The 57,450-nt window shown below is 54.9% G+C and carries 56 protein-coding genes (1 of these 56 only partly in view); 31 read left to right on the top strand and 25 right to left on the bottom strand.

Annotation, left to right across the window (positions count from 1 at the left end; all coding sequences use genetic code 11):
- Positions 1-109: 109 nt before the first annotated feature.
- Complete coding sequence (locus ABIE61_RS01065; RefSeq protein WP_354406043.1) at positions 110-2,044, top strand: transglycosylase SLT domain-containing protein; 1,935 nt, start codon at positions 110-112, stop codon at positions 2,042-2,044.
- A 7-nt stretch (positions 2,045-2,051) separates the two neighbouring features.
- On the opposite strand, the gene ABIE61_RS01060 is transcribed toward ABIE61_RS01065, so the two are convergent.
- On the bottom strand, positions 2,052-2,303 hold the full coding sequence (locus ABIE61_RS01060) for a glutaredoxin family protein (protein ID WP_242529962.1): 252 nt from the start codon (positions 2,301-2,303) through the stop codon (positions 2,052-2,054).
- Between the two features lie 300 nt (positions 2,304-2,603).
- Between ABIE61_RS01060 and ABIE61_RS01055 the strand changes: the two genes are divergently transcribed.
- Positions 2,604-4,346 (top strand): PHA/PHB synthase family protein, encoded by a 1,743-nt coding sequence (locus tag ABIE61_RS01055; protein WP_091823200.1) that lies wholly within the window; start codon positions 2,604-2,606, stop codon positions 4,344-4,346.
- A 56-nt stretch (positions 4,347-4,402) separates the two neighbouring features.
- Here ABIE61_RS01055 and ABIE61_RS01050 read toward each other — a convergent pair whose 3' ends face one another.
- Positions 4,403-5,854: an NAD-dependent succinate-semialdehyde dehydrogenase gene (locus ABIE61_RS01050; protein ID WP_354406041.1), complete on the bottom strand. Its 1,452-nt coding sequence runs from the start codon at positions 5,852-5,854 to the stop codon at positions 4,403-4,405.
- A gap of 172 nt (positions 5,855-6,026) precedes the next feature.
- On the opposite strand from ABIE61_RS01050, the gene ABIE61_RS01045 reads away from it, so the two are divergent.
- The 4 genes from ABIE61_RS01045 to ABIE61_RS01030 are packed head-to-tail and all read left to right on the top strand — an operon-like array spanning position 6,027 to position 11,159.
- On the top strand, positions 6,027-7,427 hold the full coding sequence (locus ABIE61_RS01045; RefSeq protein ID WP_091823206.1) for an MATE family efflux transporter: 1,401 nt from the start codon (positions 6,027-6,029) through the stop codon (positions 7,425-7,427).
- Positions 7,372-8,445, top strand: coding sequence for a DUF3080 family protein (locus ABIE61_RS01040; RefSeq protein WP_354406040.1), 1,074 nt, complete (start codon positions 7,372-7,374; stop codon positions 8,443-8,445). Before ABIE61_RS01045 ends, ABIE61_RS01040 begins: the two co-directional genes overlap by 56 nt.
- Positions 8,446-8,502: 57 nt before the next feature.
- A complete protein-coding gene (locus ABIE61_RS01035) occupies positions 8,503-9,216 on the top strand; it encodes a transglutaminase-like cysteine peptidase (protein ID WP_354406038.1) in 714 nt (237 codons plus the stop codon).
- Positions 9,216-11,159 (top strand): bifunctional diguanylate cyclase/phosphodiesterase, encoded by a 1,944-nt coding sequence (locus ABIE61_RS01030; protein ID WP_206834407.1) that lies wholly within the window; start codon positions 9,216-9,218, stop codon positions 11,157-11,159. The genes ABIE61_RS01035 and ABIE61_RS01030 overlap by 1 nt, the downstream gene beginning before the upstream one ends.
- Positions 11,160-11,162: 3 nt before the next feature.
- Here ABIE61_RS01030 and trxC read toward each other — a convergent pair whose 3' ends face one another.
- The 3 genes from trxC to tusA all read right to left on the bottom strand — a co-directional run bounded on the left by trxC (position 11,163) and on the right by tusA (position 12,478).
- The gene (gene trxC / locus ABIE61_RS01025; RefSeq protein ID WP_354406036.1) at positions 11,163-11,597 is read right to left on the bottom strand and encodes a thioredoxin TrxC; all 435 of its coding nucleotides are present in this window, start codon (positions 11,595-11,597) and stop codon (positions 11,163-11,165) included.
- 65 nt (positions 11,598-11,662) lie between these two features.
- A complete protein-coding gene (locus tag ABIE61_RS01020) occupies positions 11,663-12,232 on the bottom strand; it encodes a ProQ/FINO family protein (protein WP_354406034.1) in 570 nt (189 codons plus the stop codon).
- On the bottom strand, positions 12,233-12,478 hold the full coding sequence (gene tusA, locus ABIE61_RS01015; protein WP_091823220.1) for a sulfurtransferase TusA: 246 nt from the start codon (positions 12,476-12,478) through the stop codon (positions 12,233-12,235).
- A gap of 134 nt (positions 12,479-12,612) precedes the next feature.
- Here tusA and ABIE61_RS01010 point away from each other — a divergent pair, with 134 nt between their 5' ends.
- Positions 12,613-12,894 (top strand): antibiotic biosynthesis monooxygenase family protein, encoded by a 282-nt coding sequence (locus ABIE61_RS01010; protein WP_091823223.1) that lies wholly within the window; start codon positions 12,613-12,615, stop codon positions 12,892-12,894.
- Between the two features lie 6 nt (positions 12,895-12,900).
- On the opposite strand, the gene rlmM is transcribed toward ABIE61_RS01010, so the two are convergent.
- A complete protein-coding gene (gene rlmM / locus ABIE61_RS01005; RefSeq protein ID WP_354406033.1) occupies positions 12,901-13,974 on the bottom strand; it encodes a 23S rRNA (cytidine(2498)-2'-O)-methyltransferase RlmM in 1,074 nt (357 codons plus the stop codon).
- 400 nt (positions 13,975-14,374) lie between these two features.
- On the opposite strand from rlmM, the gene ccoN reads away from it, so the two are divergent.
- The 14 genes from ccoN to queE all read left to right on the top strand — a co-directional run bounded on the left by ccoN (position 14,375) and on the right by queE (position 27,784).
- Positions 14,375-15,805 (top strand): cytochrome-c oxidase, cbb3-type subunit I, encoded by a 1,431-nt coding sequence (gene ccoN / locus ABIE61_RS01000; protein WP_091823228.1) that lies wholly within the window; start codon positions 14,375-14,377, stop codon positions 15,803-15,805.
- A 22-nt stretch (positions 15,806-15,827) separates the two neighbouring features.
- Positions 15,828-16,448, top strand: coding sequence for a cytochrome-c oxidase, cbb3-type subunit II (ccoO, locus tag ABIE61_RS00995; RefSeq protein ID WP_354406031.1), 621 nt, complete (start codon positions 15,828-15,830; stop codon positions 16,446-16,448).
- 6 nt (positions 16,449-16,454) lie between these two features.
- Positions 16,455-16,661 (top strand): cbb3-type cytochrome oxidase subunit 3, encoded by a 207-nt coding sequence (locus ABIE61_RS00990; protein ID WP_206834414.1) that lies wholly within the window; start codon positions 16,455-16,457, stop codon positions 16,659-16,661.
- Positions 16,658-17,554, top strand: a complete 897-nt coding sequence (ccoP, locus tag ABIE61_RS00985; protein WP_354406028.1) for a cytochrome-c oxidase, cbb3-type subunit III — start codon at positions 16,658-16,660, stop codon at positions 17,552-17,554. Before ABIE61_RS00990 ends, ccoP begins: the two co-directional genes overlap by 4 nt.
- 133 nt (positions 17,555-17,687) lie before the next feature.
- Positions 17,688-19,112, top strand: a complete 1,425-nt coding sequence (gene ccoG, locus ABIE61_RS00980) for a cytochrome c oxidase accessory protein CcoG (RefSeq protein ID WP_354406027.1) — start codon at positions 17,688-17,690, stop codon at positions 19,110-19,112.
- A gap of 70 nt (positions 19,113-19,182) precedes the next feature.
- Positions 19,183-19,698, top strand: coding sequence for a FixH family protein (locus ABIE61_RS00975; RefSeq protein ID WP_354406026.1), 516 nt, complete (start codon positions 19,183-19,185; stop codon positions 19,696-19,698).
- A gap of 7 nt (positions 19,699-19,705) precedes the next feature.
- Positions 19,706-22,168: a heavy metal translocating P-type ATPase gene (locus tag ABIE61_RS00970; RefSeq protein ID WP_354406024.1), complete on the top strand. Its 2,463-nt coding sequence runs from the start codon at positions 19,706-19,708 to the stop codon at positions 22,166-22,168.
- On the top strand, positions 22,168-22,383 hold the full coding sequence (gene ccoS, locus ABIE61_RS00965; protein WP_354406023.1) for a cbb3-type cytochrome oxidase assembly protein CcoS: 216 nt from the start codon (positions 22,168-22,170) through the stop codon (positions 22,381-22,383). Before ABIE61_RS00970 ends, ccoS begins: the two co-directional genes overlap by 1 nt.
- Before the next feature lie 2 nt (positions 22,384-22,385).
- The gene (locus ABIE61_RS00960; protein WP_091823250.1) at positions 22,386-23,054 is read left to right on the top strand and encodes a sulfite exporter TauE/SafE family protein; all 669 of its coding nucleotides are present in this window, start codon (positions 22,386-22,388) and stop codon (positions 23,052-23,054) included.
- Between the two features lie 69 nt (positions 23,055-23,123).
- Positions 23,124-24,515: an oxygen-independent coproporphyrinogen III oxidase gene (gene hemN / locus ABIE61_RS00955; protein ID WP_354406021.1), complete on the top strand. Its 1,392-nt coding sequence runs from the start codon at positions 23,124-23,126 to the stop codon at positions 24,513-24,515.
- 106 nt (positions 24,516-24,621) lie between these two features.
- On the top strand, positions 24,622-25,398 hold the full coding sequence (fnr, locus tag ABIE61_RS00950; RefSeq protein WP_091823256.1) for a fumarate/nitrate reduction transcriptional regulator Fnr: 777 nt from the start codon (positions 24,622-24,624) through the stop codon (positions 25,396-25,398).
- 230 nt (positions 25,399-25,628) lie between these two features.
- Positions 25,629-26,171 (top strand): adenine phosphoribosyltransferase, encoded by a 543-nt coding sequence (locus ABIE61_RS00945; protein WP_091823258.1) that lies wholly within the window; start codon positions 25,629-25,631, stop codon positions 26,169-26,171.
- 79 nt (positions 26,172-26,250) lie between these two features.
- The gene (locus ABIE61_RS00940) at positions 26,251-27,165 is read left to right on the top strand and encodes a recombination-associated protein RdgC (RefSeq protein ID WP_354406019.1); all 915 of its coding nucleotides are present in this window, start codon (positions 26,251-26,253) and stop codon (positions 27,163-27,165) included.
- Positions 27,152-27,784 (top strand): 7-carboxy-7-deazaguanine synthase, encoded by a 633-nt coding sequence (gene queE, locus ABIE61_RS00935; protein ID WP_354406017.1) that lies wholly within the window; start codon positions 27,152-27,154, stop codon positions 27,782-27,784. The genes ABIE61_RS00940 and queE overlap by 14 nt, the downstream gene beginning before the upstream one ends.
- 3 nt (positions 27,785-27,787) lie before the next feature.
- Here the strand turns inward: queE and ABIE61_RS00930 are convergent, their stop codons facing one another.
- Complete coding sequence (locus ABIE61_RS00930; protein WP_354406016.1) at positions 27,788-28,666, bottom strand: bile acid:sodium symporter family protein; 879 nt, start codon at positions 28,664-28,666, stop codon at positions 27,788-27,790.
- Between the two features lie 345 nt (positions 28,667-29,011).
- Between ABIE61_RS00930 and ABIE61_RS00925 the strand changes: the two genes are divergently transcribed.
- Positions 29,012-30,181: a cation diffusion facilitator family transporter gene (locus ABIE61_RS00925; protein ID WP_354406015.1), complete on the top strand. Its 1,170-nt coding sequence runs from the start codon at positions 29,012-29,014 to the stop codon at positions 30,179-30,181.
- A gap of 81 nt (positions 30,182-30,262) precedes the next feature.
- Here ABIE61_RS00925 and gor read toward each other — a convergent pair whose 3' ends face one another.
- Entirely contained in the window at positions 30,263-31,618 is a 1,356-nt protein-coding gene (gor, locus tag ABIE61_RS00920; protein WP_354406014.1) for a glutathione-disulfide reductase, read from the bottom strand.
- 177 nt (positions 31,619-31,795) lie between these two features.
- Here gor and xthA point away from each other — a divergent pair, with 177 nt between their 5' ends.
- Positions 31,796-32,611 carry an exodeoxyribonuclease III gene (xthA, locus tag ABIE61_RS00915; protein ID WP_206834431.1) on the top strand — a complete coding sequence of 272 codons (816 nt, stop codon included), beginning with the start codon at positions 31,796-31,798 and terminating at the stop codon, positions 32,609-32,611.
- Between the two features lie 9 nt (positions 32,612-32,620).
- On the opposite strand, the gene ABIE61_RS00910 is transcribed toward xthA, so the two are convergent.
- Positions 32,621-33,559 carry a universal stress protein gene (locus ABIE61_RS00910; protein ID WP_354406012.1) on the bottom strand — a complete coding sequence of 313 codons (939 nt, stop codon included), beginning with the start codon at positions 33,557-33,559 and terminating at the stop codon, positions 32,621-32,623.
- Between the two features lie 147 nt (positions 33,560-33,706).
- Here ABIE61_RS00910 and ABIE61_RS00905 point away from each other — a divergent pair, with 147 nt between their 5' ends.
- On the top strand, positions 33,707-34,120 hold the full coding sequence (locus ABIE61_RS00905) for a YgaP family membrane protein (RefSeq protein WP_354406010.1): 414 nt from the start codon (positions 33,707-33,709) through the stop codon (positions 34,118-34,120).
- Between the two features lie 103 nt (positions 34,121-34,223).
- Complete coding sequence (locus ABIE61_RS00900) at positions 34,224-35,507, top strand: GGDEF domain-containing protein (RefSeq protein ID WP_354406008.1); 1,284 nt, start codon at positions 34,224-34,226, stop codon at positions 35,505-35,507.
- 38 nt (positions 35,508-35,545) lie between these two features.
- Here the strand turns inward: ABIE61_RS00900 and ABIE61_RS00895 are convergent, their stop codons facing one another.
- Positions 35,546-36,949, bottom strand: coding sequence for a xanthine/uracil/vitamin C permease (locus tag ABIE61_RS00895; RefSeq protein WP_206834434.1), 1,404 nt, complete (start codon positions 36,947-36,949; stop codon positions 35,546-35,548).
- 393 nt (positions 36,950-37,342) lie between these two features.
- Between ABIE61_RS00895 and ABIE61_RS00890 the strand changes: the two genes are divergently transcribed.
- Entirely contained in the window at positions 37,343-37,630 is a 288-nt protein-coding gene (locus ABIE61_RS00890) for an ArsR/SmtB family transcription factor (RefSeq protein WP_242530195.1), read from the top strand.
- 6 nt (positions 37,631-37,636) lie between these two features.
- Here ABIE61_RS00890 and ABIE61_RS00885 read toward each other — a convergent pair whose 3' ends face one another.
- The 3 genes from ABIE61_RS00885 to ABIE61_RS00875 form a co-directional block, all read right to left on the bottom strand.
- On the bottom strand, positions 37,637-37,966 hold the full coding sequence (locus ABIE61_RS00885; protein ID WP_091823294.1) for a branched-chain amino acid transporter permease: 330 nt from the start codon (positions 37,964-37,966) through the stop codon (positions 37,637-37,639).
- Positions 37,942-38,643 (bottom strand): AzlC family ABC transporter permease, encoded by a 702-nt coding sequence (locus ABIE61_RS00880; protein WP_354406007.1) that lies wholly within the window; start codon positions 38,641-38,643, stop codon positions 37,942-37,944. The genes ABIE61_RS00885 and ABIE61_RS00880 overlap by 25 nt, the downstream gene beginning before the upstream one ends.
- A 66-nt stretch (positions 38,644-38,709) precedes the next feature.
- Positions 38,710-41,445 (bottom strand): bifunctional acetate--CoA ligase family protein/GNAT family N-acetyltransferase, encoded by a 2,736-nt coding sequence (locus ABIE61_RS00875; RefSeq protein ID WP_354406005.1) that lies wholly within the window; start codon positions 41,443-41,445, stop codon positions 38,710-38,712.
- A gap of 217 nt (positions 41,446-41,662) precedes the next feature.
- Between ABIE61_RS00875 and ABIE61_RS00870 the strand changes: the two genes are divergently transcribed.
- Together ABIE61_RS00870 and ABIE61_RS00865 are read left to right on the top strand one after the other, a co-directional pair.
- On the top strand, positions 41,663-43,393 hold the full coding sequence (locus ABIE61_RS00870; RefSeq protein WP_206834437.1) for a PHA/PHB synthase family protein: 1,731 nt from the start codon (positions 41,663-41,665) through the stop codon (positions 43,391-43,393).
- A 254-nt stretch (positions 43,394-43,647) separates the two neighbouring features.
- Positions 43,648-43,854, top strand: a complete 207-nt coding sequence (locus ABIE61_RS00865; protein WP_091823303.1) for a PA3496 family putative envelope integrity protein — start codon at positions 43,648-43,650, stop codon at positions 43,852-43,854.
- A gap of 24 nt (positions 43,855-43,878) precedes the next feature.
- On the opposite strand, the gene ABIE61_RS00860 is transcribed toward ABIE61_RS00865, so the two are convergent.
- The 5 genes from ABIE61_RS00860 to ectA form a co-directional block, all read right to left on the bottom strand.
- On the bottom strand, positions 43,879-44,841 hold the full coding sequence (locus ABIE61_RS00860) for a TPR end-of-group domain-containing protein (RefSeq protein WP_091823306.1): 963 nt from the start codon (positions 44,839-44,841) through the stop codon (positions 43,879-43,881).
- Positions 44,829-46,259, bottom strand: a complete 1,431-nt coding sequence (locus ABIE61_RS00855) for an aspartate kinase (RefSeq protein WP_091823310.1) — start codon at positions 46,257-46,259, stop codon at positions 44,829-44,831. Before ABIE61_RS00855 ends, ABIE61_RS00860 begins: the two co-directional genes overlap by 13 nt.
- Before the next feature lie 95 nt (positions 46,260-46,354).
- Complete coding sequence (locus ABIE61_RS00850; RefSeq protein ID WP_091823313.1) at positions 46,355-46,753, bottom strand: ectoine synthase; 399 nt, start codon at positions 46,751-46,753, stop codon at positions 46,355-46,357.
- Between the two features lie 81 nt (positions 46,754-46,834).
- The gene (gene ectB, locus ABIE61_RS00845) at positions 46,835-48,109 is read right to left on the bottom strand and encodes a diaminobutyrate--2-oxoglutarate transaminase (RefSeq protein WP_091823316.1); all 1,275 of its coding nucleotides are present in this window, start codon (positions 48,107-48,109) and stop codon (positions 46,835-46,837) included.
- Positions 48,110-48,122: 13 nt separating this feature from the next.
- The gene (ectA, locus tag ABIE61_RS00840; protein WP_206834439.1) at positions 48,123-48,635 is read right to left on the bottom strand and encodes a diaminobutyrate acetyltransferase; all 513 of its coding nucleotides are present in this window, start codon (positions 48,633-48,635) and stop codon (positions 48,123-48,125) included.
- 270 nt (positions 48,636-48,905) lie between these two features.
- Between ectA and ABIE61_RS00835 the strand changes: the two genes are divergently transcribed.
- Together ABIE61_RS00835 and hisC are read left to right on the top strand one after the other, a co-directional pair.
- Positions 48,906-49,433 (top strand): MarR family winged helix-turn-helix transcriptional regulator, encoded by a 528-nt coding sequence (locus tag ABIE61_RS00835; RefSeq protein WP_091823820.1) that lies wholly within the window; start codon positions 48,906-48,908, stop codon positions 49,431-49,433.
- Between the two features lie 92 nt (positions 49,434-49,525).
- Positions 49,526-50,587, top strand: coding sequence for a histidinol-phosphate transaminase (gene hisC / locus ABIE61_RS00830; protein ID WP_354406001.1), 1,062 nt, complete (start codon positions 49,526-49,528; stop codon positions 50,585-50,587).
- A gap of 18 nt (positions 50,588-50,605) precedes the next feature.
- Here the strand turns inward: hisC and ABIE61_RS00825 are convergent, their stop codons facing one another.
- Entirely contained in the window at positions 50,606-51,499 is an 894-nt protein-coding gene (locus ABIE61_RS00825; protein WP_354406000.1) for a GGDEF domain-containing protein, read from the bottom strand.
- 244 nt (positions 51,500-51,743) lie between these two features.
- Here ABIE61_RS00825 and ABIE61_RS00820 point away from each other — a divergent pair, with 244 nt between their 5' ends.
- Positions 51,744-52,982, top strand: coding sequence for an EAL and HDOD domain-containing protein (locus tag ABIE61_RS00820; RefSeq protein WP_354405998.1), 1,239 nt, complete (start codon positions 51,744-51,746; stop codon positions 52,980-52,982).
- Between the two features lie 40 nt (positions 52,983-53,022).
- Here ABIE61_RS00820 and ABIE61_RS00815 read toward each other — a convergent pair whose 3' ends face one another.
- The 6 genes from ABIE61_RS00815 to ABIE61_RS00790 all read right to left on the bottom strand — a co-directional run.
- The gene (locus ABIE61_RS00815; protein ID WP_354405997.1) at positions 53,023-53,436 is read right to left on the bottom strand and encodes a c-type cytochrome; all 414 of its coding nucleotides are present in this window, start codon (positions 53,434-53,436) and stop codon (positions 53,023-53,025) included.
- Positions 53,437-53,450: 14 nt separating this feature from the next.
- Complete coding sequence (gene htpG, locus ABIE61_RS00810; protein WP_354405995.1) at positions 53,451-55,364, bottom strand: molecular chaperone HtpG; 1,914 nt, start codon at positions 55,362-55,364, stop codon at positions 53,451-53,453.
- Positions 55,365-55,438: 74 nt separating this feature from the next.
- On the bottom strand, positions 55,439-55,900 hold the full coding sequence (locus ABIE61_RS00805; RefSeq protein WP_354405994.1) for a PaaI family thioesterase: 462 nt from the start codon (positions 55,898-55,900) through the stop codon (positions 55,439-55,441).
- On the bottom strand, positions 55,884-56,369 hold the full coding sequence (locus ABIE61_RS00800; protein WP_354405992.1) for a PaaI family thioesterase: 486 nt from the start codon (positions 56,367-56,369) through the stop codon (positions 55,884-55,886). Before ABIE61_RS00800 ends, ABIE61_RS00805 begins: the two co-directional genes overlap by 17 nt.
- Positions 56,366-57,085 (bottom strand): DUF599 domain-containing protein, encoded by a 720-nt coding sequence (locus ABIE61_RS00795; protein WP_354405990.1) that lies wholly within the window; start codon positions 57,083-57,085, stop codon positions 56,366-56,368. Before ABIE61_RS00795 ends, ABIE61_RS00800 begins: the two co-directional genes overlap by 4 nt.
- Positions 57,086-57,170: 85 nt before the next feature.
- Positions 57,171-57,450, bottom strand: the 3' portion of a protein-coding gene (locus tag ABIE61_RS00790; protein WP_354405988.1) for a protein adenylyltransferase SelO. 1,196 nt of this gene lie beyond the right edge of the window; the window shows 280 of its 1,476 coding nt (coding positions 1,197-1,476); its start codon lies beyond the right edge, outside the window — the gene reads right to left on this strand; its stop codon occupies positions 57,171-57,173.

Genomic DNA, 57,450 nt, shown 5'->3' with positions numbered 1-57,450 from the left:
GAATTCAGTGCTTCTGTTGAAAACAGCAGAACAATGGTTATTTTTGCTTTTAGAGCAGGATACACTGGCCGACAGTATTCAGATTGGTTACGGCTGTTCGGAGATTATTATGTTCAGGCTGAAGTTATTGTTATTGTTGCCGCCACTGCTGCAAGCTGGCGTATCCAGCGCACACGATCATCACGATGAACTGCGTGAACAGTTCAGAAGCGCCTTGCTGCAGGCCACCCCGCTCAGCCATGAGCAAAAAACCGCATTCAGCACATATCCTCTGTACCCCTATCTCGAGTACCAGCAAATCAACAGCCGGATCGACAGCGCTTCTGCTGAACAACTGCAGGCATTTATCGATGCCAATGCGGATACCCCATTGGCGGGTCGACTGCTGTTTGCCTGGGCTCGCAGCAGTGGCGAAAAAAAAGACTGGCCAGCTTTCAGCCAAGCCTGGCAACAAATTCAGCGCCCCGACACTCGGTTGCAGTGCCTGCATGCGAGCTACCTTCTGGACACGCAGCAACAGCAGGACGCCTGGGAAGCGGCCCGCACGCTCTGGACCGTTGGCCATTCACAGCCTGACGAATGCGACCCCGTTTTCAGTCAGTGGCTGAAATCAAGCCACTTCAGCCAGCAGGATGCACTCAATCGCCACTTGGCTGCATTGATGCGGGGACGCCCCGGCTTGGCAACCTATGCGGCACGCTTCATTACGCAAAGCGAGTTGCAGCAGCAGGCAAAACTAGCTCGTTCCCTGTATGACAACCCGGAGCAACTGACACAGCAACCCCAGTTGCTCAGCCCCGAAACACCGCATGCCGATCAGCTGCTGGTATTGGCGGTCAACCGACTGGCACGTCAGGACCTTGAGCAGGCCATTCGACTCTGGGTACGTGAGCGCGAGCGATTGCAGGTACCGGCCGAACAATACGACTCCGTCAGCAGGCGTCTGGGCGTGCTGATGGCAAAGCGCTTCCCGGCCGAAACCGATCCCCTGCTGGCCTCACTGGATCCCGAGCATAAACTGGCAGACCTTTCTGGGTGGCGAGTTCGTCTGGCGCTGGTACGACAGGACTGGGCCGAAGCGCTGTCCCTGATTGAAAAGCTGGACGAGGCTGAGAGACACACCGACCGCTGGCGCTACTGGAAAGCGATTGCTCTGGAACAGCTAGGTAAGCCCGGCCGAGAGGCTCTGTTGCGAGATCTTGCCACCGAGCGCTCATTCTATGGCTTTATGGCAGCCCAGATGCTGGACACACCCTACCAGCTCAATGATACGCCACTGATTCAGAGCACAGACGCCAAACAACAGCTGGCACAACTGCCTGCGTTTGTCCGCATTCGTGAATTGCTCGCGCTTGAGCGCTATTATGATGCCCGCTCGGAGTGGAATCTTGCGATCAGCCACATGAAGCCCGAGCAAATTCACGCGGCCGCCCACCTGGCCAGAGAATGGGGCTGGTACGATCAAGGCATTCGGGGCGCCATCAGCAGCCAGCGCTGGAACGACATGCAGCTGCGCTTCCCCAACCCCCTGCCGGAGCTGTTTGAACAGCACGCCCAGAATCGCGCCATCGATCCGGCCTGGGCGGTTGCCATTGCCCGTCAGGAGAGTGCATTTTGGATGCAGGCACGCTCCCATGCCGGCGCGCTGGGATTGATGCAGTTGATGCCGGCAACGGCACGCGCCACGGCCAAACGCCATGCCATTCCGTTGCCCAGGCTCAGCCTGCTGTCCGAGCCAGACACCAATATTCGCCTGGGCACCGCCTATCTGAGCGAGATGGCTGAGCGCTTCAACGGCAACCTGGCCTATGCATCAGCCGCTTATAATGCCGGCCCCTATCGCGTCAGCCAATGGTTGGATGCACGGGGTGACCTGCCACTGGACATCTGGATCGAAACCATCCCCTTCGACGAAACCCGCAACTACGTCCAAAACGTTTTGGCATTCAGAGTCATTTACGAACGTTTGGCTCAGCGCCCGGTGACCCTGTTCAGTCCACAGGAGTTCAATATGCTGGCACTGTATCAGCAGAACGGCGGTTAACCTGACCCTAAGGCTGAGCGCAGTTTTGCAGAAACTGCGCCAGCCGCTGACCATCAAAGGGCCAATCAAGCTCGCCACCACTGACCCGATCAACCAATACGGGAATCCGTGTCGCATAGCGCTCCATCAGCGCTTCATCGTAGACAATATCAACCAGATCCACTTCAGCCTCATCCGGTTCAAGCCCCAGCTGAAGTATGGCAACGGCATCATCACACAGGTGACAGCCCTCTGTGGTCATCAGGTCAAGCTGGTACATGATCACTTTTCATCCTGTTTTTAAGCGCATGCAACATTATTACTTATACTGACACAACCTTCACCTCGGCCATGCTCTCTCGACAGCAAAACGCGAAATATTGCATCGCAGTAACACAGGTGCAATAGCAAAGCCTGATGCTAATACTTTATGAGGGCTTGTCAGTGCCATAGGCACCGGTCTATGCTCAAAACAGTTTCCCGCTACAAGCCAAAACCACAGGTTGATTCCGGCGTAAGCGTATTCAGGGCCAGGGAGCCTGCGTTCATACCGGACAACAGAGACCGAAAGCAGGCAGTTATGACGGATAAACAAGGCAACATCGCAACAGACCCGCAGGAATTCATCAATTACGTCAATCACGAGACCAGCAAAATGCTGGAGATGTTCTCGGCAACCGGCGGTGACGATATCCTGCGTCAGTTCACGCAATCATGGACTGAACTGGCCACCCGCTCTCTTGAAGATCCGACTGTATGGGTACGTGCCATCGCTGACTATCAGCAGGCGCAATTCAACCTTTGGCGCAACCTGTTGACGGGCAATACCAGCAGCCCGGTTGCCGAACCACCGCCCGGCGATCGCCGCTTCAAGGCGGATGAATGGTCCAAAAACCCGGTTTTCGACTATATCAAACAGTCCTATCTACTGACCTCACGCATGCTGACCGAGATGGCCCACAATGCCAATCTGTCGCCGCAGGAGCAGCAGAAGTTGGAGTTTTACACCCGCCAGTATGTGGATGCGCTCTCCCCCACCAACTTTGCCATCACCAACCCCGAAGTGCTGCAACAGGCACTGGAAACCAAAGGGGAAAGTCTGGTTAACGGTCTGAAAAACCTTCTCGGCGACATCGAGAAAGGCCGCATCTCAATGACCGACGAGTCGTCATTTGAACTGGGCAAGAATCTGGCAACGACTGAAGGTGCTGTTGTTTTCCAGAATGACATCTTCCAGTTGATCCACTACAAACCGCTGACCGAACAGGTTTACGAGCGCCCAACCCTTATCGTGCCGCCAAGCATCAACAAGTTCTACATTCTGGATCTGCAGCAGGATAACTCGTTTGTCCGCTACTGCCTGGAGCAGGGACAGGATGTTTACCTCATCTCCTGGACCAACCCCGGTGCAGAGCAACGCGATTTGAGCTGGGATGACTACGTTGGCGACGGTATTCTGAAGGCACTTGAAGTCACCAAGTCAATCAGTGGTCAGGAAAAGGTCAACACCGTATCCTGGTGCGTTGGCGGTACCCTGATGGCCTCGGCTCTCGCTGTGCTGGCCAACCGCAAGGACAACTCGGTCGGCAGCTGCACCTTCCTCACTACGCTGATCGATTTCAGCAACCCCGGTGACCTGTGCGTATACATCGATCAATATCAGGTCAAGCAACTGGAATCCAAGGTCAACAGTGAGGGCATTCTGCACGGCCGAGAACTGGCCACATCCTTCAACATGCTGCGCTCCAATGACCTGATCTGGTCCTATGTGGTCAACAATTACCTCAAGGGACAGACACCACCGCCGTTCGACATCCTCTACTGGAACAGCGACCCGACCAACCTGCCGGCAGCGATGTACACCTATTACATAAACAATATGTACCTAGAGAACAAGCTGGTTGAGCCTGACGGCCTGACCATATGTGGCGAGCCGATTGATCTGCGCAAGGTCAAGACTCCCTGCTACTTCCTCTCAACCATGGAAGACCATATTGCCCCCTGGAAAGGCACCTTCAAGGCGCTGGATCTGTTTGGCGGCACAGTGGAGTTTGTGCTGGGTGCCAGTGGACACGTTGCCGGCGTTATCAATCCGGCGAAAAAGAATCGCCGCAATTTCTGGATCAAGGGCGAAATGGGACGCGGTCCCGAAGCCTGGCTGGAAACCGCTGAGCGCCAGGAAGGCTCGTGGTGGAACAACTGGAACGACTGGCTGCGTCGTCGTGCCGGCAAGAAGGTTGATGCACCGAAGGATTACGGCAACAGTGATTACAAGGTGATTGAGCCTGCCCCCGGCAGCTATGTCCGCAAGCGTCTGGACTGATTCAGCCACGCTTTAAAAAACGCCGGGGCGGCATACACAGCCCCGGCGTTTTTATGTCAGATACCACCCATCAGCATGTATTTGCACTCCAGGTACTCTTCCAGCCCCTGGCGAGCCCCTTCACGCCCCAGCCCGGATGCCTTCACCCCGCCAAACGGTGCCAGCTCGGTAGATATAATCCCTTCGTTGATGCCGATCATGCCGTATTCAAGGCCTTCAGCCACCCGCCAGACCCGTCCAAGATCACGACTGAAAAAGTAGGCCGCCAAACCATATTCGGTGTCATTCGCCATGGCGATGGCCTCCGCTTCATCACTGAAGCGAAAAACAGGAGCAAGTGGCCCGAAAGTCTCTTCTGTTGCCACCTGCATCTGTGGCGTTACATCACGCAGCACAGTAGGCTCGAACCATGTGCGTCCCAAGGCATGTGGCTTGCCGCCACACACCACACTTGCTCCCTTGGCAACGGCATCATCAATGTGGCTCTGGATCTTGGCCACTGCAGCGGCGTTGATCAGAGGCCCCTGCTGCACATCTGCGTCAGTGCCACTTCCCACTTTCAGCTGTCGCGTGCGTTCAGCCAACGCCTCGACAAAGCGGTCATAGATTCCGTCCTGCACCAGAAAGCGGTTGGTACAGACACAGGTCTGGCCGGCATTGCGATATTTGGATGCCATGGCGCCATCCAGCGCCCGCTCAAGATCCGCATCATCAAATACGATGAAAGGGGCATTACCGCCCAGCTCCAGAGAGACCCGTTTCACTGTATTGGCACACTGCGCCATCAACAGCTTGCCAACCGGGGTGGAGCCGGTAAAAGACAGTTTACGGACCAGCTCATGCCCGGTCAGCACCGAGCCCAGCGCCCTTGGATCTCCCGTAAGAATGTTGAACACCCCGGCCGGAATACCGGCACGGTGAGCCAATTCGGCCAGTGCAAGTGCAGAAAGCGGTGTATCTTCTGCCGGTTTGCAGATGAAACTGCAACCTGCTGCCAGAGCAGGAGCGGCCTTGCGGGTAATCATGGCGGCGGGGAAATTCCAGGGCGTGATGGCGGCAACCACCCCGACCGGTTCACGACTGACCAGAATGCGAGCATCCTGCTTGTGAGTTGGAATCAGCTCGCCATAGGCACGCTTACCTTCTTCGGCAAACCATTCGACAAAGCTTGCAGCATACTGCACTTCGCCACGAGCTTCGGCCAACGGCTTGCCCTGCTCAAGCGTCATCAACAGTGCGAGGTCTTCCATATTGTCCTGCATCAGTTGATACCAGCGTCGCAGCACGGTCGCTCGCTCCTTCGCGGTTGTCGTACGCCACTGCTTGAAGGCCTCATGAGCGGCGGTCACGGCTGCCTTGGCATCCGTCTCTGACATCAGTGGCACCCGGACCAGCTCGTCACCCGTAGCAGGGTTGAAGACAGCGAAGGTCTCTCCACTTTTCGCGTCAATCCACTCACCGTTAACATAGGCCTGCCCACGCAGCAGACTGCTGTCTTGCAGCTTCATCACTCACCTCCGGAATTGATCTATCAGTATCATTGCATCTTAGCGTTGCACTACTGTTAGCGCACCCTTATCCTTGCCCCGCCACAGGAGGATATTCCAACATGCGCAGCCACACCGTGAAAAGGACCCGTTCAATGAACACCACACACGCTCAGCACGCCGCCCCTGCGACATGTTGAGGTCTGGTTTCAACCGCAGCGAGGAAATTCGCACCCTGCTACTGCTTGGCTGGCCGATCATGGTAGCTCAGCTGGCTCAGAGCGCCATCGGCTTTATCGACACCCTGATGGCTGCTCGTGCGGGAGCCAACGACCTTGCGGCCATTGCACTTGGCAGTAGCCTCTGGTTGCCATTGTTTCTGGCACTGGGCGGTATACTGATGGCCACCACTCCGCTGGTTGCCCACCTGATAGGCGCCCATCGCGAGCGCCGCAGCCGCCAGGTGCTGCAGCAGGCCGTATGGATTGCGCTGCTGTTGAGCCTGCTGGGGGTCCTGCTGTTGCGCAACCCAGGCCCGATACTCGAACTGCTGCAGTTGGAAGCCCGACTGGAGCAGACTACACGCGACTACCTTGATGCAATAAGCTGGGGATTCCCTGCTTTTCTGCTCTATCAGGTGGTACGCAGCTACAGTGAAGGCTTTGGCAAAACCCATCCGGTCATGCGCATCGCCGTCCTTGGCATGCTCTGTAATATCCCTCTCAACTATGTACTGATTTTCGGCAAGCTGGGGCTGCCGGAAATGGGAGGTGTTGGTTGCGGCTATGCCAGCGCCGTTGTGATGTGGGTCATGCTGCTGACCGGTATTGCCTACCTGCTGCGCAGCCCTCGCTTCAGGCCACTGCGTCTTTACAGTCACTGGCAGCGCCCCAAAGGCAGTGTGATTCTGACATTCCTTCGGCTCGGCCTGCCGATCGGCTTTGCATTGCTGATTGAGGTCAGCATGTTCTGCGTGTTGGCGCTGCTGCTGGCCCCGCTGGGCGAGACGGTGATCGCCGCCAACCAGATCACCATTAGCTATACTGGCATGATCTTCATGGTACCACTCAGCATTGCAATGGCACTGACCATCCGTGTAGGCCAGCTTGTCGGGGCTGGTCAAGGCGATGCCGCACGACATGCCGTGATCACCGGCGTTATGATCACCCTGACCATCGCCCTTGTCAGCAGCTCACTTTCACTACTGTTGGCCGAGTCCATTGTAGGACTCTACACTGACCGTGAAGCGATTATTGGCCTGGCCGCCACCCTGATCAGTATTGCGGCCGTTTTTCAGTTTTCCGATGCACTTCAGGTCAGTGCAGCCGGCGCCTTGCGTGGCTACAAGGATACGGCCGTCCCCCTGCTGATGGTGTTCATTGCTTATTGGCTGATCGGCCTTCCGGTCGGGTATGTACTGGGATTCACTCAATGGCTGACAGCGCCACAGGGGGCAGCCGGACTCTGGTATGGACTGCTGATCGGGCTCAGCGTCGGTGCCGTACTACTGACAACACGCCTGGTCAGGATTGCACGTCATGCGGATGTTGATAGCAACTCTGGCGCTGCTTCTGTTGAGCGCCTGCAGCACTGAAAATCCCCAGACGCGATTGGAGGACTATGCCAGTCGCGTTGCCAATGCCATCGATTACCCCATCAATCTGGAGCTTGATAAAACCATACCGCCTTACCCTCAAGCACGGGAGCGACTGCTTGATATACCTGAGCTGAGAGAGGGCGTTGTGAATGTGTTTGATCTGCGTCGCTGCGGTCTGATGGAGTTGATCGGAGAGCGCAACAGCTCACTGGGCAAACTGGCATTGCCATCGCAGCGCTTGCTCTATGAGCTGCGTTTTTTGCCACCGTTGCGCCACTGTATACATGAGCTTCAACAGCAGCCGAAACGTGACACGAGCGAAAATGAGCTGCTTGAACGGCTGCAGCACATCGAACAGGTCAAACGCCAGCAGCTGCCACGGGTACTGAGTAACGCCATTTTCAATTCCAGCGAAATGGTCTCCCAATTTTCACGCACTCACCCTGCATTAGAGATGAAACAGGCTCAGCAATCCGGAGCGCTCCAGCCCCCTCTGCAGCGTTTCGAGCAATTGCTGAGAATGAGCCAACAGCCTGACTGGTCTCTGCCTTCCTGGAGCGACCAACTTGAGCAATCCTACTTCGAACTTCATACCCGTCCCTTCGGCGCACCCTGGCTGAAAAGTCTGAATATGCTCACCCAAACACTGGACCAGACCGCCAGCGCCATCAATGCTCGGCTCGATGAGCGCCCGATCTGTTTCAATAATCGCCCCAACAACCGAGCGCGTATCATTCAGTCCGTATTGAACGGCTGGTACGCAAGCGAACTGCAACCGATGATGTCCGCTCTGCACCGCAGCGGTGAACAATGGCGCAACGGCCTTGAACCTCTCTACACAGAACTGCCAACCAGCCCGGCCCTGAAGCACTATTTTCAGGCAACATTGTCTGATCACCATAACAGCCTGTGGCAACAGTACATCCGGGCACGAGACCGCCATACCGACGCCTGGCAGCGCCTGCTCAGTCAATGTGGCTTGATGCCTGGTCACTCTGTTCAGGATGACGCTTGAGCGGCGCGCGTTTTTCAACCATCATGAACTGATAAGACCATTAATGGGAAGCCCCGTTTGAGCAACATCCTCATGTGCCTGCGCAGACCCGGACGCTGTCTGTATCGGTGCTGCGTTGCAGCCCTGTTCGCCGGTCTCACACTGCTAGCCACTGCCGACCAGCCCCAACTGCTTTCAGATGCCAGCATTGAAGGCTACCGTGAGCTGTATGGAGAACAGGCAGCACGCAGGCTGACGGCCTGGCAAAACCTGATACGCGAAGGCAACCAGTTGAGCGAACCGGAGAAACTGGAACGGGTTAACCGATTTTTCAATCAGGTGCGTTTTTTGGATGATATTGCTCACTGGGGTAAGGAGGACTATTGGGCTACGCCGGTAGAGTTCCTGATCAGCAATGGCGGTGACTGCGAGGATTTTTCAATCGCCAAGTACTACACACTGAGGGTGATGGGTGTCGCTGAAGAGCGTTTGAGCCTGAGCTACGTCAAGGCCCTTGAGCTGAACCAGGCACATATGGTGCTGACCTACTACTCCAGCCCCACGGCCATGCCGCTGGTACTGGACAATCTGATCAACTCGATTCGCCCGGCCAATGAGCGCCCAGACCTGCTGCACGTCTATACTTTCAACGGTGAAAGCCTCTGGCTCAGCAAGAAAGGCCAGCGAGCCGAGCTGGTGGGTACATCCGATCGCCTCAAGCCATGGGTACAACTGCAGTCACGCATGGAAAACAACCGGGTCAACATTCAACAGTCGCAGGAGCGCCAATAATGTCCCTTACCAACCAACTGATCGCTGCCGTATTCACCGTATTGCTGGGGCTGGTTCTGGGCACCGTATACCTCCTTTCGGACAGCTCGCGCGACACACTGGTACGCCAGCTCGAATCGCATGCCGAAGATGGCGCCACTCATCTCGGACTGTACCTCGCACCTTATATGCAGCAATCCGACAGCGCGACCATCGCAACCGCCGTCAATGCCATTTTCGATAGTGGCTTCTACCAGCAGATTGAAGTGACCGGAAAGGATGGCTCGGTTCTGTATAGCAAGAGCTACAATCCGGAAGCCGCAGTCAATGCTCCGGATTGGTTCATCAGCATGATGCGCATCACGCCGCCCGCCATGTCTCGCGCCATCGCCTATCAATGGCAACAGGTCGGTGAGATCCATGTGCGCAGCCGTGCTGGATATGCCTATGAGCGACTGTGGGCCGGGGTGCGCGATACGATGCTGCTGTTCAGCGTACTCGCTCTGGTTTCTGCACTGCTCCTGACACTGCTGCTGCGCTTTATCATGCGCCCTCTACACGGGGTGGAGCATCAGGCAATGGCACTTGCCCGGCGCGAATATATCGAACAACCTGACCTTCCACGAACCCGCGAACTGCGACGCGTTGTGATCGCCATGAACCTGATGGTGAAGCAGGTACAACACATGTTCGAGGAACAGAACCGAAATATTGAGGCCCTTCGCAGCACAGCCTACCGTGACAGCCTCACAGGCTTGAATAATCGTCGCGCCCTGCTGGCCCAGATTCAGGAGCATCTGGAATACCGCCAGGACTTTGGCCCCGCATCACTACTGTTGTTCCACCTGAGAGACCTGCAGCAGGTTAACCGTGATCTCGGTGAAGATGCCGCCAACCATCTGATCAAGGCATGTGCCAGCATGATCGAAGACCTTGGACAATCCACGGGGCTCAGTATCACCGGCCGACTCGGTGGCGCTGACCTGGTACTACTGGCAAGACAGCGCAACTTCGATGACTGGCAACGCCGCCTGCAACCCGGCCTGATGCAGATCAACACTCTGTATGAACAGCTCAGCAAGAAGGACGCGACACCCTCGATACTGTGCATTGGCATCGCCTCCGGTCATGACCACTGTTCACCTGAGCAGCTGATGTCACAGGCGCGCCTGGCTGTTAACGAAGCCGAGGCAGGTCATGATGCAGTGGTGCACTATCACGCACGCCAGAGCCAGCATACCTGGTCCGAGCAGTGGCAGTCTCACGTGGCCAATGCAATTAACAATGAGCAAATCTTCCTGCAACATCAGATCCTTAAGTCAACCAAGCAGGAAGCGATTCATGCAGAGGTGTTTGCCCGCATTCTGAACCTCGATAATGAACCTTGCAGCGCCGGCGAATTCATCAGCGTAGCGCTGGATCTCGGCCTGATGGAACGAATTGATCGCGCCATCGTCAGACAGGCTCTGAATTACCTGAGCCACAACCCAGGCGCACCCGCACTCAGTCTCAACCTGGCAAACCAGACACTGGAACACCCGCCCTTTGTGCCCTGGTTGCTTGAGCAACTCAGCGCCAGCTCACACCGAGGACGGCTCAACATTGAAATTAACGAGACCGCAATTCTGGCACATCAGGAATCGATTCTATCCCTGCGTCGTTCAGTACAGCAGCTCGGGGTCAGCTTTGGCGTGGACAACTTCGGTACACACCCAAACGGCTTCAGTTACCTCTATGCATTGAGACCCGACTACCTCAAGATTGATGGTTCACTGATTCGACAGCTGGATCACAGCGAGGAGGATCGTTTCTTTGTCAGTAGCCTGATAAGCGTAGCGCACAGTTTGGAAATAAAGGCCTACGCCGAGCATGTAGAGCGCCCAATGCAGCAGCAGTTGCTGGAAGAGATGCAAATCGATGGCACTCAGGGCTATCTGTATGGCGCTCCGACTCCGCTCCCTTGACGGTCAGAGATGCTGGCGTACCCAGCGGACCAGGCTGACCTGGTCCATGGCACCTGCCTGCCGCGCCACCTCCTGTCCGCCCTGCAGTAGCAATAGCGTTGGAATACTGCGGATCTGGTAGCGTGCCGACAGGTTTTGACACTGCTCGGTATTGATCTTGACCAGACGACATGCAGGCTCCAGCTCGGCAGCCGCACGCTCGAATACCGGTGCCATCATCTTGCAGGGACCGCACCATGATGCCCAGAAATCAACCAGAACCGGCAGGTCCGTATTGGCCTGAACACGAGCAAAAGCGGTTTCATCGAGCTCAAGCGGAGTAGCCATGAACAGCGGTTGGTGACAGCGACCACAGGCAGGTTTCTGTGTGAGCCTGGAAGCGGGAATGCGATTTGTTGCCAAACAGGAGGGGCAGGAAATATGAAGAGAGTCAGACATGGATTGGCCTCCAAAATATTAAAATTGTCTAATAATCTGGAGGCAACACATCGCTATTTCAAGTATTAACGACCCTTGAGGTTAACCAACGCCTCAAGTTTCCGGCTAAGGCGGTCGTCCTTTTGCTGTTTGCGCGCTTCCTGTTCCTTCATCCGCTCCTGTTTTTGCCGCTCCTTGCGCTCAGCCTGAATCTCTTTCAGGCGTGCCGCCGCATGCTCAGCTTCTGCAGCCGTCACGCTGCCTGCCATTTCACCAGCCAGGTCGACACGATCAACCCCTTCCTTCACGCTGCGCAGGTAATGGATCGAACGCACATAAGTTGCCAGCGCACGCTTGATTCTGTTGCGAGCCAGTTTGTCATCAGCGATCAAGTCCTCCTGAATACCGATCTTGAGCGGTCGAACGTTGTCACGACTGAAAGTCTGCGGGTAGGCTTCGATCAGTTGTTCCAGAGCCGCCTGATTGGCTGCCCTGTTCTTGGAGCGATTCTTGCTGTTGGCCGTCTGATTCACTGTTTCACTCTCTGTTGTCCGGGGTCCCATCCGACTGCCCTGCTGCTCTGCAGCCGACAGCCTTTGATCACACTCCTGCAGCAGAGACTCTATCTGTTGCTGCAGATGATTCAGTTCTGACACTCAGCCAGCCCCTTTGCGAATTAAATATTCGAAACTATGCATATCCACTACCCGCTGCTTTACGAGCTCATGTCCGAGAAAAGCGCAGAACTTTGGTATGTCGCGCTGGGTAGATGGATCTGTGGCCAACACCCTCAGCAACTCTCCTGCCTGCATCTCCCGCACCTTGTTGTGAAGCATCATTACCGGCTCAGGACACAGCAGGCCGCTGGCATCCAGCAGGTGGTCAGCAACAGGGTCACTCATGGATTACAACTACCTTGAATTACAAAGCGCTATTGTCGCAAATTAAATCCGGGCGCGGAACCGCTCATACAGGCTTGCGCACGCCTTGGAAGCGATTATCCTGATATAAACACCATCTCTCAAGGAGTCATGCCATGATTCGTGTTCTGATTGAGCGCCACGTCGCCGATGAACTGGAACTTCATTACGACCGGGTAGCACGTGAAACCCTGCAGAAAGCCATGCACGTCCCCGGCTTCATCTCTGGCGAGGCACTGCATAATGTTGACAGCCCCAACCACCGACTGATTCTGGCCACCTATCGCAGTGAAAACGATTGGCTGCAGTGGTACCACTCGGAAGAGCGCCGCGAAATGATGGAGCAGATCGCCCTCATGCTGGAGGGCGAAGAGAAGATTACGGTATTTGCTCACTAAAGCCTCTCAGGGTTCCAGTGACAGCCAGCAGGTGATCTCTTCTCTATCGTGGTAGAGCTGCCGCGCCTGCAGTCGGAACCCGATACCTGCATTGGCCAGGGAGTCGCGCAGATAGCCAAGGCAGCTTTCAGTTTCAGCAAAACGTTGCTTCATCGGTAGCTTGAGGTTGAAAATTGCATGCCGGCACCAACCGTTTTCGGCCCAGTGCAACACCAACTCGGTCACGCGCGCTGGCTTGTCAACAATGTCGCATACCATCCAGTCAACCGGCTTGGGTGGCACAAAGGTAAATGCATCTTCACGCCGGTGTTCAACCTGCCCACTCTCCATCAAATCAGGGTTCATTGGGCCATTGTCGACAGCAATGACAAACATGTTCTGCTTCACCAGCTGCCATGTCCACCCTCCGGGGGCCGCGCCTAAATCGACCGCTCTCAACCCTCCACCAAGCAGCTCATCCTGCCGCTGTGCCGGTATAAAGTAGCGCCAGGCTTCTTCCAGCTTGAGCGTTGAGCGACTAGGAGCCTGCTGAGGAAACTTCAGCCGGAGAATACCCATAGACCAGGGTGAACTGTTACCTATCGGTGCGGCGCCAAGCCAGAGCGTACGGCCATCAAGCACCAACATATGCAAGCGCCAGTCGGCACGACGCTTGCGCTCAAGCAGAATCGACTCACGTCGCAACGCCTGCGACAGGGCTGAGCCAAATTTGCGCGCAAAGCTCTGCAACTCACGCCCTTCAGTGGTATCCACCACTTCAGCAACCAGCTCACTTGCAACAGGCAGGCTACCGGCACAGGCCAGAATCGGCGTAATGCGATCATCCGCAGGAAGCTGCTCGAACAGTGGTAAAGCCGCAAACCACTGTCGAGTGAAAATCAGGTCGCGAAAACGCAGCCGCTGAATCGCATCTGTCGCACCATCGGGTTGCTGACAGTGAAATACCACATAGGCCTGCCCCGTTTCGAAACGTGGATAGCCATAAATACCCATGTCAGAAAGACGAGTGGAAATTTCAGCTGCGCACTCCTTCTCGAATCCGGCACGGCAATACAGTACCAGCGTATTGAATTCACTCATTACTTTCTCCTGACTCGGTGGGCGCACTATAGTAATCCTTTAGTCTGATAACAACAGAAGCCATCGCACAGTGGCATGGAAAATGACCTCAAAAAAAGCGCTTGATCCATATCAAGCAAAAGATCAAATCAACACTCGAGTTCAGCGAAAGACCATTGAAAACCGTGCTTCTGAAGCATAAACCGCTTTACCACGACAGCACACAAAACCAATTACCAAATTAAATTCAAACAGTTACAAAAAACCGTCTTTTTTGATCGGGTATATAATGAAGATAAATGCCCCCTGCGACAATAAACCACAGTTAAAGGTTCCATCGCATTGAAATGGCGTGGGTATTCCCAGATAATTGCGGGTGGAACTCTTCTTACTACTATTAGCTTGTTGATGAGAGCCTGACATGAGCACTGCAACTGAACACCCGACTTACAACTACAAAGTCGTGCGCCAGTTCGCCATCATGACGGTGGTCTGGGGCATCGTCGGTATGGGCGTCGGCGTTTTGATCGCCGCCCAGCTGGTGTGGCCTGCACTGAACTTTGATATTCCCTGGTTGACCTACGGACGTATTCGTCCGTTACACACCAACGCGGTAATCTTCGCGTTTGGTGGCTGTGCACTTTTTGCCACTTCCTACTATGTGGTGCAGCGCACCTGTCAGACCCGTCTTTTTTCGGACGGCCTGGCTGCGTTCACTTTCTGGGGCTGGCAGGTAGTGATTCTGGCAGCTGCTGTTACCCTCCCGCTGGGTCTGACCTCCGCCAAGGAGTATGCAGAACTGGAGTGGCCGATCGATATCCTGATCGCCGTGGTTTGGGTCAGCTATGCCATCGTCTTCCTGGGCACTGTCAAGAACCGCAAGACGTCTCACATTTATGTGGGTAACTGGTTCTACATGGCGTTCATCATCACCGTTGCGGTGCTGCATATCGTCAACAGCATGGCGATGCCGGTATCCCTGACCAAATCATACTCCATGTATCCGGGTACCGTGGATGCGATGGTTCAGTGGTGGTATGGCCACAACGCGGTAGGTTTCTTCCTGACTGCAGGCTTCCTGGGCATGATGTACTACTTCGTACCCAAGCAGGCCGAGCGTCCGATCTACTCTTACCGTCTGTCCATTGTTCACTTCTGGGCGCTGATCGCGACCTACATGTGGGCCGGTGGTCACCACCTGCACTACTCTGCCCTGCCTGACTGGACTCAGTCTGTTGGCATGGTCATGTCACTGATCCTGTTGGCTCCCTCTTGGGGCGGCATGATCAACGGCATGATGACCCTGTCCGGCGCCTGGCACAAACTGCGTACCGACCCGGTACTGCGCTTCCTGGTGGTATCTCTGTCCTTCTATGGTATGTCTACCTTCGAAGGCCCGATGATGTCCATCAAGACCGTCAACGCCCTGTCACACAACACTGACTGGACCGTTGGCCACGTACATGCTGGCGCTCTGGGTTGGGTTGCGATGATTTCCATTGGTGCCGTGTACCACATGATCCCGAAACTGTTCGGTAAGGCTCAGATGTACTCTGTTGGCCTGATCAACACACACTTCTGGCTCGCAACCATCGGTACCGTGCTGTACATCTGCTCCATGTGGGTTAACGGTATCCTGCAGGGTCTGATGTGGCGTGCAGTTAACGAAGACGGCACTCTGACCTACAGCTTCGTCGAAGCGCTTGAAGCCAGCCACCCGGGTTACCTGGTGCGTTGGATCGGTGGCATGTTCTTCCTGACCGGTATGCTGCTGATGGCCTTCAACGTTTGGCAGACCGTTCGCAGCGGCAGCTCCGTCAAGGCAGCTGAACCCTCTGCGCAAGCGGCCTGATTGAGACGAGGAGCAGAAGAAAATGATCAAACACGAAACGATTGAAAAGAACATCGGCCTCATGATCCTGCTGATCATTATCGTGATCAGCGGCGGCGGCCTGGCGGAGATCGTTCCGCTGTTCTTCCAGAGCTCTACCACCAAGCCGATTGATGGTCTGCGTACCTATTCGGCTCTGGAGCTTGAAGGCCGTGACATCTACATCCGTGAAGGCTGTCACGTCTGCCACACTCAGATGATTCGCCCGTTCCGTGCTGAAACCGAGCGTTACGGTCACTACTCCACCGCTGACGAACACGTATGGGAACACCCGTTCCTGTGGGGCTCCAAGCGTACCGGTCCTGATCTGGCCCGCGTAGGTGGACGTTACTCTGATGACTGGCAGCGCGCGCACCTCTACAACCCGCGTGATGTGGTTCCTGAATCAAAAATGCCCTCCTACCCCTGGCTGTTTGAAAACCGTCTGAGTGGCAAGGAAACGGCAGCGAAGATGGAAACTCTGCGCAAGCTGGGGGTACCGTATACAGATGAACAGATCAGCGCTTCCCGTGAAGAAGTAGCAGGTAAACCCGAGATTGACGCTCTGGTCGCCTACCTGCAGTCACTGGGTAAAACACACTCTGTTTACACCAACAAGCGGTAATTTTCAGTGAGTTACGAGGTTTATGGTCCTTACATACCGGTCATAATGCTGATCACCTTCATCGGCCTTTTCATCTGGGTTCTCCTGCCGGGGAACAAGAAAAGGTTCGATGAAGCCTCCCAGCTTCCTTTTGCTGATGAAGAACAGCACAAGAAAAGCGAAGAGGAGCAGGGCCGACCGGAAGAGACCCATAACAGGAGAGACGACAAATGAGTGCTTTCTGGAGCGCGTGGGTAACAGTCATCACCCTGGCCGTTATTTTCGGCTGTACATGGCTGCTGCTGGCTACCCGCAAAAGCGAAAAATTCAAGGAAACGACCGAGAACACCCTGGGTCACGAGTTCGACGGTATCGAAGAATATGACAACCCCCTGCCGCAGTGGTGGTTTTACATGTTCGTCGCAACCGTGATCTTTGGCCTTGGCTACCTTCTGCTTTACCCGGGTCTTGGTAACTTCAAAGGCCTGCTGGGCTGGACTTCCCACGGTCAGTGGGAAGAAGAGATGCAGCATGCCGAAGAGGTATACGCCCCGGTGTTCGCCAAGTATGCCGCTCTTTCCATTGAAGAGTTGCAGAAGCCGGAGAACGAAGGCGGTCTCAAGATGGGACAGCGCATGTTTGCCAACAACTGTTCCGTTTGTCATGGCGCTGCCGGCACCGGTGCGGTTGGCTTCCCCAACCTGACCGACAATGATTGGCTCTGGGGTGGCAACCCTGACCAGATCAAACACACCATCACTCAGGGTCGTAACGGCGGCATGCCTGCATGGGCCGATGTACTGGGTGAAGACGGTGTGCGTGACGTGGCCAGCTATGTCATGACTCTGAGCGGCAAGGAAGCCGTGGCCGGTACTGATGTGACCAACGGACAGAAACAGTTCCAGGCTCTGTGTACTGCCTGCCATGGCGCTGAGGGCAAGGGCATGCACGCTTTGGGTGCTCCCAACCTGACTGATGACACTTGGCTCTACGGTGGCAACTTTACTCAGATTGCTCACACAATCCGTGTGGGTCGATTTGGGGTGATGCCTGCTCAGAAAGATCTTCTGTCTGAAGACAAGATCCACCTGATCACAGCATACGTCTACAGCCTGTCCAATAAATAAGCACTGGACAAGCACCAAAAAAAGGCGACATGATTCAAGTCATGTCGCCTTTTTTATTAGCGGCTTAGTATAATATTCGACGCTCCTAATGGAGCGCATGGACCTGTCGACACAACCAGCAGTAGGTACTGGCATGAATCAGATACCGGTAAAGGACGTAACCCCGAGCAAAAAAGGCAAAAAAGAGGCCGAATCCTATAACCTCTATGCCAAGCGGGAACACATTTACGTCAAGTATTACAAAGGCTTCTTCAAAAACTTCCGTACCATCTCCGGTTTCATCATGCTGGCGATGTTTTACGGCGCCTCTTGGCTTCAATACGATGGCCGACAGGCCATCCTGTTTGATCTGCCCAACCGGCAATTTCATATTTTCGGCATGACTTTTTGGCCCCAGGATTTCATGCTGCTCTCCTGGCTGCTGATTATTCTGGCTTTTACTCTGTTTTTCGTAACAGTCTTTGCAGGGCGCCTCTGGTGCGGTTATGCCTGTCCCCAGTTTGTCTGGACCTGGCTCTTTATCTGGGCCGAGCGTATCACCGAAGGCGACCGCAACAAGCGCATGCGGCTTGATAAACAACCCATGTGCGCTGAAAAGTTCCTGCGTAAGAGCGCCAAGCATGCCATCTGGATTATCATCGCCGTCGCCTCGGCTATAGCATTTGTCGGTTATTTTTCTCCAATCCGTGAGTTGGTACCCGATGTTTTAGCGTGGAATTTGGGGCCATGGGAAACCTGGTGGCTGGCGTTCTTAAGCGTAGCTACCTATGGTAACGCTGGCTGGCTGCGTGAGCAGGTATGTATCTACATGTGCCCCTATGCCCGCTTCCAAAGCGTCATGTTCGACCAGGATACCCTTATTATCTCCTACGATGAAAAGCGTGGAGAACCTCGTGGCAGCCGCAAAAAAGGGGTCGACAAGGAAGCGGCAGGCCTGGGCGACTGTATCGACTGCTATGCCTGCGTTCACGTCTGCCCAGTCGGTATTGATATACGTGACGGTCTGCAGTACGAATGCGTGGCCTGTGGTGCCTGCGTTGATGCCTGCGATGACATGATGGAGCGTGTCGGCTATGAACCCGGGCTTGTACGCTACACCACTGAACACGCCTTGAACGGCAACACAACCAAACTGTTGCGCCCCCGTCTGATCGGTTACTTTGTTGCACTGATGGTGATGTTTGGTGCCTTCATCTGGGCCATCGGAGACCGCGTTCCGCTTGAAGTTGACGTGATCCGTGATCGTGGCCAGCTGTACACCACTACCCCGTCCGGCATGATCGAGAACGTTTTCACACTCAAGATCGCCAACAAGGAGCAGATAGACCACAGCTACCGCATCAAAATTGATGGTCCGGAAGGACTGAACATGATCTCGGCAGATACTGTGACAGTAGAGGCTGGAGAGCTTCTGACATACCCTGTCAGGGTTCAAATAGAGCCAGATCAGCTGAATCAGGCCAACACTCCTTTCAGCTTTACTGTTGAAGCCGCTGAAGATCCTTCAATTCATATTGAAACTGAAAGCCGTTTCCTGGGTCCCACTCCACAGCGATAGTGCCTCATTCGGCTTAATTAGGTTAGAATAACGGCCGGTTCATTCCGGCCGTTTCCATTCAAGGAGTGTCATGAATACACACGCAACTCCCCCCGCCCCCTGGTACAAGCAGCCCTGGCTCTGGTTTATTTTGGCGCCACTGATTGCGGTGTTCATCTATGCTTCATTTTTCATGTACATTGCAGTAACCACCAGCGACGGCATTGTTAAGGAAGACTATTACAAGGTCGCCCGCGGAATGAATATCGACACGTCCAAATCTGATGCAGCAAGCAGACTGGGACTTGAAGGCACCCTCAACTTTGATACCGTAACCGGTGATATCAATCTGCGCCTGAGTGGTATGCTGACAAGCTTCCCGCAGACTCTCAGTCTGAATATCATTCATCCAACCCATCAGAAATTTGACCAAATCCTGATTCTGAAAAGCGTTGATGGCAAAGGCATCTATTCCGGCAGCCTCACTGCAGGTCTGGTCGGAAAACGCTACCTTTCCCTGTCTCCTGCCGACGAAAGCTGGCAGCTGCGCCAGGAAATGGTACCGCCTTATTCTGAACTGATCAGCCTTACGCTCACTGCGCAATGAGCCAGCCATGACCGCACAGCAGCCCCCGGCGCGCACGCCCTGCTATCACTGTGGCCTGCCTGTTCCACGCGGCAGCCAGTACACTGTCAGCATTGAGGGCAAACAACGCTCCATGTGCTGCCCTGGCTGCCAGGCGGTTGCACAGACCATCGTAGATGGAGGGCTGGACAACTTCTATCGCCATCGCGACAGTCAGAGTGCGGACAGTGAGCTGATCCGCACCAACAGCGGTAGCCGGCGCAAGCAAGAGCTGGAGCTGTATGACAACCCCGAAGTGCAAAGCAGCTTTGTACATAACGCCGGGGACGATCAGCGTGAGGCTGTGTTGGTTATTGAGGGCATCACCTGTGCCGCCTGTGTCTGGCTGCTGGAAAAACACCTGACAAGCCAACCCGGTGTTACCGCTGCCAGTGTCAATATGACCACCCACCGTGCCCGTATCCGCTGGCACAGTGGAACCACACGTCTGAGCCACCTGCTGGCAGAAATTGATCGCCTGGGCTACCAGGGCCACCCCTATCAGCCCAACCGCGAAGAGCAGTTGCTTGAGCAAGAGCGTAAACGCGCCGTGCGCCGCCTTGGGGTGGCGGGTGTATGCATGGCTCAGACCATGATGCTCGCCGCAGCACTCTATGCCGGCGAACTCAGCCATTCCATGGACGCCCATATCATCACCCTGATGAACTGGGCATCCATGGTTCTGGCAACCCCCGTAGCGCTTTACTCTTCCGTGCCCTTCTATAAAGCAGCCTGGCGCGACTTGCAAACACGCAGCCTGAGCATGGACGTGCCAGTCGCATTGGCAATTTTGCTGGCCTTTTTTGCCAGTGTCTGGTCAACGGTTTCTGGCAGCGGCGATGTCTACTTCGAGTCAGTCACCATGTTCGCCTTTTTCCTGCTGGTCGGGCGTTTCATGGAAATGGCGGCCCGTCATCGAACCGGCAGGGCCGGCAACGCACTGCTTGATCTGCTGCCAACCAGTGCCATTCGCCTTGACGGCGATACCGAAACGCTTGTGCCCGCCACTCAACTGCGAACCGGAGACAGGGTCTTGGTCAAGTCGGGGCATACCATTCCGGCTGATGGCCGTGTTATCGAGGGGCGCAGTTCAGTGGACGAGTCGGCTCTGACCGGTGAGTACCTGCCCCAGTCACGAAGCACTGGCGAACTGGTCATCGGCGGCACTCTCAATATCGAGCACCCGCTTCAGATCGAAGTAACCGAGACGGGCAGTGAAAGCCGCCTGTCCGCCATTGTCCGCATGCTGGACCGGGCCCAGGCAGAGAAGCCGAGCGTTGCTCGCATAGCCGACCGTGTTGCCAGCCAGTTTGTGGCAGCCACGCTTTTGACGGCAGCAGCCGTGGCGGTATTCTGGTACTTTTATGACCCTGCACGCGCATTCTGGGTCACGCTGTCCGTGTTGGTCGTCACGTGCCCCTGCGCCCTTTCACTGGCAACGCCTACCGCCTTGACTGCTGCCACAGGCACTCTACGCCAGCGTGGCATGTTGATCAGTCGCGGGCACGTGCTGGAAAGCTTTGCCACGGCAACCCATATTATCTTCGACAAGACCGGTACATTGACCGAGGGCAACCTTAACATTGAGGAGATATGTCCTGTCAGCACACTCGACAGCCAAACACTGTTGAGTATTGCCGCCGCACTCGAAAGCCGTTCCGAACATCCTATTGCCCGTGCCTTTCGTGCCCACGCTGTTCAGGCCGCCACGGATGTACAGGTGCATGTTGGCCAAGGCCTTAGCGGTATGGTTGAGGGCAAGCGCTATCGAATTGGCAAACCCGGTTTTGCCTGCCCTGACGATACGCCTCAACAACCCAAAAGCAGCGGGTTGTGGTTATTGCTTGCAGATGCTGAACAACCACTGGGTTGGTTCCGGCTCGATGATCAGATTCGCCCCGAAGCCGCACAAACACTCACTGAACTGCGCGCACTTGGCCTGACGCCACTAATGCTCACCGGTGATGCCTCCGATGCTGCACAAAAGGTCGCCTCTCATCTTGGAATTGATCAAGTATTCAGCGGTATGAGCCCTGAACAGAAACTGGCACACTTGAACCAACTGAGCCAGCAGGGAGCTGAGATCATTATGGTGGGCGATGGTATCAATGATATCCCCGCACTGGCCGGTGCCCGCACTTCGGTTGCGATGGCCAGTGCAACCGATCTGGCCAAGACCAACGCTGATGCAGTCCTGATTGCCAACGACCTGATGCGATTGGCCGATTGTGTGCGCATGGCACGCAAGACACGCACCATTATCCGTGAGAACCTGAGCTGGGCGCTGCTTTACAACCTTCTTGCCCTGCCCGCTGCAGCCGCCGGTCTGGTGCCACCCTACTGGGCCGCGATCGGCATGTCCGCCAGCTCGCTGGTAGTGGTCGGCAATGCGATGCGACTGAGTCGCCGCCACGTCGCGGCTCAGTCAACCAATGAGGGAGCGGAACGTTAATGGATATTGTTATCCTGTTAATACCCATCGCGATCATTCTGGCAGGTTTTGCGATATGGGCATTCTTTTGGAGTGTGAACAGTGGTCAATTTGATGACCTTGAGTCACCGGCTCATCGTATCCTCTATGATGATGATGAAGACCTTATTCCCGAGGATGCACGACAGAAAAAGGATAATCCCGAGCCGGAAGATCAGGATCAGGATACCCGTTGAGCATGCCTGAACCCGCCCTTCTTGCTTCCGCCCTGTTGTTTGGCCTCGCCGGCAGCACTCACTGTATCGGAATGTGCGGCGGAATCGCCGGCAGCCTGGCCATGAGCGGCGGTGAGCGAGTCCTTCGCTTTCAACTGGCCTACAATCTTGGTCGCCTGTTCAGTTATGCCCTTGCGGGTGCTCTGATCGGTCAGCTGGGCCAGCTGTTTACTCAAACGGCTGAGCTTACATTGATTCTGCGTAGCGTTGCTGCGCTCATCATGGTTGTGATGGGTTTATACATTGCCGGCTGGTGGCAGGGCGCGGCCTATCTGGAACGAGCCGGAGGTGTTGTTTGGCGCCGGTTACAGCCTTTCACCCACACCCTGCTACCCGCCGACACCCTGCCCAAGGCGCTGCTTCTGGGCGCACTCTGGGGTTGGTTGCCGTGCGGTCTGGTCTATACGACTCTGCTCTGGGCCGGTACGGTGAGCAACAACAGCCTCACCAGTGCGAGCCTGATGCTGGTATTCGGTGCAGGTACTTTACCTGCTCTGCTCACATCGGCGCTCCTGGCACGCCAATTGAAACAGTTATTGCAACGCAGTGGCGTAAGACAGGGGGCGGGGCTTTTGGTAATTCTGTTTGGTCTGGCAACCCTGCCGTGGACCGGCCTGTTGCACCCACATTGATATCCATCAACAACCGCCCGGTCACTCTTCCCTATAATGCCCGACCGGCCAACAAATAGAGGTACTGAGGTGAACAACCAGACAACCATCAGTTGGGATATGGACTTGATCAAGCGTTATGACCTGTCCGGCCCCCGCTATACCTCGTACCCGACTGCGATCCAGTTCGATTCCGGCCTGAGCCCCGAGAAGTTGATCGAAACCGGGCGCTCCACAAGTGATCATCATGCACCCTTGTCACTGTATGTGCATATCCCTTTTTGTGCTCACGTTTGCTACTACTGCGCCTGTAACAAGGTGATCACCCGCAACCGCAAGAAAGCTCAGCCCTACCTTGATACTGTTTATAGTGAAATGGCAAAGCTGTCACAGTGGTACCGTGGAGACCGGCAGGTAAATCAGCTGCATTGGGGTGGTGGTACCCCGACGTTTATCAGCGATGATCAAATGCGTGAGCTGATGCAGGCACTGCGCAGCAATTTCAATTTGCGTGATGACGACAAGGGCGACTATTCAATTGAGATTGACCCGCGTGAAGCCAGTGACCAGACTCTGGAGGTTTTGCGCGAGATCGGCTTCAACCGTATCAGCCTTGGTGTACAGGATGTGGATGCACGGGTACAGGAAGCGGTCAATCGCGTCCAACCCACCGAGATGACCGCGCGCGTACTGCAACGCTCGCGTGAACTGGGATTCAAATCGATCAACATGGACCTGATCTACGGCCTGCCGCATCAAAGCGAAGAAAGCTTTGCCGATACCCTCGACACCGTCATTGCCATGAGCCCTGACCGCCTGTCAGTGTTCAACTATGCGCACCTGCCGGATCGATTCCGCTCACAGAAACACATTCGTGCTGAAGACTTGCCCAGCCCCGAGACCAAGCTCAACATACTGCAAAACAGTATCAATCGCCTGCTTGAGGCCGGTTACGTTTATATAGGCATGGACCATTTCGCCAAGCCCGATGATGAACTGGCCCTCGCCCAGGCGGAAGGCAAGCTTCATCGCAACTTTCAAGGTTACACCACCCATTCCGATTGTGACCTGGTTGCCATGGGCGTATCAGCCATCAGTCAGATTGGCGATGTCTATTATCAGAACGAGCATGATATTGCCGCCTACAGTCAGGCCGTTGCTCAGCAGCAACATGCCGTCAAGCGCGGTGTAACACTGAGCCGTGATGATCATATTCGCCGCTCGGTCATTACTGAGTTGATCTGTCAATTTGAACTGGATGTTGCGGCCGTCGAGCAGCGCTTTGATATTCAGTTTGGCGATTATTTCAATGCCGAGCAGGCTGAACTGCAGCAGTTCAGTACTGATGGCTTGATCGAGTTGTCATCCAGTCGCATTCGCGTGACTGCAGCAGGCCGCCTGCTGATAAGACGCATCTGTATGGCGTTCGATGCCTATATACCGAAACATGAAGCCACACGGAGTTTCTCGCGTATCATCTAAAGTCGAGGCCCGTTAACCGGGCCCGGCGCTTCACCCTCTGGGGTAAATGTTACATAATGCGGGAAAGCACTCGCAGCGTGACGAACCCAACAATAAGGATGACCCCATGGCCGACTGGAAATCTCAAGGAAAGCTTCACAGCCTGCAACAGGTCCATTGCAAGACCTGCAGCCTGAGCTCACTCTGTCTTCCGGTATCGCTTGACCTGACCGAGATCGACCGACTCGATGATATTATCGAGAAAAGCCGCCCGCTCAAGAAAGGTGAACACCTGTTCCATCAGGGTGAACCCTTCAGCTCCGTGTATGCCCTTCGGGCCGGCACAATCAAGAGCTACACGCTCACCAATGAGGGTGAAGAGCAGATCACCGGCTTTTATTTCCCGGGCGAACTGGTCGGCCTGAGTGGATTTGATGCCGAAACCTATCCCATGTCAGCCAAGGTACTGGAAACCACGACCGTCTGTGAGATCCCCTTTGAACGTCTGGATGAGCTTTCAGGCCAACTGCCCGAACTGCGCCGTCAGATGCTGCGCAGCATGAGCAAGGAACTGCGAGATGATCAGCAAATGATGCTGTTGCTGTCGAAGAAAAATGCAGAACAACGCGTGGCAACCTTTCTTCTCAAATTGTCTCAGCGCTTCAAGGCACGCGGGTACTCTGCATCCAACTTCCGTCTGTCGATGTCACGTAACGAGATCGGCAACTATCTGGGCCTGGCCGTGGAAACCGTCAGCCGCATTTTTACGCGCTTTCAAAAGATGGACCTGATGCAAGTGGACGGCAAGGAAGTGGAGCTGACCAACCTGGACGAAATGTATCGTTTGTCTGGCGAGGCACGCCAAGGTGAATGCTCCCAGCATCAGGAAAACCAGACCAGCTGACACCATGACGGGGAAGCTGCCAACATTATCAAGCCCATCCATGCGGTTGGCGGTTTATAACCGGGGACAGTATCTCGCCAATAAAAAAGGCATGGCTTCTTTCGAAGCCATGCCTCAAGTTGCACAATGAAGTAGCCATCTCAATGTGTAACCCAACGAAGCCATTACACCCTTAATCCGCCCTCGCAGCATTGAGTTATGTCAATTGAGCGCCTAACCGGGAGATATTTATGTCCTACGATGAGTTTTATGTGAAGTCTGTCATCCGTTCACTGCAGGACTGGCCCGAACCCGGTGTAACCTTTCGCGATGTAACTCCCATTTTCAAAGACCCCAAAGCGATGCGTATGGTGTCGGATGCATTCATCCAGCGTTATATCGACAGCGACATTACGCATATTGCCTGTATTGACGCCCGTGGCTTCCTGTTTGGCGCTATCCTGGCGCACCAGCTTAACCTGCCGCTGGTGCTGGTGCGCAAAAAAGGCAAGCTGCCGGGCGAAACCATTCATCAGGAATATACGCTGGAGTACGGTACCGCCGCAGTTGAAATGCAGATTGACTCGGTTGAGTCCGGTGATCGCGTACTTCTGTTCGATGACCTGATTGCTACCGGCGGCACCATTTTGGCCGCCTGCACCCTGATCAAGAAACTTGGCGCGGAGGTTATCGAGGCCGCCGCCCTGATCGATCTGCCGGATCTGCAGGGTTCCACCCGCATTCAGGAACTGGGCATCCCCGTCTACTCCCTGCTCGCCTACGAAGGCTGCTAAGCTTCCCATCTGATGCACCGGGTACGCCTGCCCGGTGCACACTGTTATACTTCACCCCTTTTGCACCTCTGGAGAGTCCATGCTCTGGTTCCGTAATGCCATTGTCTATCGCTTTGAACCCACCCCGGGGTTTACCCCTGAACACCTGAGCGAAGCCCTGTCAGAACATCCATTTACCCCCTGTAGCAGTCAGGAACTGAGTCGCAGCGGCTGGAGCGCACCAGTGAGCGAAGCTGACGAGATGCTGGTATTCAGCAGCAACGGCTTCATGCTGATCAACCTGCTGCAGGAAGAGCGCATTCTGCCCGGCAGCGTTGTACGCGAGGCATTGGATGAGCGTGTTGCCCTGATTGAAGCCGAGCAAAGTCGTAAGGTCTACCGCAAAGAGAAGCTGCAACTCAAGGATGAAGTCATTCTGGACCTGCTACCACGCAGCTTTACCCGTCGTCGCCGTACATACGCCCTGCTGATGCCACAGCAGGGCTGGCTGCTGGTGGATGCCTCCTCGCACAAGCGTGCAGAAGATCTGCTGAATCAGCTGCGCCAGGCGCTGGGATCACTCAAGGTACAGCTGGTGCAAACTCAAGTGCAGGCCGATAAGGTCATGACAGCCTGGGTACAGGGTGAAACCATGCCACAGGGCTGGGCACTGGAAGATGAATGTGAATTGCGTGACCCGATGACCGAGGGCAGCAAAATCAGCGTCAAGGGCCAGGAACTGCTGTGTGACGAGATTGCAGCACATATCAGTACCGGCATGCTGGTCAAGCGGTTGGCACTGGAATGGCAGCAGCAGATCCGGCTGGTCCTGCATGAAGACCTGAGCCTGCACCGCCTGCGCCTGTGCGATGAGTACCGTGATCAGCTCGAAGCCGACACGCCTGAAGAGGCACTCGCGGCCCGTGATACCGAACTGGCTCGCATGGGGCTGGAGTATGCCCGCCTGCTGCCTGAGCTGATCGCGGCGTTTGGGGGCGAGCATGTACAGCGTTAAGGAGATCTTTTATACGCTGCAGGGAGAAGGCGCTCAAGCAGGACGGGCTGCGGTATTCTGCCGTTTTGCCGGCTGCAACCTCTGGTCCGGTCGGGAACAGGATCGATCAAAAGCGATTTGTGACTTCTGCGACACGGACTTTGTCGGCGTCGATGGACAAAATGGTGGCAAGTTTGCCAGCGCGGCCGAGCTTGCACAGCGGGTTCGCTCGTTCTGGCCAGACGCCCCAGACGGCAAGCCCTACGTTGTCTGCACTGGTGGAGAGCCCGCCCTGCAGCTTGATTCAGATCTGATTGACGCTCTGCACGGCGAGGGCTTTGAGATTGCCATCGAAACCAACGGTACCTGCCCTCTGCCCGAAGGTATCGACTGGATCTGCGTCAGCCCCAAGGCCGGCAGCGAACTGGTTGTACACAGCGGTAACGAGCTGAAACTGGTCTACCCACAGCCACTGGCTCAACCCGAACGGTTCACTGAGATGCACTTTGACCATTTTTATCTGCAGCCAATGGATGGCCCTCTGCAAAGTACCAATATCCGCCGCTGCATCGACTACTGCATGATGCATCCACAGTGGAAACTGGGTCTGCAGACGCACAAGATCACCGGTATCGACTAATCATTAAATGCGCTGGCGCACCAGCACCAGATCACGGTTGCGCCAACCCACCAGCAGCAAGGCCGGCAATTGCATCAACACCCCGTAGATCAGCGCACTGGCAGACATTTCAGCACTCTGCAGCAAACCGCCCGTCACAAGCAAAGCCGTCCCCGCATTTTGAATTCCCATCTCAATGCTCAGGGTCACCTGCTGCGATGCCTGTAACCGCATCAGGCGAGCCAGCAAGTAGCCACTGCCCATTGCCAAAAGTGCCAACAGCAAAGCTGCAGGCCCTACAATGGCGACCAGAGCCGGCAAGCGTCCCCAGTTAGCCGCCACAATTCCTGTAACGACCACAACCATAAACGCCAACGACAGTATCTTTACAGGTCCTTTAACCCGATGACTGAAGCCAGGACTGCGGCCACTGACAAGCATGCCCAGTAACACCGGCAACAATGTCACCAGTACCAACTTCATCACCGACTCCAACACAGGAAAATCGGGCAGTACAGCGTCTCCCTGCCAATGACTCAGAGCCATCAACGTCAACAACGGCAGCGAAAAAGGCGTAATCAGGCTTGAAATGGCGGTTAGCGACACCGACAAAGCCGTGTCGCCCCGCGATAACAGAGTTAGCATGTTGGAGGTAGCGCCACCCGGTGCAAAGGTCAGTACCATCAAGCCAACGGCCAACAATGGCGGCAACTCTAGCGCCGTTACCAACATCAGCCCCAGGCAAGGCAGTAACAGCAGCTGTCCCAGCAACCCCACCAGCACAGCGCGGGGTGCCTTGAGCACACGCCGGAAGTCGTCAACCCTGAGCGTCATGCCAACCCCCAGCATGATGACAAACAGCGCCAGCGGCAAAAACCATTGGGTCATGACTGAGGTTTGCATTTTCGCTCCCGTGAAGGTCAAAATTCAAAGCAACATCTTAGGTTACTCTCGCCTCGAGGGACAATCGCTCACACAGATTTTACCGCCATCCCCCACTACCTCTGGGCTGGCCGGGTATACCCACATCTGCTGTGGATAACACTGTGAAAATTTGATTACCAAACGGCTTCAGCAGGCATATTCTCTTGCTCTTCTACAGATTGATTATTTTTTGATCAACTGTATTTATTCATTTATTATCAATATGTTACATAACGCAAGTGTTATTTTTAAGGCCTTTGCGCTGGTTCTGGCCGAGTGTTGCAGGTATCATCCCCCGCTGTCGGATGAGAGAGCTTCGGATTGATGCAAGAGCAACTGGACATACGCCGCAAGGCAGCCGAAAAAGTCACCATCATTGGTGCTGTTCTGGACACCGTACTCGGCATCCTTAAAATCCTGATTGGGGTCATCGCCAACTCCACGGCGCTGGTTGCGGACGGTATCCACTCATTGTCGGACCTGGTCACCGACTTCATGGTGGTCATCGTGTTGCGTCTGTCTCACCAGGCACCTGACGAAAACCACCCCTGGGGCCATGCGCGTTTTGAAACCGTCGGCACGGTTGCGCTCGGCGTGATTCTGGTAGGTGTCGGTGGCGTGATGGCCTATGACAGTCTGCAGCTTCTGTTCAGCGAGCAACCAACAATTCTGCCCAGCTGGCCGGCACTGATCGTTGCAGCACTTTCCATTGTCAGCAAGGAATGGATTTTCCAGTACACGTTCAAGGTAGGCAAGAAGCTGGACTCTGACCTGATCATTGCCAATGCCTGGCACAGTCGTACTGATGCCTTCTCATCCATCGTCGTACTGCTGGCTGTTGCGGGCGCCATGGCCGGCATCTGGTGGCTGGACGCCCTTGCAGCAGTACTGGTTGCGCTAATGGTCGGCAAGATTGGCTGGGACCTGGTCGCCAAAAGCATTACCGAACTGGTCGACACGGCTCTGCCGGAAGAAAAGGTTACCAAACTGCGCGAGCAGGTGCTGAGTGTTGACGGCGTAATCAATGTGCACAGCTTCAAAAGTCGTCGCATGGGTAGCCAAAGCCTGTTGGAAATGCACCTTCAGGTTGCTCCTCACCTCAGTGCGGCGGAAGGGCACTTCATCGGCGACAACGTGGTGTGTCAGCTGCAGAGCCGCTTCGATGATATCAGCCATATCATTTTCCATATCGATACCTACGATGATGAAGAATTCCATGACGAGGTATTTTGCCCTGTCATGCCAACACGGCCTGAAGTCAGCCAACATCTGGACGCTATCATCAGCCGTATTCTGGGTGAAAATCCCGACTACGAGCTGATCCTGTACTACCACCCTGAGTATATCGACCTGGACATCAAGGCTTCTGAGCAGTTCCACCAGCTTATGCTGCACACAGGCCTAACGGCGCGAGAGTTGCAGGAGCGTCTGCGTGAGCAACTGACCGGGTTGAACTGGTTTCGTACACTGCATCTTTGGCTGCCGCCACGATAGACAGCAGCGACTCCTCTCTGGCTGAGCAGAACGAAAAAGGCCGGGACTGATGCCCGGCCTCTTTTGCTGCTTAAGCCTGGATCACCTGACCGGCTCACGCATGGTGACAAACTCTTCCGCTGCCGTCGGGTGGATGCCAATGGTGCTGTCAAATACCGCCTTGGTTGCGCCTGCCTTGAGTGCCACACCGATACCCTGAATGATCTCACCGGCTTCTGCGCCCACCATGTGTACGCCAAGCACGCGATCGGTGTCAGCATCCACAATCATTTTCATCAAGGTGCGCTCGTCACTGCCGCTTAACGTGTGCTTGAGCGCACGAAACTCGGAGCGGAACACCTGAATATTGCTGTACTGCTCACGCGCCTGCTCTTCACTCAGACCAACCGTTCCGATATTGGGCTGACAGAATACGGCCGTGGGGATCAGGTCATAATCCACCTTGGGTGAACCCTTGGCATAGAGGCTTCGCACCAGCGCCATGCCTTCGGCCAACGCCACAGGGGTCAGCTGCACCCGGTCAATCACATCACCGATGGCATAGATCGACGGCACCGAGGTCTGAAACTGATCGTTGACGATTACGGCTCCGTTTTTTGCCTGTGCAACGCCCAGTGCTTCAAGCCCAAGCCCATCGGTATTGGGTACACGACCAGTGGCGTACAGTATCTGATCGGCTTCCAGGATACGCCCATCCGTCAGGCGGGCACTCAAGCGGCCGCTGGCCAACCGCTCAATCGACTCGATATTGGTATTGAAACTGAGGTTTACCCCCTTCTTCGCCACTTCCTGGGCTGTAAATTCTCGCACTTCCTGATCAAACCCGCGCAGAAACAGCTCACCGCGATAGATCAGCTCAGTACGCGCACCCAGGCCCGCAAATATGCCGGCAAACTCGACCGCAATGTAGCCTCCGCCAACGACGATCACATCCTCGGGGAACCGCTCCAGATCAAACACTTCGTTGGAGCTGATGACATGTTCCTTGCCTGACAGGTCCGGCACAAAGGGCCAGCCTCCGGTAGCCACCAGAATCCGCTCTGCAGTATAAGCCTTGCCGTTGACACTGACTTCATTAGCCCCAGTGATGCTGGCGCGGCCATCCATTAAGTCACAGCCGGCATTTTTGAGCAGATTGGTGTAGATCCCGTTAAGACGGGCAATCTCCTGCTTTTTGTTGTCTCGCAAAGTCGCCCAGTCAAATTGGACAGACTCCGCCTTCAAGCCGTAGCCCTCGGCTTCATGCAAGGACTCAGCATAATGTGACGCATAGACATAGAGTTTTTTCGGCACGCAGCCCACGTTAACGCAGGTACCACCAAGATAGCGATCTTCGGCTACAGCTACCCGAACTCCCATGCCGGCAGCCATCCGGCCAGCACGTACACCGCCAGACCCGGCGCCAATCACAAACAGGTCATAATCGAATTCTGCCACTGTGCTCTCCTTAACAATCCACTCGTTCATTAGAGACATTGTATCGGGCTGTAACACGATAGCCCAATAGAACTGCCGCCCCGCAGTAATAGCCAAAAACTATTGCATCGCACCCACCTGGCTGGCCGTTTCTGATAATATGATTCACCTGACCCGCAGCTTCCTTCAGGACAGAGCATGAAACTGATCTCTTTCAATACCAACGGTATTCGCGCACGCATGCACCAGCTTGAGCGATTGATCGAAAAGCATCAGCCGGATGTGATCGGCATTCAGGAAACCAAGGTAGCCGATGACCAGTTCCCGCGAGAGCAGATCGAGGCGATGGGATATCACGTTGTCTATCACGGTCAAAAGGGACATTACGGCGTGTGCCTGATTTCTCGTGAGCCTGCGATTAATGTTGAATACGGTTTTCCGGGGGATGAGCCTGATGCCCAGCGCCGCATGATCATGGCCGAGTTCAACTCGGCCAGCGGCAAGCCCATCAAGGTTCTTAACGGCTACTTCCCCCAGGGCGAGAACATTGCCCACGAGACAAAATTCCCGGCCAAGCGTCGTTTCTATGCTGATCTGCTGGCTTATCTGCAGTCCAGCTGCAACCCCGAGCAGCCGCTGGTGGTGATGGGTGATCTTAATATTTCGGCGGAAGACAAGGATATTGGTATCGGTGAAGTCAACCGCAAACGCTGGCTGAAAACCGGCAAAACCAGCTTCCAGCCGGTTGAGCGCGAGTGGCTTGACCAGCTTAAGCAGTGGGGCCTGGGTGACAGCTTCCGCATACTGCACCCGGAGGAGGACAACCTGTTCAGCTGGTTCGATTACCGCAGCCGTGGTTTTGACGACGATCCTCGTCGCGGCCTGCGCATTGACGCGATTATGGCCACGCCCGTATTGCTGGAGCGCTGTCGAGATGCCGGTATCGATTACGAGATACGAGGCATGGAAAAACCGTCCGACCATGCCCCTGTATGGGCCAGCTTCGAGATTTAGCCCTGCTGTCTAGAACTCTGTCACCGGGCAGTGAAAGCTGTCCGGTTTGACGATCATCAGGTCACAGCTGACCTGATCCAACAGACGCTCAGCAGAACTTCCCAGCAGCAGTCGATCGATAAAACCGCGCGCCAAAGACCCCATCACCAGCACATCGATTGACTGTTCATCGATCAGCTTCGGCAATACCTGATGAAACTCACCTTCCCTAAGGTGAACACAGGGGTCTCCGACCTCCAGTTGCAGTGGCGCAATAATTTCACCGATCCGCTGCCGGTGCTCTATTGCCACTTTTTTCTGCAGCTGCTCGTAATCCACAACCAGGTGCTCATCGAAAATGGCCGAGTGTGGCAGCGTATTGAATACGTGAATCACATGCAGTTCTCCCCCCAGCTGTGCCGCCAACCGTGTTGCATGGCTCAACAGCTTCTGATCCAGCTCAGCAGCTACATCATCAAGATGAAAAGGGTCGATGGCGGCTGCAATGCGAGGACGCTCAGGCCATTGACGTGTCTTGCTTAACAGCAGTGGTGTCGGGCACTGGCGCAGCAAACGCCAGTCAGACGCAGCCAGCAACTGGCTCAGCACCCTGGGATGAGGCTCCAACGCATGCAGCACCAGCTCGGGCTGGTAGCGCAGCGCCTTGCGTACCACGCCTTCAGCGCGATCCCGATCCCAGTAGACATCCGCCCCGGCCTCAATCTCCTGCTGTACCAGCTTGTCCATATGGGACTGCAGACCTTTTTCCACCTTTCTCAAGACGGACTGAATCGCATGCTGGCGCCCATCAGCGTCGAACAGATGATTGCTGTCCAATCCCGCCGAATAGACACAGGAAAACAGTTCAACCTGACTGTCGGGCGTCAGCAGACGCCGCATCTTCTGCAGCAGCTCGCCCCGGTGCTCATCTTCAGCAAGATTCACCAATAAACGCCTGAACTCACTCATGCCGGTCTCCTGTCAGAATTTTTCCCAGCATAGCCCGACTGAAGGAGCATGGAAACGACAGCATTGGATATTCAGTCGACTTTTGACTATTAATATTAGACATTAATTATATATAATTCAGAAAACGCTAATCAAAGGAGATGTTCGATGACATTGAATGCTGCCCTGCGCCTGATGGCCGGTACCGTTGTGCTGATAAGCCTGGCACTTAGCCAATACCACTCTGCCCTCTGGCTCTGGCTGACTGCCTTTGTCGGTTTCAACCTGCTGCAGTCTGCCTTTACTCGCTGGTGCCCCGCCATCACGGTGTTTCGCTTGCTGGGCCTGAAGGAAGAGGTGTGTGACTCCAAGGGCATGAGCGTCAACCAGGGCGTTCATATTATTGCCGGCACTCTGATTCTCGCCACAAGCTTGCCCGTAGTATTGGGCATGGTCGGCCCAACCCTTTTGATCCTGCCGCTGATTATTGGGCTTAGCTTGATTCAGTCAGCCTTTACCGGCTGGTGCCCTGCCATTCTTATCGCTCGCATGATCGGATTCAAACCGACTCATCGCGCCTGACACCACACCTGCCGACTGTGCTCAACAGCACAATCGGCAGGCTCATTCTCTCCGGGCGTGTTAAACTTGCGACTCTTGCCCGGATAATGGAGTGGGTGTTCACGTGATTCTGAAACTGGCGTTGCGTTTGCTGCCGTTGCTGTTGCTGCCGGTTCCGTTTTTGCTGCGTGATCAGCTCCACCTGCTTACGCCCGGTCACCAGCTGCTGTTGAATACCCTACCCTGGCTTTTGGCGCTGATGGTGATGCTGTTGGCTATCGGCTTCAAGCATGGCCGAATTCTCCTGCTGTCACTGCACTTTGCCTGTGCCGCCACCCTGCTGCACGCCACGGCCGATGCCGGCCCCGACAATCCGGCCAGTTATGTGCTGCTGGTTTTGCTGAGTCTGTTCTGGCCTTTGGGCCAGGTTGTATTACTGCTTCTGCCTGAACGAGGCCTGCTGTCTCGCAGCGGCATGCTTCGCTGCGGCTGTTTGATTGTCATCTATCTTGTCCCGGGACTTATCTGGCTTGAGTCTCCCCAACTGCTGACACAGTTGCTGCCGCATCTGCCACTGGCATTACTCAACTTTATTGCTCCGGGACTGGCTCTTCCAACAGCTGCCTTCTGGTGGAACCTGCTCCTGTTGCTGCCCATCTGCCTTCTGCGATTGCGGCGACAGCCTGTAGATACGCTGGCAACTGCTGCACTGTCGTTCGCATTCCTGATCAGCCTTAGCCAGCCGGGACAACCTTTGCTCAACAGCGGCTATCATCTGCTAGCACAACTGTTACTGATTGGCGCTTTGATTCATCACGGCTACGGTATGGCCTTTATTGATACACTCACCGGCATTCCCGGTCGCCGCGCACTTGAACATTATCTCATTGGGCCAGGCCGACACTATTCGATTGCCATGTTGGATATCGATCATTTCAAGAAATTCAATGACCGCTATGGGCATGACATCGGAGACCAGGTATTACGGATGGTTGCATCACAGTTGAATCTGGTGCGCGGTGGCGGCAGGCTGTTTCGCTATGGTGGTGAGGAATTCACAATTGTGTTCAAGCGCCGCTCGGAGCAGGAAGCCTTTGATGCACTTGAGCAGGTACGCCAGCGTGTTGCCGACTACCCGATGAAGATACGTGATCAGAACCGGCCGGAGGATGATCAGAGTGGTCGCAATCAGCGAGGCAGCAACTCCTCTGATACCAGCATCGTAAAGGTGACGATCAGTATCGGTGTATGTCAAAACAAAGCTGGTGAAACACCGCGGGAAGTCATAAAGCGTGCCGATCAGGCTCTCTATTTGGCTAAGGAACGGGGCCGGAACTGCACTCAGGCGGGCAACAACAAGCCGGCTGCTAAGCGTCGCAAGAGCCGCACCGACTTTGCCAGAGCCTGAGTCGGCTGTGGTGCATCCCTGCACCGACAGCCCCTGTTTCAACGGTTACCGTAATCCTCGGCTATTTCTTCAATGTGTATCGGTTCTTCCGGCATCTCGCCAGCGTGTTCCTGCAATGCCTTTTTCGAGCGGCGCTCCAGCAGCAGGTAAAGAATGATACCCACAGCCAGCCCATAGGCTGCACCGTAGACTGACAGCACAACCCCCATGGTGCCGGCAACACCCATGGAGGTGGCGTTATCGATCTGTTCAACGCCCACACTGATACAGAGATAGCCGGTGATCAGCAACGTCAGGGACAGGGCAATCGGCAGCACAGGCTTGAACAGGGTCACCAGTGGCAGCATGAACAGTGCAATAAACCCGACAATCCAGAAGATGCTGGCCCCGCTGTAGATGGTATCCATCGCCTTGCGACCGTAACGATAGCGCTCCGCAATGGTCGCCATCGCACCAGTGAACAAGGGGCCAGCCAGACCCGGATAGGGGGCCAGCAGCGAATGCATCAGGTTACGCATGGCGGTAACAAGGTGCACCCGGTCAACATTGACTTCAATTTTTTCATCAGGGCGCAGGTGGTCCACACGGTTGAGCAGGCTTTTACCCACGATGATATCGCCGAACGCGATAATATAGGCGATCACAGCGGTCGGAATTGCCATCCAGACCATCTCAAGGGATGGCAGGCCAACACCGAATACGGTGTAGTCCAGCACCTTGTCAAACGCAGGTGCAGACAGGCCAAACTGGACCTCAGGAATTGGATATTCGCCTACGGCCCAACCGATGGCCATCGCCACCAACGCACCCGGGACCATACCATAGCCGGCGATTACCCTTGCCCAGCGGTGTTTTTCCGTCCAGTCACGAAATGACAGTGAAAACAGAACGTACCCGGTCACGGCACCACCGATGATCAGTGAAACCGGCGTTTGCTCAAGTCGGCCACCCGCCACAATTTCACCGGATATGGCGGCAATACCCGCTCCCATCAGAATGCCACCCTTGATCGAATCCGGAAACATGTCGACAAGCTTGCTGCCCAGCCGCGTAATGCCGAGAACAAAGAAGATCAGGGTGACGACCAGCTGCAGCCCGATCAGTGCACGTATTGCTTCGGGGCCGGGCTCAAAATTGCCAAGAAACAGCACCACCACCGGAATCGCGGGTGTTATCCATCCCGGCACCATCGGAACTCCCAACACGGTTGGCAGCATAAAGCCAAAACCGCAGATCACCACAAACGCCAGTGCCACATCGTAAGGTAGACCCAGATACTGCTCCAGCAGCGGTATCATCGCCATGCCAACCACGAACATGATCAAGGCCTGGATGGTTTCTGGCCATTCCCAGCGATGGTGAATGAATGGCAGACGAATTTTGAAAGGGCCGAACTTCCAATACGGATGCTCCTCCCCATGCTTTCGCTGATAGAGTTCCATAAGTGCTCCTCTGGCATTGACCAGTGTTTTATTTCTATTTAAGGAAAACAGGGGGCTCCCCAACCCCCTGACAACAAGCAGGCGGAACGTTATAGGCGAAGGCAAAGCAAGTCGAGATGTCAACAATCGACTTTAGTCGCGAGCTGCACCAAAGTATAAGGGTTTACCCTAAATCAGCGTCACATACACGGGCGCGGGGGTCTGAAGTGTCGGCACGTTATGACATAAGAGAAGACTAATATTCGTTCTAGGTATATTAGTTAAATTGGATTAACTGTAGTGATAGGCTAGAATTGCCAACAAATAACAAGATTGGAGTATTGTGACGTGACTCACACGGACCACCGCCCTGCCGAACCTGCCCCACAGTTAAGCCCTGACAGCATCGAGATGATGAAGCAGAATGCAGCATCTGCCGCGAAACTGATGCGCGTGCTGGGCAACGACAGTCGCCTGCTGATTCTGTGTCACCTCGACGGCAAGGAGTTGTCCGTATCTGAGCTCAATCGCTGCCTTGATCTGAGCCAGTCAGCCCTGTCGCAACATCTGGCCGTGCTGCGCCGGGATGGATTGGTACGTACCCGACGCGAGTCCCAAACCATTTTTTACTCGCTCAACGGTAACACCGCGATCACCATTATACGCACCCTGCACGACCTGTTTTGCCCCCATCAGCCCTGATATATGTCAGCCAGTGGGCATTGTCTGGATCAACAACATATAAAGACCGGTACCGGACAAAATGCTGATCAGCGGATTGCGCAGCAGCCAGTGCAGCGCAGTCACAAGCCCCAGCGACAACAGCGAGGGCAATAGATATTGCCCCGTCATCAACGCATCCCTCAATGCGTACAACAGCAGCAAAACCATCAGCACAGGTGGCAAATAGCGCCCAAGGTGCTTCAACAGCGGGTGGTCAGCCCAACGATAAAGCAGCACAAAAGGCAGTGCTCGTGTCAGAAAGGTGGCCAGAGCAGCCACGGCTATGACACTCAGAAGATACGCAGTCGGCTCCACGCCTCTCCTCCTCTGGCCATGATCAACAATGAAACGGCCATTCCTATGGATAACATCAGCATGTTGTCGGCACTGATCAAAAGCGCCAGCAGGCCGATTACCAGTGCCAGAACAAACACACCCGGTCGGCGTACCACTCGATATTGTTCCAATGTCAGCACCAGGAACAGTGCAGGCAGCGTGAACTCGATACCCGCCGTTGAAAAGCTGATTTGCCCACCCAGCCAGGCCCCCAGGGTACAACCGATCACCCAGTAGAGGTGATTCAGCAGTGCCAACCTGAACTGAAGCCGAGCACGCATTCGATCACAGCCGGCCTGCAGCATGGTCAGCAGCGAATAGGTTTCGTCGGTCAGGGCGTAGATCAGATACCAACGGCGCGAGCCCTGCAGTGTGAGGTTACTCAAGAGTGACAGGCCATATACCATGTGACGGGCATTCAGCAACAGTGTAGCCACGAACACTTCAAGCAGACCTGCCTGATTGGCCAGCAGGCCCACTGCCATGAACTGGCCAGCCCCGGCATAGATCACCAGCCCCATCAGGGCTGCATACAGCCAGTGATACCCCAGCTCGGAAAACAGGACGCCAAAGGCCATCCCCAGCGGTATATAGCCAAACAGTACCGGCAACGAAAGACGGAAAGCGGATTGATCGGGTTCGGTTGCTGTGCTCATAATACGTAACAATACCGGACGCCCACTCGGGAGCGTCCTGTCGGCTGGATTGGTCGGTCAAGGAGATCAGTGCTGCAGGCGGTAGATCTGCCAGTCTTCAGTGGGCTCGTTCAGCATCATTTTCATATCAACCACATCCTCTTCCATGTTGTAGCTGATCTTGAAGCCAAGCTTGCGAGCTAACCCCTGCATACCTTTATTGCTGGGCATGGTGGACCCCACCAGCTGCAAAGTGCCACGACTGGTGCAGTAATCGATGGTTTTCTGCATCAGCATTACCCCAAGCCCTTCGCCCTGCATGTCGTCCCGGATCACGATGGAAAACTCGCTGCGTATATTATCGGCATCGGTCACGGCTCGCACTACCCCCAGGGTTTCAAATCCTGCACCACTGAGTTTCGGTGCCGACACAATGAAAGCCATTTCACGGTCGTAGTCGATCTGGGTCCAGTTGGCCAGCTCCGCATGGCTGGGCACACCTCGACTGTAAAAATAACGCAGCCGGATCGACTCCGGGCTAAGCGAGTTGAAAAACTCCAGGTGAGCCGGCTCGTCCTCACCACGAATGGCGCGCAGAATCGCCTTGCGTCCAGAGCGACGCAGAGAGACATTCTCGCTGAGATGTTCCGGGTACGGAGATATCGACAGCCTCGCGGCCTCACCCAGCGATACGGCGCAATCGACGGCCAGCAGCCCACGCTTGTTCAGCAGCAGCGGATTGATCTCCAGACATTTCAGTTCAGGCAGATCAACCACCATCTCCGACAGTCGTATCAGTAGCTCACACAGATGATCAACATCACGCTCAACCTGATAACTGTTTTCGCTGATGATGTTGTACACCCGCGAGCGCTTGACCAGCTGACGCGCCAATGCGAAGTTCAGCGGCGGCAGCATGATATTGCGATCGGCCAGTACATCAATCGCATAGCCACCCACACCGAACAGAATCAGTGGGCCAAATACGGGATCACGGGTCACACCCACATTGATCTGGAGGGATTGAAAGCCACGTTTCATCTGTTGTACCACGAAGCCGTGGGTCTGCTCTGGCTGGTACCGTTCACTCACTCTGTAGGCCAGCTTGGTGGTTGCATGGCGCACTTCGCTGATGGAATACAGATCCAGCGCCAGATCACGCCAGCGCTGGTAGGCGCTACTGTCGTAAAAGAAGGGGTACAGATTGTCCTGGTGCAGCGCCTTGACGGCTACCGAACCGCCCATCTGCCGTGCCAGCTCCACGACCCCGGCGATATCATCGGCATAGCCGGTGTTGGGTGTCGGGATTTCGTACAGATCCAACAGATCACTGGCTTCAGAGTGGGTCAGATAGTCCCGCCCCTCTGCATGCGCATCCTGCAGCATCTGCCGCGCCCGCTTTCGATTTGGCAGGTTATGCAAATGGTATGGCGCCGGCGTCTGGCGCATGGCGGCCTGATTACGGTGGTAATCAACCATCTGCATAAAGGCGTCCACCGACTCTTCCGGGGTCATAAAGGTGGGAATACCAGCTGCGTTGCAGTGGTTGCGTGCCTCGATGGCCGAAAAGCGGCCCATCCAGCAGGTCAGCACATTGCGCGGCGTCTTGCGTGCCACCTTGATCACCTCATCGGCTGTCGCAACGCTGGCAGCCATGCGTGTCGGTGCATGAATGGTCAGTACTGCATCAACGTTAGGGTCCTTGGTCAACAAACGAATGGCTTCGGCAAAACGTTCCGGGGTCGCATCGGCGTTGAGATCAACCGGGTTACGCCCATTCCACTCGGCCGGCAAAATGGCCTCAAGTGCGGTCCGAGTCTCTTCGGTAATTTCACTCAGCTTGCCCTGCTTGCGCAGCAGTCGATCATTGGCCAATGCGTTGGGGCCCATACCGTTACAGACAATGGCGAGGCGCTCACCGCGCATCGGTTTCATTCGTGACAGGGTTTCCAGTGCATTAAACAGCTGGTCCGAGGTTTCAACCCGCACGGCGCCGGCTCGGCGCAGGGCCGCATCATATACACGGTCTTCATCATCAACGCCGGGGGCCAATTCCACCGACATACGACCGTCCTGAATGATATTGGATTTGAGTACCAGCACCAGCTTGTTGCGGGACGCAGCCCGTACCGCTGAGACAAAGTCGCGCGCAGAACCGATAATACGATCCATCTGCAGCAGAATGGCATGGGTGGCGGGATCTTTTGCCAGATAGTCGATAATGGCCGGCAGATCGACGTCAACACCCTCACCCAGTGTAAGAAAGTGGGAGAAACCGATCTCCTGCCCACTGGCCCAGTCAATCATGGCCGTGCCCAGCAGCCCTGACTGACCAACATAGGCCACCTTGCCCTTGCTTATGTTCACATGCGCGTAGCTCGCATTGAGCTTTGATCCCGGTACCAGCAAACCCATGCAGTCTGGGCCCAGAATGCGAATGCCATAAGGGCGCGCGGCCTCGCGGACCTCTTCGCGCAGTGAACGGGAATGATCACTGTCCGAGTTGCTCAGCCCTCCGGTCAGAATCATGGCTGCCTTGACCATATTGGCGCCAAGTTTGCGAATGATACCCGCCACGCTTTCAGGCGGTGAACAAATAATGGCCAGATCCGGCATTTCAGGCAGGTCTGACAGCGATCGATAGCAATGAACACCGTTAACCTGCTCATACCCTTGAGCATTGACCGCCATCAGCTTACCCGCATAACCACTGTCCAGCAGGTTACGCAGCACGATTCCGCCCATGCTGTCCTCGCGCTCGGAAGCACCGAAAATGGCAATGGATTCGGGTTTGAAGAAGCGTTTGAGGTATTTGGTCGACACTCGCTTTGATCCCCTGATCGCCGGCTGCGCCGGTGTGCATTCAAGCATAACGTAATATAAGCTATTCTATATTTTTCGCACCTGCAGCAAAAGTCGAAAAGTGAGGTTATTGGCAATTCGACTTTGGGTTAAAAAATAGTCATACACCGCCCCTATACTGACTGTTACTCTTAACACTAAGGTTCCGGGCCCCCACCGGACAAGAAAGGAGATTCGAATGACCCGCATGCCACTACCGGACATTAAGAACAGCATAGACCGTGTCATCCATGCCATCGAGGGACGTTACACCAACGGCATGTCGCCCGCCTCTCTGACCCTGGCCTACATGGACTGGCTGATCCATACCAGCCATTCACCAGGCAAAATGAACGAGATGCGTGAGAATATGGTGCGCAAGCTCAGTGCATTTTCTCTCTGGGCCGGCCGCGCCAGTCTTGATGCCAACGCACCCCCTTTCATCAAGCCACTGCCGGGAGACCGTCGCTTTCGTGACGAGGCCTGGAAACGCTTTCCCTACAATGTGATGTCACAGGGTTTTCTGCTGCAGGAACAGTGGTGGCACTATGCGACAACCGGAATTCCCGGCGTTGCTCCCCACCATGAGAATATGGTGTCGTTTGCCGCGCGCCAGTGGCTTGACCTGTTCTCGCCGACCAATTACCCAATGACAAACCCGCTGGTGGTAGAGAAAACTGTTAATACCGGCGGCCAGAATCTGGTACAGGGACTGCAGAACATGCTGGAGGATATCCAGCATAACCTGTTGAGTGAAACGGATGATATCGACCCCGAATTCATGCCCGGCAAGAACCTGGCGGTAACACCCGGCAAGGTGGTGTTCCGTAACCGCCTGATTGAGCTGATTCAGTACTCGCCCACAACCGACAAGGTTGCCGCCGAGCCGGTTCTGATTACACCCGCCTGGATCATGAAGTACTACATTCTTGACCTGTCCGAGCACAATTCCATGGTCAAGTACCTGGTCGACAAGGGCCACACAGTCTTCATGATCTCCTGGCACAACCCCACCGCCCAAGACCGTGACATGGGCATGGGTGATTACCTGCGCCGTGGTGTGATGGACGCACTGAAAGTGATCAACTCGGTGGTACCTGAGCAGAAGGTACACCTTGTCGGCTATTGCCTTGGAGGCACGCTTGCCACCATTGCCGCCTCGGCCATGGCACGAGACAACGATGATCGCCTGAAATCACTCAGTCTGTTTACGGCACAGACCGACTTTACTGAAGCCGGCGAGCTAATGCTGTTTATCGATGAAAGTCAGCTCAGCTATATGGAAGACCTGATGTGGGACCGCGGCTATCTGGATACACAGCAGATGGCCGGTGCCTTCACGCTGCTGCGTTCCCATGACCTTATCTGGTCGCGAATAGTCAGCGAATATCTACTGGGTGAACCGCCACACATGAACGACCTGATGGCCTGGAACGCCGACTCCACCCGCATGCCTTACAAAATGCACTCTGAGTATCTGCAGCGCCTGTTCCTGAAAAACGACCTTGCCAGCGGGCGTTTCCGTGTGGGTGATCGTGCCATCTCGCTGCGAGACATTCGCGTTCCCGTTTTCTGCGTCGCAACCCAGACCGACCATGTGGCACCGTGGCGATCTGTCTACAAGATCCATGACCTGATGAACACTGAAGTGACATTTGTACTCACCAGTGGCGGCCACAATGCCGGTATCGTCAGCGAGCCCGGCCACCCGAGACGCAGCTATCAGGTGGGTGTTCAGACTGCAGAAGACAAACATATTCCGGCTGATGACTGGCTGGTTCGTCATGAGAGCCAGGACGGCTCCTGGTGGGTGCCCTGGTGCGAATGGCTGGACAAGCACTCCGGCAGCAAAGTTGCCCCCCCGACCATGGGATCAAAGGAATATCCACCACTGACAGTGGCACCCGGCACCTACGTTTTCGAAAAGTAATCCCCAAGGGCTGCCAACCGGCAGCCCTTCTCCTCTCCTGATAGCGCATCCTCGTCTTTTTTAATCCAGGCGATAGCAATTTTTTATTTTGAAGCCGACCGGCCACTGAACTATATTCGCGGAAGTGGAGACGGGGCTCAAACCCAGTCATGACGCGGCCTCGGCGGCAACCTTAAAAACCGGTCCGAAATCGCTCCCACACCCATGACGCGGCCCTGCCGCACCTGTTAAACCTGATAAATGAGATCATGTCGATGGGCACCAAAATCCGTGTCGATCAAGTTGCAGATGACGATCTGGACGACTGGAACGAGCAGTTTACCGAAGAGGAAGAGATCGGCCGCAGCCGTGTACGCTATAACGGCAAGCGCCGCCGCCAGATCGAAGACCTAATGGAAGAGCGTCGTCTGATGCGCCAAATTGGCGACATCTTCGACGACCAGGATCTCTACCTGCATTAATCCTTGAATTACGCAGCAAAGAGTCTAGTCCTCTTTGCTGCTTCCTTCCTGCTGTTGCGTAAGTACTGACACGAAATCAGGCTCCTGCGACAGTGACAGCAGACGCTGCTCCTGACGGCCCTGCTCCCGATACTCATCCGAAATCTGTACAGCCTGTTTCAGATAATCCAGTGCTATGCGGCTGGCCCCCAGGTCAGCATAGGCACAGGCCAGCTGAAAGTAGGCATGACCACTGTCAGGATCTACCGTCAAGGCACGGTTACACAGTGAGATCGCCCACTGATGCTGGTTCAGTTCGAGCGCCGCATCGGCCTTATAGGTTAGCGCTTCCGGATTATCCGGGCGCAGCTCAAGAATACGATCATACAACCGTATTTTCTGCTCCCAGGACGTTTCCTGAGTCGCCTTGACCCATAGGGTCTGAACTTCATTGGTAATCTCCAGCTCATGCTGGTTTTCCTGAATGATGCGGGATTTGCGCAGCAGTTCCTTCTCGACTCGATCAAGCCGCTCCTCATACTCCTGCACCAGTTTGCCCACTTTTTCATCCGCAATGCTCTGTACCCGTTCACGAATCTCACGGATTGAGCTCCAGCCCACAATCAACAGGATCGATGATGCAGCTGCAATCAGATAGAAAAAATAGGTTACCGTGTCGGTGGCATAAGAGATCGAGGTGTTGGCCACCTTCAGCTCACGGTCGGTAATCTCCCGAATCATTTCGACCCGTTGCCGCTCCATGTCGGAGCGCAGCGCCTTGATTTCATCGATCATGTAGCGTTCGATAAACGGATTGTAGAGCGGCTCCTGCAGTTGCTGAACGTGTTGACGCAACTCCTGACGCTGCTCCGAACGCAACTGATCAGACTCGGAAACGACCACTGCCGCCTCGGAGGCGGCAGTGGTGTCAGACGAAGGAGACTGGGCCTTTGCCGATGGCAACGCCAGCAGCAATCCAGCCATCAGCAGCGCACTCAGGCGGCGCATATAACGTCCCCGTGATCCTCCTGTTCGATCAAGGCGTGATGCAACGCACGTACCGCAGGCTCATAATCTTCCTGGTTCACGATACACTGCATCTCAACCTGACGCATGGACTGATGCAGCGCCTGTACACTGATTCCGGCAGCCGCCAATGCGGAAACCGTTTTAGCCAGAATACCAGGCACTTTCAGATCCGAGCCGATGGCCGAGACAATTGCAACCTTGTGCATCGCCACCTCGGCACTCACGTATTTTTCGCTGATCAAGCGCACAGCACGGTTGACCATCTTGCGGTTACCCGCCACAAAATAGGTGATACTGTTGGCGTCGGAATCACGGTTGACAACATAGAGCTTGAGCTCATGCAGCAGGCGCGACAACTCAATGTCGTAGCGCGCCTCGCCCAACATATCCTGATCGAAAATTTCAATACCGAATACATTGGAACGGCCAGCAATAATCTCAACGCAGGGTTTGGCACTGCAGTAATCCGTGCTGATAACAGTACCAGCATGATCAGGCTCGAACGCGTTTTTGATGCGCAGTTCAATCTCCTGTTGACGCAGGCCCTTGGCTGCCTTGGGGTGGATCGCCTCCATACCCAGGTTGGACAGCTGATCGGCCACGTCATAGTTGGTTCGACCAATCGTGACAACATTGTCCAGCCCGACAATACCCGGATCGGCTGTACTGAGGTGGAACTCCTTGTGGATTACCGCCTCGACTGCGCCGGTCTTGGTCGCGATCTTGCTGAAGGTCATCTCGCTGTAACCACGGTCGAAGGTACGCATCAGCCCTTCCTTGCAGTGGGTATAGCCGGTGACAATCGGCATTTCGCGACTGACATCAATGTCAGCAAAGCTCTGTTCGATCATGTCATCAAACGCCAGCGGCTCTTCCTGATCCCAGCCTGAAAGGTCAACAAACCGTGCATTGACGCCAGCCTTGCGCAGCGCAAGCACGCTGTTGTGTGCGCTGTGAGACTCACCAATGGCGGCCAGCATTTCGCGCACCTTCATCAGGTGGTCATCGAGCTGGAAATGACCGTAGGAACAGAGCTCCTCCAGGTTGGACATAATCGCCTCGACATCCCCAATACGCTGGGTAATGAAGGCATCCGCTTGTGTGCGCTCGTCGGTATCACCAAACAGCTCCCGGTTGATCTCGACCATACGTGCCTTTACTTCGGCCAGCGCTTCACGCCAGGCACTTTCGTTTTCGGCGTTGGCAAAGCGGGCATAGGCACCGGGCTCACCGGTTTTCTTGTGTTCAAGGAGCAGATTGGTGATACCGCCATAGGCGGAAACAACGAAGATGCGGTTGTACAATTCCTCTCCGCTGCGGTCACCAATCAGAATAGTGTCCATCAGTTCGCTGAAGCGACTCATTGAGGTGCCGCCGATCTTCTCTACAGTATGCATGTTATATCCTGTTGGCTTCTCTCATGGATTTGCCGTTGAACGGTTGCGCTCTGGTACGACCGGATATCCCTCAGGCGAAGGATATCCGGGGCAGATCAGGCTTCGATCGGGTCTGCATCGATCGGGTAAACGCCGTTCTCGTCATGTACTTCCTTGCCGCTCAGCGGCGGATTGAATACACATGCCAGCTTGAGTTCGGAGCTGGCACGCAGCAGATGCTCGTCATGCTTGTCCAGAATGTACAGTGTACCCGGGCGGATTTGATAAATCTTGCCGTCAGCCAAAGTCTCGATTTCGCCTTCACCGCTGATGCAGTATACGGACTCGAAATGGTTCTGGTACCAGATGTGGGTCTCGGTACCTGCATAGATGGTGGTGATATGGAAAGAGTAGCCACAGTTGTCATTTTTCAACTGCATACGGGTGCTTTCCCAGTTCTCGGATACGACACGACGTTCCGAATTTTCACATTCCTGCAGGGTTCTTACGATCATTGAATCTGTTCTCCGTTGAATTTATGCAGTGTGCGGAGCGCCCGCAGGCGCTCGTGAACTTCCAGGGCAGAGGCCCGAGGTTCAGGAAGCCTTACGCTCACGTTTTTCCATGGCTGCTGCAAATGCCTTATCCAGCACTTTCATACCAAAATCGATCTGCTCATCAGTGATTACAAGCGGCACCAGGCATTTCACCACTTGGTCATGCGCACCACTGGTCTCAATTACCAACCCCTGTTCAAAGGCACCCTTGATCACCGCACCGGCCAGATCACCATCCGGGCACTCGATACCGCTCATCAGACCACGACCCTTCAGCTCCAGGGTTTTGTTGCCGTGCTTGCGAATAATAGCCTGCAGACCTTCACGCAGCTTCTTCGCCTTGCGCTGCACTTCTTTCTGGAAGCTGTCATCGCTCCAGAACGTCTTAAATGCTGTGGCAGCGGTTACGAACGCGTGGTTGTTACCACGGAAAGTGCCGTTATGCTCACCCGGGCTCCAGATATCCAACTCAGGACGGAAGATGGTTACTGCAAACGGCAGACCATAGCCACTGAGGGACTTGGACAGAGTGATGATGTCAGGTTTAATGCCGACCTCTTCGAAGCTAAAGAAGCGCCCTGAACGACCACAGCCGGACTGAATGTCATCGACAATCAACAGCATGTCATGGCGGCGGCATACCTTTTCAAGGTTACGCAGCCATTCAAATGAGGCTGCGTTCAGGCCGCCCTCACCCTGGATGGTTTCCACGATGACCGCAGCAGGGTGATCAACACCACTGCTCGGATCGCTCAGCACCTGCTCCAGATATTCTGTGGTATCAACACCTTCACCCAGATAGCCGTCAAACGGCATGCGGGTAACGTCCGGCATTGAGGTTCCCATGCCACCACGATGATGCTGATTACCGGTAGCAGCCAACGCTCCACCGGTCACACCATGAAAGCCGTTGGTGAAGGAGATGATGTTGCTGCGCCCCTTAACCTTGCGCGCCAGCTTCAACGCGGCCTCTACCGAGTTGGTTCCCGTCGGCCCCGTGAACATGACTTTGAAGTCACCCATGCCACGCGGCTCAAGGATCAGGTCGCGGAACGTATTCAGGAACTCGGCCTTGGCTTCAGTCTGCATATCCAAACCATGAGTCACGCCATCTGCCATGATGTAGTCAACCAGTGCCTGCTTGAGTACATCGTTGTTGTGGCCGTAGTTCAGTGTTCCGGCGCCGGCGAGGAAATCGACATAGTCCTTGCCCTCATCAGTGGTCAGTACAGCACCTTTCGCTTTGGTGAACGTCACCGGGAAAGAGCGGCTATATGTACGAACTTCAGATTCAGTTTTCTGGAAAATATTCATCGATTTCTCCTGGTTATGCATTCGGGGGAGTGAGCTTGAAAGGGCCAGCACGGTACAGCACTTCATCATCGTGCTTGCCTTCAAAGTGCTCATCACGTGAGAACAGGACCGAGCGCTCTACCGGCGCTGACAAGGCCGCAAACACGCGAGCAAAAAGAGTTTCCGAGGCGACGTTGCCGGGCGTGATGGTGGTCTCGATAAAACGAACACCTTCAGGTGCCAAGCGTTCAGCCAGCTCAAACAGCATTTTCTGGCCAAGCTTTTTGCCGCGGCAACGTGAGTCGACTGCCACCTGCCAGACAAAAAGAGTGTCTGGACGATTCGGCGGACGATAGCCGGAAATGAAACCGACCAGTTCACCGTTTTCGTCTTCCGCCGCTACTGCCGTGTCAGCGAAGTCGCTGCACTGAAGCAGATTGCAGTAGACAGAGTTGGGATCAAGCGGAGCACAACGCTCCACCAGCTTATGTAGGGCATAGCCATCAGTGGCCTTGGGTTTACGCAAAGTAATAATGTCAGATTCCATAGTATTTGATTTATTTCGCATTGCTATGGTTTTTATTATAAAACACATCTAGAATGGCATTGCAAGCTTACAAGTCATCGTAATGCTCTACATACAATAGCCCATTTGAGCGCATCTCAGCGCCACATGCATGGTAAAACCTGAAATCTTACATTGCTTTGCATTACAAAATACTTAACAAGGAGTGACAAACTTATTTTGCAATACTTTACGAATCAGGCTAAAAAGCGCGATCAGTTCACACCTGCTTCCGGAGATCTGCTGAGCGCTATGGAAAAGAGTCAGGACGCACTGGTGCTGTTGCGCCAGATTATTCGTGCCACCGACCTGCATGACAAACATTTGAGCCGCCTGACCGGGCTCACCATGCCACAACTGATGGTCATGCAAACGCTGCGCATCAACGGCCCGTTGACAATTGGTATGCTGGCCAAGGAAATGAATCTGGCACAGGCAACTGTCACCAGCATTCTTGACCGGCTTGAACGCAAGGAGCTGGTCCGCCGCGAGCGCAGCCACACCGACAAGCGCAAGGTTCTGGCCTGCCCTACTGAAGCTGGTCTCGAACTGCTCAAGTCAGCCCCAGCCACCTTGCAAGACACCTTTATCCGTGAGTTCGAAGATATGCACGACTGGGAGCAATCGATGATCGTTGCCTCTCTGGAGCGCGTATCCCACATACTGGGTGCACACCACATTGATGCGGCTCCGATGCTCGATATCGGCGCGCTGGACCGATCTACCGAGAACGGTGTCCCCGACTACCTGCGTGATGAACAGAGCCCGCTGAAGAACTGAACTGTACCCACATTCAGGCGCGTCATTTCTTCCCACCTGCCGGCTCTGTTATCATGCAGCCTTAAATTCAATTGCTGCAGGGCAGTCCGAGCATGAGTAAATTCTGGAGCCCGGCCATCCAGTCACTGGTCCCCTATACACCCGGGGAGCAACCCAAGGTTGATGGCCTGATCAAGCTCAACACCAATGAAAACCCCTACCCCCCGGCACCCGGCGTACAGCAGGTGATTGCTACCTTTGATGCCGAGCGACTGCGCCTCTATCCGGACCCGGACTGTCAGGCACTCAAACAGGCACTTGCTACCGACCAGGGGCTGCAGCCAGAGCAGGTTTTTGTTGGCAATGGCTCTGATGAAGTGCTGGCACTGGCCTTTATGGCCTTCTTGCGCCAGAACCAGCCATTGCTGCTGCCGCAAACCAGTTACAGCTTCTATAACGTTTACATCGACCTGTTTGGCATTGAGGCACGCCACATACCTCTGCATGCCGACTTCAGTATCAACCTCGATGACTATCAGGGCCCTAATGGCGGCATCATTTTTGCCAACCCCAACGCCCCAACCGGCATTTCCGTCCCCTTGAACGAGATTCGCCGCCTGCTTGAGCGCAATACGGAATCTGTTGTCATTGTGGATGAAGCCTACGTGGACTTCGGTGCTGAAAGCGCTACCGCGCTGGTGAGTGAGTTTCCTAACCTGCTGGTTACCCAGACATTCTCCAAGTCACACTCACTGGCGGGAATGCGGGTCGGATTTGCCTATGGTCAGGCAGAATTGATAGATGGGCTGGAGCGGGTCAAGAACAGCTTCAATTCCTACCCGCTGGATATGCTGGCACAACAAAGTGCCATTGCAGCACTAGAGGATCAAACGTACTTCAACCAGTGCTGCCAACAGATTATCGCAACCCGGGACTGGACTACGACACAGCTGACAGCTTTGGGATTTGATGTGCTGCCATCCCACACCAACTTCGTGTTTGCCAGCCACCCGAAAGTGGCCGGGGCCGAGCTGATGCAGTACTTGAGAGACAATCGGATTCTGGTGCGGCATTTCACCAAACCGGGTATCGACAACCACCTGCGTATTACTATCGGTACAGAAACACAGATGCAGGCCTTGATCGACTGCCTGCGCAACCATCCGTCACTTTAGGTCAACAAGGCGCTCTGCTCAGAGCGCCTCACCCTCAACGCGGTTGGCTCCACTGTGCTGGGCAATCAACAGGTGCTCACGAGCCCGACGCAACACACTCACCGCATCATCCTCCAGATTGAGTGCAGACGCCACACCCACACTGACCGTCCAGCTCAGATTGCCCGTAGGATAGGGAATTTCAAGCGCTTCTACCGCAGAGCGCATGCGCTCACCTGCCAACATCGCCTGTTCGTGATTGGTTTCAGGCAGCACCATCACCAGCTGATCATCACTGTAGCGGGCGACAAAGTCCGATGTCCGCTTGAGCCGGTGCAATTCGGAAACCGTATGCTGTAAAACCTGATCACCGGCATCCCAACCGTGCTGCTCGTTGATATTGCCGAAGCCATCAATATCAATCAATAACAAGCTGCTTGCACCGTCATATCGCAGCGCCTGAGCTACCGACACTTCAAGCACCGGTACCAGCGCACGCCTGTTATAGGCACCGGTCAGCGGATCACGCTGAGCCTGGTGCGACAGCTTACGTTCAAGCTTTTTCTGCGCCGTGATATCACGGGCACTCCAGACTATTTCACCGGCAGCGGTTACCATCCAGCTGCCACGATACCAGAGTGCTTCGTGCAGCCCCAGCGCCCTCAGCTCCGGCAGATGCTCAGGCCTCAGCTGGTACTCATGCTGAACAGGAGCACTTTCCAGGCGGGCTCGCTCAATCAGCGAACGGACCTGAATCAACAAATCCTCAGCCAGAAAGTCCGACAGCACCTTGCCTTTCATCTGGTCAGGCTTTAGCCAGCCGGCACTACCCGGCACGGCGTCCACAATCCGTTCGCCATCCAGAATCAGCAGCGGGTCTTGACAGACCTGTAGCAATGCCGTGTAACGAGCCTCGGTTGCATCCGTTGTCATTTCATCTCTCCAGACATGCGGTTTAATGTCTCACCCGGGCGGCGGGCTGATTACCTCTCAGACCGATAATACCCCCGATACGGGGTCAGTATGCAATCCCTGCATTAACACATGATCCAGAACAGCACTCAAACGAAGTGAACACTTGAGCTTGCGTGCAACCTGCATGACAATGTTAACTGTTGCCTGAAGGCATCACTAATAAGGGTTAACGACCCCCAAAGGCGACAGATAGAGGCTGCACATGACTGACAGCGCGAAAATCCTGATGGCCCGCCAACCCATATTCAATCTAGATATGAAGGTTGTGGCCTATGAGCTGCTTTATCGCAGCGAAGATGGGATTAACCCTCTGCCACTGATTAGCGGTGATCAGGCGAGAATAAGTGGTGATCAGGCGAGCAGCCGCGTCATCCTGCACTCCTACACCAGCATCTGTGAGGCCGGCAGCCTGCGCATTCTGCCCGCTTTCGTCAATTTCACCCAGCAGATGCTGGAAGCCGACAGTCTGCCGCCTGTACCTCCACAAGAGATGGTAATCGAGATTCTCGAGGACAGTGTCGTCACCCCCAAACTGATACAAGCTGCCAAGCGACACGCGGAAGCAGGCTACCGCATCGCGCTGGATGATTTCATATACGATGAAAGCTTCGACCCCCTGCTTGAAATCGCGGACATCGTTAAGGTTGACATTCGCGCCATGGATGCGTCACAGCTGAAGGAGCAGGTAGCGCTGCTGAAGCGCTTCAAGGTCAGCCTTTTGGCTGAAAAGGTCGAGACACACGAGGAGTACGCCTTTTGTCGAGAACTGGGCTTCAACCTGTTCCAGGGCTACTTTTTCAGCAAGCCCGAACTGCTGAAAGGCCACAGCCCACAAGGCAACAAACTGATTCTGATGCAGTTACTCAGTGCGCTGAATGACCCTGACGTACAGGTCGAAACACTGAAACAGCTGATCGAGCGAGACCCGGCCCTGACCTACAAACTGCTGCGACTGGTTAACTCTTCCGCCTTCGGCCTCAGGCGCGAAGTCAGCAGCCTGCAGGAAGCGTTGATCTACCTTGGCATGAGCCAGCTTAAGAAGTGGGTTTCGCTGATTGCACTCGCCGACAACTACGGCAAGCCATCAGAGCTTACACGACAGATTCTGCTGCTGGCGCGCATGTCGGAACTGGTTGCCACTCCCACAGCCGATGTGGACGCTGAGCAGGCCTTCATGGCCGGGCTTCTCGTACACCTTGACGCTCTGCTCAGCATCAGCCGAGAGGACATCCTGTCTCAGGTCGATGTCAGCGACACTATCAAGGATGCACTCAGAGGTGATGACTCACCCCTTGGCAATCTTCTATACCAAGTGCAGCAATTCATGCAGGGCAAGTGGGAGAACAAGGACCTGGTTCGAATGAAAGCGATGCAGGCATGCTACGTCAGCAGCCTGGAATGGACCCACGAGTCAATGCAGTTGATGAGCACACAAGGCTGATACAGTCATCTGCCCGCATGCTCAACTTGAGGCTTCAGAATTATTGCAATGGTGCCGTCATCGCTTCAACAGCTGAGCGAATTTCATCTTTACTGCAGCTGCCACAGGTTCCTTTAGGCGGCATAGCTCCCTTGCCTGCCAGCACAGTGGCGGTCATCGCATCCACACCGGTCGCAATTCTTGGCGCCCAGGCAGCCTTATCGTCCATTTTGGGTGCTCCGCCCAGCCCGGCCTGATGGCAGGCAACACAATGTTTTTGCACCACTTCATCGGCACTCATGGCCTGAACGCTCAGCGGAAGAGACAGTAGGGTTGCAGCAGTGATGGCGAGCAGAGGTTTCATGGGAGATCTCCATTTTGTTAATTGATAACAGCTTACAACCTCAATATGGAAATGTCCTTGATCCGGAACAGATAAAAAAACGGACGACTCCGAGCCGTCCGTTTTGCTCATACAACCTCCCGCTTTCAGCGGCTCAATTCAAGCAACAGCTTATTGAGACGTGACACGTAGCTGGCAGGATCGTCCAGTGCAGCACCTGCCGCCAGCCCCGCCTGGTCAAACAGCACCAGCGCAAGCTCGCCAAAGCGCTCTTCATCCGGCTCCTTGTCCAGCTTGTCGATCAACGGGTGCTCCGGGTTGATCTCGAAGATCGGCTTGGTATCAGGCACTTTCTGGCCGGCAGCTTCCATAATACGACGCATCTGCAGCCCCATATCGTAGTCACCGATCACCAGACAAGCCGGTGATTCGGTCAAACGATGGGTGATGCGGATGGAGTCGACACGATCTGCCAGTACCTTGTTCAGGCGCTCCACCAGCCCTTCGTGTTCTTTCGCCACCTCTTCGAGCTTTTTCTTGTCCTCTTCGCTTTCTGTCTCACCCAGATCCAGCTCACCCTTGGTGATATCCTGGAAACTGTGGCCGTCAAAGTCGAACAGCTGGCCCATCATCCATTCATCGATGCGCTCAGACAGCAACAGCACTTCGATCTCTTTCTTGCGGAAGATCTCAAGGTGCGGGCTGTTTTTGGCGGTATTGAAGCTGTCAGCAACGATGTAGTAGATCTTTTTCTGACCTTCCTTCATGCGAGTGACATAGTCTTCCAGCGAAACGTTCTGCTCGGCATTGCCACTGTGGGTTGAGGCAAATCGCAACAGCTTGAGGATTTTGTCACGGTTGGCGTAGTCCTCGGCCGGCCCCTCTTTGATGACCTGACCGAAGGTAGTCCAGAACTTGGCGTACTTGTCAGCATCGTTTTTAGCCAACTTCGACAGCATATCCAGCACACGCTTGGTCAGCGCTGAGCGCAGCTTGTCGACGTTGGGGTCTTTCTGCAAAATCTCGCGGGACACGTTCAGTGACAGGTTGTTGCTGTCGACCACACCCTTGATGAAGCGCAGGTACAGCGGCAGGAACTGATCTGCCTGATCCATGATAAACACACGCTGCACGTACAGCTTCAGACCACGCGGCGCTTCGCGGTTCCAAAGGTCGTAAGGCGCATTTTCCGGCACATACAGCAGGCTGGTATATTCCAGGTTGCCTTCAACCTTGTTATGTGACCAGGTCAGAGCATCTGCAAAGTCATGCGATATATGCTTGTAGAACTCCTGGTATTCTTCGTCCGTCAGGTCAGACTTGCTGCGCGTCCAGAGTGCAGTGGCCGAGTTGACACTTTCCAGCTCAGCTTTCTGCTCAGTCTGCTCTTCACCCTCTTCTGCCGGCTGCTCCTCTTTCAGCATTTTTACCGGAATGGAGATATGGTCAGAATACTTGCGCACCAGTGAGCGCAGACGCCAGCCATCGGCAAACTCTTCTTCACCCTCTTTAAGCTTGAGTACGATGCGGGTGCCACGGGTGGGTTTGTTAATGCTGCCAACGGTAAACTCACCTTCACCGGCTGACGACCAGTGCACACCGTTCTCGGCGGGCTCACCGGCACGACGGGTATAGACATCAACACGCTCGGCCACAATAAATGCGGAATAGAAACCGACACCAAACTGGCCAATCAGCTGACTGTCTTTGGCCTGATCTCCGGTAAGGTTGGACAAGAAGCTGGCCGTACCGGACTTGGCAATGGTGCCCAGGTGCTCAATCACATCCTGACGGTTCATACCGATACCGCGGTCTTCGATGCTGACGGCTCCGGCGTCTTTATCGAATTCGATGCGGATATCCAGATCCGGGTTCCCTTCATACAGCGCATCGTTATGCAGCGCTTCAAAACGCAGTTTTTCAGATGCGTCAGAAGCGTTGGAGATCAACTCACGCAGGAAGATCTCCTTGTTTGAATAGAGGGAATGGATCATCAGATTCAGAAGCTGTTTAACTTCCGTCTGGAAACCGAGTGTCTCTTTCTGAGTATCTGTGCTCATGGCGGGCTTATCTACCTCCGAAAACTAACGTTCAACGTCACGGATATGGGGGCCCGCCCCGGGATTTCAAGCGCTTATCGCGGAACAGGCATTAAAGTACCAGCATCCAGAAGAAAATGTGCACGCGCCTGCGCAATCGGTTTGCTTTTACGTTCCTGCCAAGCCAACACCGAACAGTTGCCGACCCGACGCCCCTGTCGGCTGACATCACAAATGGCGAATGTGTCTCTATCAAGCCCCGCCCGCATGTAATCCAGTGAGAAGTCGATAATCTTGGCCAGTCCAGGCTGCGGCAGCTGCAGGGTGAGCTGGAACAGCGCTGTCAATTCCATGAAGGATGCAATCACACCTCCGTGAATGGCAGGAATGGTGGGATTGCCTATGTTGCCGGGGTTGGCCGGCAGTCGAAAGATAATCTCCTCACCATAACATTCACACTGCACACCCAATACCCGCGCATAGGGGATCAGATCGACCAGCGGCTGATAATCTCCACTTTCCTGTGCCTGACGTACCAACTCAAGCAATTGTTGCATTGTCCCCTCCCTCAATCAGGCGACGAAACTCGGACTCGGTGCTTCCACCCTCAGGCCGCATGAAGGTTGCAATGGCATAGGCGACCGGGCGTTCGGGATCGTCCTGATAAACCGACGCACGCGTGAACAGTACGCTACGGGTCACGCGGTAGCATTCTGCACTTACGTAGAGGGGCTGACTCTGGGCTGGAGTGCGCATATGGTCGATACGCAGATCCAGCGTCGGGCAAAGTTCAAACCGATCCAGGGCACACAACGTCGAAACACTGCTGGCGGCATCCACGAGTGTAGTCAGTACACCACCGTGCAGGTAGGTATCTAGTACCGGGCTGATCAATTGAGGCTGCACCGGCAACACTAGTACAGCACGCCCCTTCTCCGCCTGTATCAGGCGGATGCCCAGTTTCATCATATGAGGCTGGGCGTTCAGAAACCGTGTGCAGCGCCCTGCATATTCCTCCTGCGTCATTTCTCTGCTCCACTGCTCATGGTTAAGGTCTGAAGCGTGGTGGAGGTGAATTCCCGTCGGTACAAGACAAAGACAATCACCATTGTCAGCAGCATGAAGCCCCAGGCATTCATGAACCAGCCCAGCACGGCAATGCTGAAATAGTAGGTACGCAAACCAAGGTTGAAGTTGTTTGCGGCCATGGAGGCCATGGTGGCAATGCGTTCTGCGTGGGCACGCACCTGCTTTTCGGACGGGCTTTCTGCCGGCAGGGGGGCGGCACCGATCATCACCGATACAAAACCATACTGGCGCAGGCTCCAGGTAAATTTGAAGAAGGCGTAGATAAACAGCACGATCAGAAGCAGAAGTTTAAGCTCCCATTCCTGCCGGGTTGCAACCACCACAAATGGCAGATCCTGCACCAGATTGATCGCCTTTTCGGCCGAGCTCATCACCGTAATCAGGCCCGCAAGCACCAGTATGGTGGTCGAGGCAAAGAACGCCACCGTGCGCTCAAGATTGGCGATGGCGGTGGTATCGGCGATACGCACTTCACGCGTCATCATCCGCAGCATCCATTCGGTTCGGTACATGTGCAGCATGCTGACGAGGCAGGACGTGTGCTTGGCACGGCTGGCAGCGTAATACATATAGCCACGAAAGCAGAACAGAAACCAGGTGATTGCAAAAGCATTCAGCCAGTTGTTTTGGATCAGCAGCAGTAGTTTTTCCATGACCGGACCTGTGACTCAGTGCCTTGATTTCAAACCCTTAATCTACAGGGAATGAGGTCCTCTGTCTGTAGCTCACCGCCCGGCATCAGGAAGAACAGGTCAGATGGATTGCAGCAGCCCAGTCCGGTGGCGCATCAGCATATGCACTGAACTCAGGGTGCTCATCGCCGGGATGGCGCAGCAATGGAAGCAGTGCGTTCAGTGGACGGTAGTCGCCCTGATGAGCTTCGCGAATGACTTCTTCAGCCATATAGTTGCGCAAAATATAGCGCGGATTGACCGAGCGCATCTGTGCCTGACGGATCGGAGTGCTGGCCGCCTCATACTCAAGGCGCATCTGGTATTGCCGCAACCAGTCCGCAACC

The organism is Marinobacterium sp. MBR-111 (assembly GCF_040547585.1).
In the GTDB taxonomy this organism is placed as follows: Bacteria; Pseudomonadota; Gammaproteobacteria; order Pseudomonadales; family Balneatricaceae; genus Marinobacterium; species Marinobacterium iners.
This window is presented reverse-complemented; position numbering and strand designations above follow the sequence as displayed.

Bases quoted from the DNA above. Each gene is read 5' to 3' on its own strand.
- ABIE61_RS00910 (WP_354406012.1), bottom strand. From the start codon at position 33,559: ATGAGTGAGTTCAGGCGTTTATTGGTGAATCTTGCTGAAGATGAGCAC.
- ABIE61_RS00975 (WP_354406026.1), top strand. From the start codon at position 19,183: ATGAATACACACGCAACTCCCCCCGCCCCCTGGTACAAGCAGCCCTGG.
- ABIE61_RS01040 (WP_354406040.1), top strand. From the start codon at position 7,372: ATGCGGATGTTGATAGCAACTCTGGCGCTGCTTCTGTTGAGCGCCTGC.
- ABIE61_RS00930 (WP_354406016.1), bottom strand. From the start codon at position 28,666: ATGCAAACCTCAGTCATGACCCAATGGTTTTTGCCGCTGGCGCTGTTT.
- ABIE61_RS00805 (WP_354405994.1), bottom strand. From the start codon at position 55,900: ATGCAACAATTGCTTGAGTTGGTACGTCAGGCACAGGAAAGTGGAGAT.
- fnr (WP_091823256.1), top strand. From the start codon at position 24,622: ATGGCCGACTGGAAATCTCAAGGAAAGCTTCACAGCCTGCAACAGGTC.
- ccoN (WP_091823228.1), top strand. From the start codon at position 14,375: ATGAGCACTGCAACTGAACACCCGACTTACAACTACAAAGTCGTGCGC.
- hisC (WP_354406001.1), top strand. From the start codon at position 49,526: ATGAGTAAATTCTGGAGCCCGGCCATCCAGTCACTGGTCCCCTATACA.
- ABIE61_RS00905 (WP_354406010.1), top strand. From the start codon at position 33,707: ATGACATTGAATGCTGCCCTGCGCCTGATGGCCGGTACCGTTGTGCTG.
- ABIE61_RS00820 (WP_354405998.1), top strand. From the start codon at position 51,744: ATGACTGACAGCGCGAAAATCCTGATGGCCCGCCAACCCATATTCAAT.
- ABIE61_RS00890 (WP_242530195.1), top strand. From the start codon at position 37,343: ATGAAGCAGAATGCAGCATCTGCCGCGAAACTGATGCGCGTGCTGGGC.
- ABIE61_RS00870 (WP_206834437.1), top strand. From the start codon at position 41,663: ATGACCCGCATGCCACTACCGGACATTAAGAACAGCATAGACCGTGTC.
- ABIE61_RS01060 (WP_242529962.1), bottom strand. From the start codon at position 2,303: ATGTACCAGCTTGACCTGATGACCACAGAGGGCTGTCACCTGTGTGAT.
- ABIE61_RS00865 (WP_091823303.1), top strand. From the start codon at position 43,648: ATGGGCACCAAAATCCGTGTCGATCAAGTTGCAGATGACGATCTGGAC.
- ABIE61_RS00925 (WP_354406015.1), top strand. From the start codon at position 29,012: ATGCAAGAGCAACTGGACATACGCCGCAAGGCAGCCGAAAAAGTCACC.
- ABIE61_RS01045 (WP_091823206.1), top strand. From the start codon at position 6,027: ATGTTGAGGTCTGGTTTCAACCGCAGCGAGGAAATTCGCACCCTGCTA.
- ccoO (WP_354406031.1), top strand. From the start codon at position 15,828: ATGATCAAACACGAAACGATTGAAAAGAACATCGGCCTCATGATCCTG.
- ABIE61_RS00855 (WP_091823310.1), bottom strand. From the start codon at position 46,259: ATGCATACTGTAGAGAAGATCGGCGGCACCTCAATGAGTCGCTTCAGC.
- ABIE61_RS01050 (WP_354406041.1), bottom strand. From the start codon at position 5,854: ATGAAGCTGCAAGACAGCAGTCTGCTGCGTGGGCAGGCCTATGTTAAC.
- queE (WP_354406017.1), top strand. From the start codon at position 27,152: ATGTACAGCGTTAAGGAGATCTTTTATACGCTGCAGGGAGAAGGCGCT.
- ABIE61_RS00940 (WP_354406019.1), top strand. From the start codon at position 26,251: ATGCTCTGGTTCCGTAATGCCATTGTCTATCGCTTTGAACCCACCCCG.
- ectB (WP_091823316.1), bottom strand. From the start codon at position 48,109: ATGAATATTTTCCAGAAAACTGAATCTGAAGTTCGTACATATAGCCGC.
- ABIE61_RS00800 (WP_354405992.1), bottom strand. From the start codon at position 56,369: ATGACGCAGGAGGAATATGCAGGGCGCTGCACACGGTTTCTGAACGCC.
- ectA (WP_206834439.1), bottom strand. From the start codon at position 48,635: ATGGAATCTGACATTATTACTTTGCGTAAACCCAAGGCCACTGATGGC.
- ABIE61_RS00835 (WP_091823820.1), top strand. From the start codon at position 48,906: ATGGAAAAGAGTCAGGACGCACTGGTGCTGTTGCGCCAGATTATTCGT.
- ccoS (WP_354406023.1), top strand. From the start codon at position 22,168: ATGGATATTGTTATCCTGTTAATACCCATCGCGATCATTCTGGCAGGT.
- ABIE61_RS00850 (WP_091823313.1), bottom strand. From the start codon at position 46,753: ATGATCGTAAGAACCCTGCAGGAATGTGAAAATTCGGAACGTCGTGTC.
- ABIE61_RS00825 (WP_354406000.1), bottom strand. From the start codon at position 51,499: ATGACAACGGATGCAACCGAGGCTCGTTACACGGCATTGCTACAGGTC.
- ABIE61_RS01065 (WP_354406043.1), top strand. From the start codon at position 110: ATGTTCAGGCTGAAGTTATTGTTATTGTTGCCGCCACTGCTGCAAGCT.
- ABIE61_RS00945 (WP_091823258.1), top strand. From the start codon at position 25,629: ATGTCCTACGATGAGTTTTATGTGAAGTCTGTCATCCGTTCACTGCAG.
- ccoG (WP_354406027.1), top strand. From the start codon at position 17,688: ATGAATCAGATACCGGTAAAGGACGTAACCCCGAGCAAAAAAGGCAAA.
- ccoP (WP_354406028.1), top strand. From the start codon at position 16,658: ATGAGTGCTTTCTGGAGCGCGTGGGTAACAGTCATCACCCTGGCCGTT.
- rlmM (WP_354406033.1), bottom strand. From the start codon at position 13,974: ATGAGTGAATTCAATACGCTGGTACTGTATTGCCGTGCCGGATTCGAG.
- ABIE61_RS01030 (WP_206834407.1), top strand. From the start codon at position 9,216: ATGTCCCTTACCAACCAACTGATCGCTGCCGTATTCACCGTATTGCTG.
- htpG (WP_354405995.1), bottom strand. From the start codon at position 55,364: ATGAGCACAGATACTCAGAAAGAGACACTCGGTTTCCAGACGGAAGTT.
- xthA (WP_206834431.1), top strand. From the start codon at position 31,796: ATGAAACTGATCTCTTTCAATACCAACGGTATTCGCGCACGCATGCAC.
- ABIE61_RS01055 (WP_091823200.1), top strand. From the start codon at position 2,604: ATGACGGATAAACAAGGCAACATCGCAACAGACCCGCAGGAATTCATC.
- ABIE61_RS00815 (WP_354405997.1), bottom strand. From the start codon at position 53,436: ATGAGCAAAACGGACGGCTCGGAGTCGTCCGTTTTTTTATCTGTTCCG.
- ABIE61_RS01010 (WP_091823223.1), top strand. From the start codon at position 12,613: ATGATTCGTGTTCTGATTGAGCGCCACGTCGCCGATGAACTGGAACTT.
- trxC (WP_354406036.1), bottom strand. From the start codon at position 11,597: ATGTCTGACTCTCTTCATATTTCCTGCCCCTCCTGTTTGGCAACAAAT.
- ABIE61_RS00860 (WP_091823306.1), bottom strand. From the start codon at position 44,841: ATGCGCCGCCTGAGTGCGCTGCTGATGGCTGGATTGCTGCTGGCGTTG.
- ABIE61_RS00880 (WP_354406007.1), bottom strand. From the start codon at position 38,643: ATGAGCACAGCAACCGAACCCGATCAATCCGCTTTCCGTCTTTCGTTG.
- ABIE61_RS00970 (WP_354406024.1), top strand. From the start codon at position 19,706: ATGACCGCACAGCAGCCCCCGGCGCGCACGCCCTGCTATCACTGTGGC.
- ABIE61_RS00895 (WP_206834434.1), bottom strand. From the start codon at position 36,949: ATGGAACTCTATCAGCGAAAGCATGGGGAGGAGCATCCGTATTGGAAG.
- ABIE61_RS00960 (WP_091823250.1), top strand. From the start codon at position 22,386: ATGCCTGAACCCGCCCTTCTTGCTTCCGCCCTGTTGTTTGGCCTCGCC.
- tusA (WP_091823220.1), bottom strand. From the start codon at position 12,478: ATGAGTGACCCTGTTGCTGACCACCTGCTGGATGCCAGCGGCCTGCTG.
- ABIE61_RS00795 (WP_354405990.1), bottom strand. From the start codon at position 57,085: ATGGAAAAACTACTGCTGCTGATCCAAAACAACTGGCTGAATGCTTTT.